The organism is Streptomyces sp. NPDC051217, assembly GCF_044455465.1.
In the GTDB taxonomy this organism is placed as follows: Bacteria; Actinomycetota; Actinomycetes; order Streptomycetales; family Streptomycetaceae; genus Streptomyces.
Genome location: NZ_JBITEV010000010.1, coordinates 57,672 through 113,942 on the forward strand (window position 1 = coordinate 57,672; position 56,271 = coordinate 113,942).

Genomic DNA, 56,271 nt, shown 5'->3' on the forward strand with positions numbered 1-56,271 from the left:
TCCGGCCCCTGGCACCGGCCGCTCACCGACGCTCTCGCCCGACTGACCGGTGAGGCGCCGGCGTTTGAGATCCTGCCCGTCGCACTGCAACTGCTCTGTCTGGGGCTGGCCGCCGTCGTACTCCGGGCAGCACGCGTGGACGGGCGGGCCGTGGCGGCGGTGATCTGGAGTCTCGCGGTGGCGGGCTGGTCGGCGCAGCACGCCTTCGCGGCGGTCGCCGTCCCGGTGTCCGCGGGGCTGTTGACGGTCGCGGTCGCCGCCGCTCTGGTGCGTATCGCCACCCGGGGCTCCCGCTCGCGGGGCTGAGCGCTTGCGCGTGTCCGATATGTGCGCTCCACTGGGATTTGTACGTAAAAATCAGCTTCCATCTGAGGGGATGATGGCATGTCCACCGAGACCAACGCCCGCGAGATGACAAGGGACTTGGACCTCGACATCGAGGCGGTCCTGAGCCCGAGCGAAGCCGAAGGCGTCTACCGCGACAGCCGGGAGAGCCTGGCGCTGGCGCTCATCGGCGGCGCGGGAGGGCTTCTGCTCTCGCCCCCGACCCCGCGCCCGAAGAAGGGCTGACGGGCTAGTCGAATGGAGCAGTCAGGTACCCCTCCCCGCCTCGCGGGTGTGGTGCACGATCTCGCTTCAGAGGTGGTCTCCGTCCTCCGGGACGGGGGCCACTCCTCTGTGGTGGGCGGCACCGTCGGCACCCTCGGCGCCCTCGCGGACGACCAGTTGGGCCTGGCGGCGGTGCGCGTACTGGGCGCCGACGTCCTGCTGCCCAGCGTCCTCACCCGCCGTCGGCCGCTCCCGGACGACCTCGCCGTCTTCCAGCGCGCCGTCGTCACCTTCGCCCCCGGCGCCACGTCGTCCGAGACGACGGTCTGGAGCCACTGGGCCATGACACAGACGCTGCACAGACTGGACCTGTCCGCCACCGGAGCCGCCGCCGGGCCCGACGCGTCGTGGCTGGACGCGCTGGAGTGGCCACAGCTGACCCACCAGTTGTCGCTGCTGGGGTCGCTGGCCGTACCCGGCGCCGATTCGGGGGTGGCCCAGGTAGCCGCCCGCCGGCCCGTGGACGTGGCGCGGGGCTTCGTACGCGCCGTACGGCGCCGCGACTGGCTCCAGGCTGCCGGTGCCGGACGCTGGCTGAGCGTCATCGACGGAGTCCCCGACACGCTCGGTCTGGACACCGGACTCGAATTCGTCGAGCAGATGGCCGGGGCCGACGCGCGGGTCGGGCTGCAATTGCACGCCGCGCGCCATATCCGAGCCGGAGGCCGGGGATGAACACGCCCCGGACCGCCGAGGTGCGGGAGCCGTCGGACCTGACGCGAAACGCGCGCGAGTCGTGGGCGTCCCACGTCTCACGGACCACCCTGGAGTGGGTGCGCGAACATCAGGACTCCTTCCGGCTCCCGGACGACGTGCTGGCCCCGCACACCGACGTCAACCGGACGCTGAAACCGCTCGGCGAACTGGCCCAGCTCACCTTCTCGATCCGGGAACGGAGCGACCCCGGCTCGGACCGCCACCGACGCGCCTCGGCACTGCTGGACTTCGCGTGGGAGCAGACCGGGCAGGGACAGCTCTTTCTCGAACTGCTGCGCGGTGAGCCCTTCACGACGTATCCCCTGGAGATCTACGCGCCCTTCGCCTCGGCGGAGCTGCGGCACCCGGGCTTCGAGGAACTCGCGGCGACGGTGTGCGGCACGCGCGGCTGGGCACGGATCGAGCAGGAGCCGAACCGGCGGCTGGGCGTGCTCAACTCCGAGCGACGGGTGGGCTTTCCACCGTACGGGGAGACGTCGGCGGCGCTCGCGCGCACCTGGCTGGGCGGTCTGCCGGAGCCGTGGACGTTCGAGCGGACAGCCGGATACGGGCTGACGCATGTCGTCTTCCATCTCACCGACTGGGGCGGCGCCCCGCACCGGATGCCCGCCGAACTGGCCGATTATCTGGCGACCTGGCTGCCCGCGTGGCTGGACACCTGTCTGGAGGCGCAGCAGTGGGACCTGAGCTGCGAACTGCTCGCGGTCGCCGCGTGCGTTCCTGATGCCAGGTCATATACCTCGCTCCCCGGGACAGTTGAGGCCGCCTGGGCGCGAATCGCCAGTGTCCAGGACGCGGCAGGCGGTTTCCCGGAAGCCGGTACCGGGCGTCCGCACGAGCCGCCCCGGAACTTCGCGAACTGCTACCACTCCACGCTGGTGGGCGCTTTCGCCGCCACGCTGGCCGATGTCCGTCTGCCGTCCGTACAGGGAGCCGTGGCATGAGCACCGACAGTACCGACGACACCGCCGGCCAGGGCGCCGGCCACACGAAGCTCATCCACGGTGTCGGCGCGCAGGCGATGGAGTGGCTGCACAGCAACCGTGCCGGCTTCCGGCTCGAACTCGATGTCGATCCCGAGATCGGCTTCCTGGAGCGCTTCAAGCCGATCGGCGAAGCCGCCATGATCTGCCAGATCCTGTTCCGGGAAGGGGTGGCGGGCTCGCGCCAGGCGTCTCTCGCGCGAGGACTGATGGACCACCTGTGGCGCGAAGCACTCGACGGCGGCCGGTCGCTGGCGCGGGGCCAGCGGCTGGAGCCGATCTCCCCCGTCCCCTTCGAGGTCTACCTCCCGTTCAAGGAGATGGGTTACCAGGAACCGGAGACCGAACGCGCCGTACGCCTCAACCACCGGCTCGGCAGCTGGGCGGCCCTGGAGGTACTGCCCATGCGGCGGCTGGGCATCTGCGCGTACGAGAAACGCTTCGGGCTGGCGCCGAGCACCCCCTTCGAGGACGCCACCGCGCGCACTTGGCTCGCGCGCACGCCCGAACCGTGGACCGTCGAGGGTCACATCGGCTACGACATCACCCACACGGTCTTCCACCTCACCGACTGGGGCCGGAAGCCGGCCGGACTGCCGGCCCCCATCGCCGACTATCTCGCCCTCTGGCTGCCGGTCTGGCTGGACGACTGGCTGGACCTGAAGCGCTGGGACCTGCTGGGCGAACTGCTCGTCGTGGACGCGTGTCTGCCCGAACCGACCCTCGACGAGCGGGCGTGGCACGGCTTCGCCGCCGCGCAGCAGCCCGACGGTGCGATGCCCACCACGGGCGGGATGCCGGAGGGGAGCCGGGACGAGGTGTTCGACCTCGTCTACCACCCGACCCTGGTCGCCGCCCTGGCCTCCGTCCTGGCCACCTCGCGCGCCATGGGGCGCCTGACGGCGCCTGTCGCGTCATGAGCGGGAGCGGGCTCACGGACGCCGGGGACGGCGGCGGCACACAGTCCGCACGCACCGCGCAGGAGGTCATGCTGGCCGCGCGCGCCGCCCTCGCCGGTACGCCGCACGACCGGCTCGACGCGGCCGTGCGCGCGGTCGACGCGCCGGAGGTCGTCTTCGCCCTCTCCGTGCACGGCCGTCGCACCGTCCGCGCCTCGCCCGGCGCTGAGGGGCTGCGTTACGAGATTGGCTCCGCGTCCAAGACGTTCGCCGGTCTGCTGCTGGCACGGCTCGCGCGGTCCGGCCACCTCGCGTACGAGGACTCCGCGGCGGACTGTCTCGGACCCCAGCCGCCGCCGCTCGTCGCGCCGATCACGCTGCGCCATCTGATCACCCACACGTCCGGACTGCCCGCTCTGCCGCGCGACTTCTACCGGCAGGCGCTGCCGCGCTGGACGACCAATCCGTTCGCGGGATATCCCGCGGACCGCGTGATCGACGCCTTCCTGCGTGCCCGTCCGCGCCACCGGCCCGGCAGGCGCTGGCACTACTCCAACTTCGGGGTCTCCGTGCTCGGGCACGCGCTCTCCTCCGCCACCCGCACGAGCTGGGACGCGCTGATGGAGGAGCAGGTCCTGGTGCCGCTCGGTCTGTCCGGTACGTCGACACGGGGCGCCGGTACGGCCACCGACGCGATCGGGCACGCCGGCGACGGCGTGAGCGAGGTGCCGCCGCTTCGTATCGGCGGCTTCGCGGCGGCCGGCGCGGTCCGGGCCACGCCGCACGACCTGCTCACCTTTCTGGAAGCGCATCTGCGGCCCGAGCGCACACCGGCGCTGGCGCACGCGCTGCACGCGGTGCGCCGCCCCGTGCTGCGGCGCGGAATGGGCAAGGCGCACACGCACACCCTGACCTGGTTCCAGCATCCGACCGACAACGGTCCGGCGTACTTCCACGGCGGGGCGACGAGCGGCCAACAGGCGTTCATCGGGTTCTGCCCGGGGACGGGGACGGCGGTGGCCGCGGTGGCGACGCGGAGGTTCCGGCGGGCCGACCGGTTCGTACCGACGGCGTACGAGGTGCTGTTCGGCGGTTGAGAGCCGGGGCGTGTCCGCGAAGTAGCGCCGTCCGCCCGCCGGGCCAGGCGGGACTCTGAAGACACGCCCTACGGCGGCGGTTGCCGGAAGTAGTCGTCCCGGCCCGCCTCGCGGTAACCCGCGAGCCCCGGGCCCTCGTTGACGGTGAGATCGCAGTTGTCGCCCGGCACCGGTCTGTTCCACTGCACCAGGGCCTTCACGTCCGGCATCGTGCGCACCGATTCGGGGATGTCCGCGTACCAGTCTCGCTGTCTGGCGGGGTCCGCCGGGTCGGGCACGGTGCCGAACTCGGCCAGCATCAACGGCTTCTCGGACGATACGTTGGCCCGCAGCCAGTCGTAGGTGGGGCGCTGGCTGCGTTCGAAGTCCTTCCAGTCGGTGGTGTCGTGGCAGAGGAAGTAGTTGTACTGGTCCATGCCGATCCAGTCGACGTAGTCGTCCCCCGGATACAGCGCCTCCATCTCGTCCGCGCTGCCCAGATAGCCGGAGACCGTCCACACCCACACCACGTTGTCGACACCCAGCTCCTCGAAGCGGTCGTGGAGATGGCGGTACGCGGCGACGTACTCCTCCGGGGTGCCCGCGCCCTCCTTGATGCGCGCGTCGACCTCCTGGTCGAAGGAGAGGAAGATCCGCTTGCCGTGCTCCTCGCCGTACTCCTTGATGCGGCGCGCCTGCGGATCGATGATCTCCTCGTCGTGCTTCCCGGCGGCGATGTTCGCCCAGCCCAGCTGGTCCTCGGTCCAGTTCGCGTGGTGCGGCTCCCGCCACACCGTGGACTCCCAGGCCAGCATCAGCATCCGGTCCTCGCCCAGCTCCCGCTCGTCCGGGGTGAGGAGCTGTCCGTCGAGTTCGGTGTTCGACATGTCGTGGTAGTTGTAGACGAGGTCGAGCCTGCGTCCGATCCTCTCCTCGAAGGCGTACACCGCCCTGGTGAGCGAGTCTTCCGCCGGGCCGTCCTCCGCGTACGGGACGTACGCCCCCCACCACGCGCCGCACGGCGGCTCCAGCCGGTCGGTGGCGGCGCAGCTGTCCACCGGCCCGTCCGACTCGGTCGCCCAGATGCCGATCCCGGCGATGAGCAGCCCGACGGCGACCAGGACGATCACCGTGTACGCCTGTTTCTCGACGTCGCTGAGCCGTGGCGGCATCAGCGCCCCCTCCGGCCGGCCGCGCCCCATGTCGCGGCGGGCAGGGGCAGCCCCGGCAGGGCGGCGGCGACGGTCGTGACCGCCGCCAGCGTCACCAGGAAGGCCGTCGCCGAGAAGCCGCGCACCAGAAAGAGGGTGGTGGAGACGGTGACCGCGAGGGAGAGGCTGAGCGGTGCGGCAAGCGCGAGGGCCTCGATACGGGCGGCCGGGCGCAGCGTGCCGCGCTGCGGGTGCAGGAGCGCGAGACCGGGTCCGAAACAGACGAAGAGCAGCACCGGGATCCAGCGCAGTGGTGAACCACCGGGCAGAGCGGTCGCGGCGAGCGCGCCCCAGCCGGCGAGGGCCAGCGGTAGTCGGAGCCGTAAATGATCCAACGTCATGGACTGTCACCTTCCGCGCCCGGCCGGTACTCCAGGACGATGCCGTACGTGTGCACCTCCACCACCCGGAAGAGGGGCGAGACGCTGAGCCGCGAGCGCAGGGTGGAGAAGCCGCCCGGTGGCAGCAGCCCTTCACCGGCCGCGTAGATGTCCTGCGTACGGGTGAGGATCACGTACGCGTCGGTGCCGGGCGGGATCCGGTCGGCCAGATAGCGGGCGGGGTCCTCCAGCATCCTTTCGTTCTCGGGGAGTTCCTGCTCGGCGAAGAACCAGTGCTCCACGCGGTCGTAGCGGTGCAGGGCCTGTGGGAAGGAACCGGTGGTGGCGAGGATCAGCGCGCCGTCGGGTGCCCGGTCGATCGCGCGGGTGACCAGCGCGGTCTCGGCGGGCGGGGTGTAGTACATCTTCTCCTTGCCGTAGTACGAGGGCAGGAAGCCGACCAGCAGCGCGAGGAGCGCGACGGGCAGCGCGACATGCGGCGTGAGCGCGGCGGCCCGTCGGCGCAGTCCGCGCCGGGCGTCGCCGACGGCGGGCACGAGCGTCGCCGCCGCGAAGAACGCGGCGCCGGGCAGCCCGAACAGATAGACACGGAAGAGCATTTCGCCGCCGTAGTCGTTCACGACGAACAGCGGGACGGGTGCGACGGACACGAGCAGCAGCGGCAGCGCGCCGCGTACCAGCCGGCGCCGCAGCAGCAGGGCCGCGCCCGCCAGCGCGGCGACGGCGAGCACCATCAACACGTTGGCGCGACCGGCGAGTTCGGGGCCGGGGCCGGTGAGTTCACCGGCGTATCCGGCGCGGGAGTTCTCGGTCAGCTCGCCCAGCGAGTCGCGCAGGGTACCGAGAGTCTCGACGAACAGCGGCCGGCCCATGGTCAGGTCCCAGGCCAGCATGATCAGGGCGGCGACGGCCAGCAGTCCGTAGTTGCGGTAGCGGCGGGTGAGGGTGAGGGCGAACAGCGAGACGCAGAGCATCACCGGCGTGAGCTGGTGCGCGGCGTTGACAGCCAGGATCAGCGGCGCGAGGACGGCCACGCAGACGGCGCGCTGCCGGGTGCCGGTGGGCGGTGGCACGACGGCGGACGCGGGGTCGAGGAACGACCGGTCGCGCAGCCTGCCCGCCGACTTCGGCAGTACGAAGTGCCGCAGCACGACGGCGATCACGGCCAGATGGAGCAGATAGGCGAAGCCCTGCGGCGCCAGATAGTCCTGCCCCACCCAGTTGGCGAGCTGGAAGATCCACACGGCGGTCCACACCAGCCGCCAGTCCTCGGTGAAGGTGCGGTACAGCAGCACGAGCACCGGCATCATCAGCAGACCGAGCACGATCGGGGCCCAGTTGAGGAACACGGCCGCGCTCTCCACTCCGAAGGCGCGGACCAGCCCGCCGGTGAGGGTGAAGAAGCCGGGCCACTGGTCGTAGGCGGACATGTTGCCCGACAGGGCGCCGTTCGGGCGCAGTTCGCCATTGAGCAGGAGCTGGTTGACGACGGCGTCGTGCTTGGAGGCCCAGGGATAGCGCACGGAGTCGTACAGCACGGCGGGTGGCGCCTTGAGCGCGACGAGGAGGGCGACGCAGTAGCTCGCGGGCCACCACGGCGCGGTTCCGGCGCGGCGCAGGGAGGCCAGGAATCCGCAGGTGAGCAGGGCGAGGGCGACGTAGAAGGCGACGGGGAAACGGTCGAGGAGCCCGTAGTCGCCCATGGAGCGGAATCCGATGCGCGGCAGCGCGTACACCCACAGGACGGCCCCGGCGAGCAACGGCAGCCAGGAGAGCAGGAGTTGGGGCCGCAAAAGCTGTAATGGCCGTGGCAGCGCGCGGCGGGGCCGGGGTGGGGGTGGTGGCGTCGGTGGCGGGGCCTCGGCCTCGGTCCGAGGCTGGGCCAGGTCCGGCGCGGGCACGCGTGGTTGCACGGTGCGACTCCCCCCACCCCTGTGTCGCGGCCGTCACGCCGCTGTCCCCTTCAGCGAATTATATGAACTGTCTGCGCTTTTGCGTGGCTCTTGTGCATCTCTGTTGCCTAGCCGGCGAATCGCGGGCCCCGGACGGCCGCGCGGGCCTTGCGGTAGAGGCGCCAGCCCACCGTCGCCGCCGAGTCGTGGAACGGCGCCGCCCGCGCGCCCTCCCCCGCCATCCACGCCTCCACGTCCGCCACCGTGTGGCCGCGGCGCAGGATGAGGCGGGAGATGCGGAGCGGTTCGTCCGTGCCGGAGCTGAGGGCGTGGCGTACGGCGACGGCCGAGGCGTATCCGGCGCGGCGGGCGGCCCCGCGTACGGCGCGGCTGTTGTAGCCGTGCGGATAGGCGAGATGCGCGACCTCGTGGCCCAGTACGTCTTCGAGCGCGGCCTTGGACTCCCTCAGCTCGCGGTCCAGTTGGGGCGCGCGGAGGGTGTCCAGCTGCGGGTGCGTGACCGTGTGCGCGCCGACCTCCACGCCGTGCCGCTCCAGCGACGGCGCCTGTGCGAGGGTCATCATCGGGGCGGGCGGCAGCAGGCTGGCGAGGCCCGGAGTGATGGCACCGGTCGTGAGATAGGCGGTGGCGGGCAGCGCGCGCTCGGCGAGCGCTTCGGCGGTCGGTCCCGGCAGATCGGCGAATCCGTCGTCGAAGGTCAGGACCACGGGCCGGGGAGGCAGCGGGGCACCGCCCGTCAGCCCGTCGACGAGCGCGCTGACGGGGACGGGGGTGCGGCCCGCGGCCACGACCGCGTCCAGTTGGTCGGTGAACCGCCGTGGTGTGACGGTGAATTCGGCGATCCAGGCGGGCGGGTCGTCCATCACCGCGTGGTAGAGCAGCACGGGGATCGGCGCCTTGGCCGGCGTCATCGTCGCCCCCAGCGGGCCCTGGCGTACCCCAGCGGGCCGTACAGCATGCCTCTGCGCTCCAGCCGGGACAGGGTGCGCGGCCAAGGGTGGCCCTGAGTGCCGTGCGCGCCGGGGGCGCCGGGCCCGGTCCCGTTCGGTCCCTCCCGGTGGGCGGTGATGGCCCGCGCGTGGGCCAGTCCTCGCGGCAGTTTCGCCAGCAGCGAGGGCAGGAGCGCCGGGTGGCGGCAGAGGACGGCGGTGAGGTAGGCGGTGAGGCCGGCGCCGTAGCCGTACGCCTGATTCCGCAGGTCCTGCCAGGTCTCGCGGTGGTGGTGCCAGACCAGCGCGCCGGGTGTGTACCGCAGCCGGTGGCCCGCGGTCAGGATCCGGACGAACGCGTAGAGGTCGTCGCCGCCCTTGGCGGGTGTGCCGGTGCCGGTGGCGGGGTCGAAGCCGCCGACCGCGCGCAGCGCGGAGGCGCGGAACGCCATGTTGGCGCCGGAGCCGAAGCTGCCCGCCGTGTACGGGAAGAGCGGTTCGTCGGCGGGCGGTGCGGCCGGGTCGTAGAGACGCGGTTCGAAGCCTTTCGCGAAGCCGCCGTGGCTCTCCAGGAGGACCTGCGCGGGGGTGGTCAGGCGGGCGGGGAGGATCAGGCCCGTGACACAGCCGGTGCGTGGGTCGGCGGCGAACGGCGCGGTGAGCGCGGAGAGCCAGTGCGGGTCGGCGACGACGTCGTCGTCCGTGAAGGCGACGACGGGGCTGTCGGTGGCGGCGACGCCTCGGTTGTGGGCGGTGGCCAGTCCGGGCACGGGCTCCTGGACGTAGGTGACGCGGTCCGCGTAGCGGGAATCGATCAGTTCACGGGTGGCGGTGGTGACGGGCGCGTTGTCGACAACCACGACGCGGAAGTCCGGGTGGTCCTGCGCGAGGAGCGAGTCGAGCGCCCGGCGGAGTTGGACCGCGCGCTCGCGGGTGGCGACGACGACTGTCGTACGAGGCGGCTCCCCGCTCGACGGGCCTTCCACCGGCGGGCGTTGACTGTCCTCGCTGTACTGGGCGAGGAAGGCCGTCGTCAGTGCCTCGGCGGGGTCGGCGCCGTCCGGGACCGTGGTGAGGACGGTGGCGACGGGGCGGCCCCGGAGCCGTACGAGCGCGTAGACGGGACCGGCGTGGAGGGGCGGCCCGCCGGGGGCCGGGGTCAGCGACAGGACTTCCGCCTTACCACCGGGAGCCGGGTCCTGGTCCTGGTCCGGGGCCAGGTCCAGGTCCAGGTCCAGGTCGGCGACGCCGACGTCGCGCAGGAGCGATCGGGAGGGTGGTCGTGAGGACGTGCTCGGAGTGTGGGGCATCCTGCCTCCGCTCATGGGCACTGAGAACGACGGACACGTGGTACGCGGGAGGGGCCGGGTCACCGCTCGCCGGTCACCGGTCGCGGAGCCGGCCCACCTGGTTCAGGGCGCGCTGCGCGTAGCCGGCCAGCTTCGGCCTGTTCCGTACGAAGCTGTGCGCGCGGCGCGACGGCTCACGGCCGAGCCGGTACAGGGCCGCCCGTGGCCCGCGCCGTACCGTGGCCCCCTCGTACACCCGCAGATCACCGGTCTTGAGGGCGTCCTTGTACTCGGCGGCGCCCCGGCCCAGGTCGAGCAGGCCGATCCCGGCGCCGGCCGCCGCCTCCGCCATCCGCAGATGGAGGATGAGGCCGGGTGAGTACTTGGCGAAGTCGGTGTCGTACGCCGGGAACCAGCAGGACAGGACCGTCTGTGAGCGGAGCCCGAAGTGCGCGGCGACCGGGCGGTCCCCGACGTACAGCACGGAGAGGACACCGGAGCAGCCGGGCGTGCGGTCGGCCGCCAACTGCCGTACCAGCGCGCTGATCCACTCCTTGGCGAACCGGTCGCGGCGGCCCGTCCTGCGGTACTGGGCCGACTTCCACTCCATGAGCGTGCGCAGGGCCGCCGGGTCGCGCTCGTCGAAGACGAACCGGACCTCACCTGCCTGGCGGGCCAGTTTGCGTTCCTTGGCGGTGGTCGTACGGAAGAACTTGGGCGATCCCGCGCGCAGGACCGCCTCGTACGCCTCGTACCCCTGGCCGACGTCGATGACCGGGGAGTCGAACTCCTCGGCCGCCGCCGGGACGAACAGCGTCTGGCCCGCTTCGAGGTTGTCGAACTCCCAGCTGGTGAGCGAGCAGGCGCGCAGCAACTCTTCTGCCGTCAGGGTGCGTTCGGGGTTCAGCACCACTCCCTGGCTGTCGGACACCCCGAACCCGATCGCACGGCCCTGTCCCAACGGACCTCTCTCGTAAGGGAAGAAGCCTTCGGACGCCCCGCTCCCGCCTCCGACGACGGCCACCCGCGCGCCCGGCCGCACGCGGCCGACGGCGAGGGTGAACTCGGGCTCCATGAACGGATTGGCGGGCGCGCCGGACAACGCCCGTAACTCGCGCCAGCGTTCGATCTCCCCCGCGTCCAGCTCCCCCGGCCGCATCACTCGGATGCGGGCGGCGGCAGCACTGCGTACACGTACATCACTCAACTCGACCCCCCGGTCGCTCGGGCCCGTCCCTGTCGGCCGTTCCCGCGGCCGTCCCCCCGACGAGCACACGCAGAACAGGACGGTACCGGCCCAAATCGATCCGGTACAGGGTCAGTCGGCCATGTCATGACGGATACGAAACGTGACCGACACGGCGGGCGGGCCTGTACATGTGGCCGATGGTGGCCAGGGGGCCGGTGTGCGGGACGGGTTCACCCGCACGGCCAGCCCGAACGCCCGGCGGGTCCGCCGTACGCGTGTGCGGGTGGTGCCCGAATGGTGTCGCCGTGTGACAGGAGTTGAGCAACTCCCGCCCGCAGCAGGCACATTGCTCGTAGGATCTGGTTGCTCGCGATCACCCCATCGGGAGCCCGACGTGTTCGACAAGTCCTGGAAGGGGCTCGGTCTCCGTGTTCGCCGTATCCGCGCCTGTCGTGTCGGGGTCGCCGTGTTGAGCCGTCCGGTGGACAGACGGAGCAGAAGGGCGGTGTGGTGGCTCGCGGTTCTGGCGGCAGCCGCCGTCGCCGCGTCGCTGATCGGCCAGGGCTCATCGGCGGAGTGGCGGCAGGCGCTCGCGGGCGGCTGCGCGGCCCTCGCCGTGCTGCTCCTCGCCTGGGTGCTCGTGCTGCACCGGCAGCTGCGCGCGGAGCGCGCCGAGCGCGACCGGGAGCGGCGGACCGCCGCCGCGCGGGCCGCCGAGGTGGCGCATCTGGCAGCGGTACGCGTCCCCGCCATCACCGAACGGGTGCGCGCCGGACGGCGGTTGGAGGGGGTCCCGGGACCGGTCGCGTCCGCGGCCGAGACCGGCGAGGACTTCGCACGCGCGCTGGCCGCGGTGGTCGCCGCGCTGGGCTCGGACGAGGCCGTACGGCGCGAGCGCGGGCTGCGCGACTCGGTGCAGACGGCGTTCGAGTCGGTCGCCCGGAACATGCACGCGATGGCCACGGTGCAGCAGCGGGTACTCGACCATGTGGAGCGCGCCATCGACGACCCGCGGCTGATGGCGGACGTGATGAAGGCCGACCACGCGGCCTCACAGATGACGCGTAAGGCCCAGACGCTCCTCGTGATGTGCGGGATCTGGCCGGCCAGGCGCGAGTCGCAGCCGGTCTCGCTGTACGACTGCGTGCGCGGGGCGCAGTCGCGGATCGTGGAGTTCGGGCGGGTGGAGGTGCACGGCGGGCAGACACTGTTCGTGGTGCCGCCCGCCGTCGAGGGTCTGATGCACGCCATCGCCGAACTCCTGGAGAACGCGACCGTGTTCTCGCCCTCCCGCACCCAGGTGATCGTGACGATCCGGGAAGTCGGCGCGGGAGCCGTCGTGGAGATCGACGACGCGGGCCTCGGTATGCCGCCGGACATACTCCAGCAGGCGATGTCGCAGCTCAGGGACGAGCTGGACCTGACGCGGCTCGGGGCCGTACCGCGCCTGGGACTGGCGTGCGTGGGGCGCTGGAGCCGGGAGATGGGCTTCAACGTGGAGCTGACGGGGGCGTCCGCGTACGGCGGGACCCGGGCCGTCACCTTCGTACCGCACCGGCTGCTGACCGAACCGCTGTCGCACTTTCCGCCGGTCCCGGCCCGCGACCGGGCGTCGGCGGGCAAGGCGTCGGAGGGTAAGGCGTCCGCGGGCGGGGCACCGGCGGGTAAGCCGGCGGCCGGCGAGACGTCCTCGGTCCGGGCGTCGGCGGGCGGGGACCGTGAGCACGAACGGCCGGCCGCCGCCGCCGACGCGGAGGACGGGCCCGGCGGGCTGCCGCGCCGCCGCAGCAGGCGACGGAACCCGTCCGCCGCCCCCGCCGCCGCGCGGGAGAGGGAACGGACACAGGAGCAGGCACCACAGGCGTCGCAGCCGCAACCCCCGCAGCCCGACCCCACCTGGACCCCCGAAGCGGCACGCGCGTCGATCACCAGCGTGGTGTCCGGCTCCCGTCGTGGCCGCGCGGCGGCCGTCCAGGACACCGAAGTGCCCGACCAACACGACGGAGGCCGGCAGTGACCGCAAGAGTGACCGGAACGATCTCCCGACTCCCGGATCTCGGGTGGATGCTCCGCCCGCTGACCGAGATCCCGGGGGTCCGCCACGCCGTGGTCGTCTCGGAGGACGGTCTGCGGCTCGGCCACGCGTCCGCCGAGGGCCTGAAGGGCCCGGTGTCCGAACTGAGCGTGGCCGAGGCCGAATCGCTCGCGGCGGCGTCCGCCGCACTGACGATGACAGGGCGCTCCACGGCGGGGCTGCTGTTCGGCGGCGGCGCCGACGTACGGCAGTTGATGCTGGAGTCCGATCAGGGCTTCATCCTCTTCACCTCGGCCGGAGTGGGCGCCCAGCTGGGCGCCGCGACCGAGACCGACGCCGATGTGGGCCTGGTGGCCCAGCAGATGCAACTGCTGGTCGTGAAGATCGGCAGCCACCTGAGCAGCCATCCCCGGGATCCGGTGAGCCCGTCGTCATGACGGAGCGCCCCGACGACCGGACCACGTCGGCGGTACGCCCGTACGTGATCACCGGTGGCAGGGCGGACGCCGGAGTCGAACCACTGTCCTGGGAGTCGCTGGTGGTGGCCGCGGCAGCGGTCCCGCCGGCGACCCTCCAGCCCGAGCACCGAACGATCCTGACACACTGTCAGGGGCTTCTGTCGGTGGCCGAGGTGTCGGCCCATCTCGGCCAACCGCCGTCCGTGGTCCAGGTGTTGCTCGCCGACCTCATCGCCTGGGGGCTCATCGTGACCCGCCCACCCATACCGCCGGCCGAACGAGCCGATGTGACCATGCTGAGAAAGGTCCTCCATGGCCTCGAAAGCCGCCTCTGAGGCCACCGCGCCCGAGGCGCCGGGAGCGGCGGCGTCGTCGGACGCCCCGCCGGACCCGCCGACCGAGACGTACGCGCCGACCAAGGCGTATGCGCCGGTCTCCCCCGGTGACGCCGCCTCCGGCAAGTACGTCAGCTCCAGCGTCTCCGGCGCGGCGAAGATCATGGTTGTCGGGCCGCTGGGCGTCGGCAAGACGACGTTCATCGGTACGGTCTCCGAGATCAAACCGCTCAGCACCGAGGCCGTGATGACCCAGGCGGGCGCCTCGGTCGACGTACCCCCCGACCAGGCCAAGGCCACGACGACCGTCGCCCTGGACTTCGGGCGGATGACGCTCGACGGCGAGCTGGTCCTCTATCTCTTCGGTACGCCGGGGCAGCAGCGTTTCCTCCCCGCCTGGCGCGATCTGGCGCGGGGCGCGCTGGGCGCGCTCGCCCTGGTGGACACCCGTGATCTGACCGCGTCCTTCGACGCGCTCGGCCATCTGGAGGACCTGGGGCTGCCGTTCGCGGTGGCGGTCAACGTCTTCCCGGGCAGCCCCCGGCACAGCGACGGCGAACTGCGCGCGGCCCTCGACCTGCTGCCGGAGACGCCCCTGGTCTCCTGCGACGCGCGGGACGAGCGGTCGTCCGTCATGGCGCTCATCGCCCTCGTACGCCATCTCGTCCTCGCCGCCGAGTCCTCATGACGACGGAGTCCATATGACCACGCCCGCAGCCGAAGCCGGGGCCTCGTCCGCAGCCGAAGCCGATGCCGATGCCGAGTCCCGGGCCGGGGGCTGTCCGGTCAACGGCCCCATGGCGGCGACGCCGATCTTCGGGGAGCAGCTCGACGGCCACATGATGCCGCGCCTGTACGAGCGACTGCGAGCCGAGCACGGGCCGGTGGCGCCCGTCGCCGTCGCGCCCGGTATCGAGGCGTGGCTGGTGCTCGGCCACCGTGAGCTCGTACGGCTGACCCGGGAGGAGCAGGACTTCTCGCACGACCCGCGCCGCTGGCGCCAGTTGCGCGAGGGCCGGGTGCCGGAGGACTCGCCGATCCTGCCGATGGTGGGCTGGCGACCGGCGCTGCTGTTCGCCGACGGGCAGCAGCACCGCCGGATGCGGGCGGCCGTGTCGGACGCGCTCTCCCGGATCAACGGGCATGAACTGCGGCGCGGCGTAAGGGCGTTGTCCGAGCGGCTGATCAGCGAGTTCGCGGACCGCAAGGAGGCGGACCTCGTCTCGGACTACGCGCGCAAGCTGCCGCTTATGGTGATCACCGGCCTGCTCGGGCTCGACGAGCCGACGGGCAGGGAGCTGGTGAAGGCCATCGCGGGGCTGGCCGTGGCGAACGCCGACTCCGCCGACGCGAGCAAGCGGATGGGATCCATCCTGCTCGCCCTGATCGAGGAGAAGCGCCGCCGTCCCGGCAACGACGTCACGTCCGCGCTGCTGCACCATCCGGCGCGGCTGACGGACGAGGAGGTGCTGCACAACCTGGTGGTGATGTTCGTCGCGGGCAACCAGACAACGGTGAACTGGATCGCCACCACCCTGCGGATCCTGCTCTGCGACCCGGCGTTCCGGTCCTCGCTCAGCGGCGGTCATCTGAGCGTCGACGACGCGCTGGACCTGGTGCTGTGGCGCTTCCCGCCGACGCAGAACTTCCCCGCCCGGTACGCCACCCGCGACCTGCGGTTCGGCGGTCAGGAAGTGCGGGCCGGGGACATGCTGATCCTCGGTCTGGCCGGGGCGAACGCCGACCCCGACATCCTGCCGGAGGACGGTACGCCCGTCGTCGGCAACCGCTCGCACCTGGCCTTCGGGGCCGGGCCGCACACCTGCCCGGCCCAGGATCCGGCGCGGCTGATCACGCGTACCGCGGTCGACACGATCAGGCACCGGCTGCCTGATCTCGAACTGGCCGTGCCCGAGAGCGAGTTGGCCTGGATCAAATCGCCCTGGAGCAAGGGCCTGGCGGCCCTTCCCGTCCGCTTCACCGAACCGCAGTTGCCGCGTGGACCGCAGGCACCGCGGAGTTGAGGAGAGCACCGATGAGCGCCAAGCCCGATCCGTCCGCCGACGAGTCCGCCGAAGCGGCCGTCGAAGCGGCCGTCGCCCCGCACCGGATGGACCCGTCCGGTGGCTGCCCGCACGCCGCCAACGCGACTCTGCTCGCGCGGGGCGCGGTGGCCCCCCTCGTACTGCCCGGCGAGGTCGAGGCGATGGCCGTCATCGGGCACGACGCGCTGAGGGAGTTCCTGTCGCATCCCGATGTCGCGAAGGGCGCGGCGCACTTCACGGCGTTGCGGGAGGGGCGGATACCCGACGGCTGGCCGCTGAAGACGTTCGCGACCGTTCAAGGCATGACGACGGCGGACGGCGACGACCACCGGCGGCTGCGGTCGCTGGTGAGCAAGGCGTTCACGTCGCGACGGGTGGAAGCGCTGCGCGGGCGGGTGGAGGAGGTGACGGCGGAGCTGCTGGACGATCTGGCGTCCGCGGGCGACAAGGCCGGGCCGATCGGCGAGTGGGAGGACGGGCCGGGCAACCGGCAGGACCTGCCGCACGTCGTCGATCTCCGCGCGGACTTCGCGCTGCCGCTGCCAATGGCCGTCATCTGCGAACTGCTGGGCGTGGACGAGGGGTTCCGGGACCGGCTGCACCATCTTTCGAACCAGATCGTCGCGACGGACATCTCCCCCGAGGACGCGATGGCCGCCAACCGGGACATCGTGGCCGTACTGAGCGCGGTGGCCGCCTCCCGTACGGAGAACCCCGGCGAGGATCTGACCAGCGCGCTCATCGCGGCGCGCGACGAGGACGGCGACCGGCTGAGCGGGCACGAACTCATCGGCACCCTGCTGCTGATGATCATCGCGGGGCACGAGACGACGCTGAATCTGATCACCAACGCGGTGCGCGCCCTGTGCCTCCACCGCGACCAGCTCGAACTGGTCCAGAACGGCAAGGCGAGCTGGTCGGACGTGGTCGAGGAGACCCTGCGCTGGGACAGCCCGGTGAGCTTCTTCCCGTTCCGCTATCCGACCCGGGACCTGACGGTGGACGGCACGGTGATCCCGAAGGGCACGCCGGTGCTGGCGGGCTATTCGGCGGCGGGCCGCGACAAGGCCGCGCACGGGGATGACGCGGATCTCTTCGACGTCACCAGGCATGCCACGGGCTCGACCGCGCGCCATCTCTCGCTCGGGCACGGCGCGCACTTCTGTCTGGGGTCGTCGCTGGCCCGGATGGAGGCGACGATCGCGCTGGAGCGGCTGTTCACCCGCTTCCCGGACCTGGATGTCGCGGTCACGGAGGGGGAACTGCCGCGTCACGCGAGCTTCGTGGGCAACAGTGTGCGGCGACTGCCGGTGTCGTTGGGGCAGTTGGGGTAGCCGGGCCGGTGCCACCGGCTGCCGGGTGACGGGACGGGTGACGGGACTGTGACGGGGCGCGGGTGACGGGCGGTCAAGAACTTTGGTCCATACCAACTCCTTGACGGCCCCTCCCGGCCCCCCTTAAATCAAGTATTGAATTAATGCACTGAATGTCATGCGCATGCCCCCATGAGAAGTGAAGTGATGACCTGTGCGAACCCCCCTGCGGCGTCGTGTGACGCTGTACGCCCTGGCTCTTCTCTGCTGTACGAGCGTGGCCACGGCCGTGCCCTCCGGAGCGGCGACGCCCTCCCCCGAGCCTCGCGTAAGCGCGGTCGACAGCACCAACGGCACCAACGGCACGAAGGCCGCCGCCGCCGTGACGTTCGACGAGAACTTCGACGGTGCCGCCGGATCGGCCGTCAACAGCAGTAGATGGCAGATCGAGACCGGCGACAACGTCAACAACCACGAGCGGCAGTACTACACGGCCGGCAACAACAACGCCCGCCTCGACGGCCAGGGCAATCTCGTGATCACCGCCCGCAAGGACAACCCCGGCAACTACCAGTGCTGGTACGGCCGGTGCGAGTACACCTCCGCCCGCCTGAACACGGCCGGCAAGTTCACCGCGCAGTACGGCCGCGTCGAGGCGCGGATGAAGATCCCGCGCGGGCAGGGCATGTGGCCCGCGTTCTGGATGCTCGGCAACAACATGGGCGATGTCGGCTGGCCCGCCAGCGGCGAGATCGACATCATGGAGAACGTCGGCTACGAGCCGAACACCGTGCACGGCACCCTGCACGGCCCCGGTTACTCGGGCTCGGGCGGCATCGGCGCCGGCTACAGCCTCCCCGGCGGCCAGGCGTTCGCCGACGCCTTCCACACCTTCGCGATCGACTGGTCGCCCAACTCCATCCGCTGGTCGGTCGACGGCAACGTCTTCCAGACCCGTACGCCCGCCGATCTGGGCGGCCGGGAATGGGTGTTCAACAAGCCCTTCTTCCTGATCCTGAACCTCGCGGTCGGCGGCTACTGGCCCGGCGACCCGAACAGCAGCACCCCCTTCCCGAGCACCCTGACCGTCGACTACGTGCGGGTCACGACGGACGGCGGAGGAGGCGCCGGCGGTTCGATCACCGGTCTCGGCGGCAAGTGCCTGGACGTGGCGGGCGCGAGTTCCGCCAACGGGACGCCTGTTCAGCTCTACGACTGCAACGGCTCCGGCGCGCAGCAGTGGAGCAGGGGCGCCAACGACTCGCTGCGGGCACTCGGCAAGTGCCTGGACGTGAAGGACAACAGCACCGCCGACGGTGCGCAGCTCCAGCTCTGGGACTGCTCCGGCGCGGGTAATCAACGCTGGGCCGTGTCGGGCGCGAACGACGTCGTGAACATCCAGGCGAACAAGTGCATGGATGTGACGGGCGGCGCCTCGGTCAACGGGGCACGGGCCCAGATCTGGACCTGCACGGGCGCGGCCAACCAGAAGTGGTCGGTGAACGCGTAACACCGTTGCTCAGTCCGTCCACGGACCCCGGCGGCGCGGCAAGTCCCTTGCCCGCGGCCGGGGTTCGTCGTTGTCCCGGTCCGGTTCAGTGCAGGCGTTCGCCGGCGCGCCAGACCTCCCGGGTCAGCGGCACGCCCGGCCGGTAGGCGAGATGGACATGGCTCGGGGCGTCGAGCATCACGAGGTCGGCGCGGGCGCCGCGGGTGAGGCGTCCGACGTCGGTACGGCGCAGAGCGGCGGCCCCGCCCGCCGTGGCCGACCAGATCGCCTCGTCGGGTGTCATCCCCATGTCGCGTACGGCGAGGGCGATGCAGAACGCCATCGACGAGGTGAAGGACGAGCCCGGGTTGCAGTCGGTGGACAGCGCGACGGTGGCGCCCGCGTCGAGCAGCCGGCGGGCGTCGGGCCACTTGGCGCGGGTGGAGAACTCGGCGCCGGGCAGCAGCGTCGCGACCGTACGGGAGTTGGCGAGCGCGTCGACGTCCTCGTCGGTGAGGTGGGTGCAGTGGTCGGCGGACGCGGCGTCCATCTCGACGGCGAGCCGAACACCCGGGCCGTACGACAACTGGTTGGCGTGCACGCGCGGTTGGAGGCCCTTGGCCCGGCCCGCGGTGAGGATCGCGCGCGCCTGGTCGCCGTCGAACGCGCCCTTCTCGCAGAAGACGTCGATCCAACGGGCGTACGGGGCACAGGCGTCGAGCATGTCGCCGGTGACGAGGCCGACATAGGCGGCGGGGTCGTCGGCGAGTTCGGGCGCGACGATATGGGCGCCGAGGTAGGTGACCTCGTCGGTGTGGCGGGCCGCGGCGCGCAGCGCGCGCGCCTCGTCGGTGACGGTGAGGCCGTAGCCGGACTTGGTCTCCTGGGTGGTGGTGCCCTGGCGGAGGCCTTCGGCGAGGTATCGGGCGACGTTGGCGCTCAGCGCCTCGTCGGTGGCGGCGCGGGTCGCGGTGACGGTGGTGCGGATGCCGCCGGCGGAGTAGGGGCGGCCCGACATGCGGGCGTTGAACTCCTGGGTGCGGTCGCCCGCGAAGACGAGGTGGGAGTGGGAGTCGACGAAACCGGGGACGACGGCCCGGCCGTCGGCGTCGACGGCGTTGTCAGTGGCGGGTGCTTTGCTTGATTCACCGACCCAGATGACGCGGTCGCCGCCGATGACGACGGCCGCGTCCTGGATCAGACCAATGGGGGATCCGTCACCGAGGGAGGGGTCGTTGGTGACCAGAGCGGCGATGTTGGTGATGGCGGTGGTGGGCGCGGCCGTGGGGGCGCTCGGGTGGATGGGCGGTCCGGCGGGCATGCTCGCGGGTGTTCCGGCAGGCGTGTGGGCGGGCTTCATCGTGGGGGCGCTCTCCTTCAGCCGCGTACGGCCGCGATGGACCGGGCGAGGGCTCCGGGCACGTCGGGGATCAGGGTGTGCTCCCCGTCTCGTACGAGATGGCGGCCGCCCACGATCGTGTGACGCACGTCCGCGGATGTCGCGGCGAATACGGCCGTCTCGGCGCCCAGTCTCGGTAGCTGTCCCGCTGTCCTGACGGAGTCCAGGGCGATCGTGACGAGGTCGGCGAGCGCGCCCGGCTCGATCCGGCCGCCCTCGGGCCTGCCGAGGGCCGCGTGGCCGTCGGCCGTGGCGGCGGAGATGAGCGCGGCGGCCGTCCAGTGGCCCCGGACGCGGGAGCGCAGCCGCTCGTTGAGCTCCATGGAGCGAGCCTCTTCGAAAATGTCGATCACCGCGTGGCTGTCGCTGCCCAGCGACAGGGGCGAGCCCGCGTGCTGGAGCCGCGCGGCGGGGCCGATGCCGTCGGCGAGGTCGCGTTCCGTGGTGGGGCACATGCAGGTGCCGGTGCGGGTGGAGCCCAGCAGGGCGATGTCCTCGTCGGTGAGGTGGGTGTTGTGGACGCCGGTGGTGCGGGGGCCGAGGACCCCGTGGTCGGCCAGGAGCTGGGCGGGGGTGCGGTCGTGGGTGGCGAGGCAGGCGTCGTTCTCGGCGGTCTGTTCGGAGAGATGGACATGGAGCGGGGTCCCCCGGGCCTCGGCCCATTCGGCGACGGTCGACAGCTGCTCGGCGGGCACGGCGCGTACGGAGTGGACGGCGGCGCCGATCCGCACATGGTCGTCGTCCTTGGTGTAGCGGTCCCCGAGGCCGGACACGCGCTCCGCCCAGGCGTGGGCGGTGCCGTCGGAGAAGCGGACCTGGTGGCGGTCCGGGGGCTTGCCGCCGCGCCGTTTGGAGATGCCGGAGGAGAGATAGGCGGTGTCCAGGAGGGTGATCCGGATCCCGGCCTCGTCGGCGGCGGCGATCAGCGCCTCGCCCATCGCGTTGGGATTGTCGTAGGGCGTTCCGCCAGGAGCGTGATGCAGATAGTGGAATTCACCGACGGAGGTGATGCCGGCCAGGGCCATCTCGGCGTACACGGCGCGGGCGAGCGCGTGGTAGGTCTCGGGGGTGAGCCGGGAGGCGACCTGATACATCATCTCGCGCCAGGTCCAGAAGGTGCCGGAGCCGACCTGGACCTTGCCGCGCAGCGCGCGGTGGAAGGCGTGCGAGTGGGTGTTGGCCAGGCCGGGGAGGGTGAGCCCGCGCAGGGCCGTGGCACCGGCGGGCGGGGTGTCGTCCCCGGTGCGTACGTCGGTGATGCGGCCGTCCGCGACCGTCACGGTCACGGCCGGTTCGACGTGGGTGTCGAGCCAGGCGTGCTCCAGCCAGTAAGTGGTCACGTGCACGCCAGCCCTTCCAGTACGTCGGCGAGTGCGAGCACACCGGCCACGCAGTCGTCCTCGGCCGCGAACTCGGCCGGGGAGTGCGAGACGCCGGTGGGGTTCCGTACGAACAGCATGGCGGTCGGAATGGATCCGGACAAAATACCCGCGTCGTGACCGGCGCCGGTGCCGAGCACGGGGAGCTTGCCGCCGAGGATCCTGCCGACCTCGTCGCGCAGGCTGTGGGCGAACTCGACGACGGGCGTGAAGGACTCCCGTACGACCCGCAGATCGATGCCCGCGCGCTCGGCGTGCTCGTGCGCCGCCGCCTCGATCGCGGTGACGACGGTGTCCAGGGTGGCCTGGTCGGCGGCGCGGGAGTCGAGCCAGCCGCGTACGAGGGAGGGGATGGCGTTCACGCCATTGGGTTCGACGGCGATCTTGCCGAAGGTGGCGAGGGCACCGGCGAGTGCCGCCTCGCGGCGGGCGGCGAGGACGGTCTCGGCGTAGGTGAGCATCGGGTCGCGGCGGTCGGCGAGGCGGGTGGTGCCCGCGTGGTTGGCCTCGCCGTGGAAGTCGAAGCGCCAGCGGCCGTGCGGCCAGATGGAGGAGGCGATACCGACGGGGTCACCGGTCAGGTCGAGCGCGCGCCCCTGCTCGACGTGCAGCTCGACGAACGCACCGACGCGGGCGAGGCGTTCGGGGTCGGGCCCGATGGCGTCCGGGTCGTACCCGGCCGCCTCCATGGCGCGCGGCAGCGGGACGCCGTCCCCGTCGCGCAGGGCGTGCGCCTGTTCCGGGGTGAGCTGCCCGGCGGTGAGCCGGGAGCCGACGCAGGCGAGCCCGAACCGGGCGCCCTCCTCGTCACCGAAGTTGGTGACGGCGACGGGCCGGGTGAACTCCGCTCCCCTGCGGCGGAGTTCATCGAGCGCGGCGAAGGAGGACACGACGCCGAGGGGCCCGTCGAAGGCCCCACCGTCGGGCACGGAGTCCAGATGCGACCCGACGACGACGGCGTCCCCGCCGCCCGGGTCACCGAGCCAGCCCCACTGATTCCCGTTCCGGTCGCTCTCGTAGGCAAGCCCACGCGCCTCGACCTGCGCCCGGAACCAGTCCCGGCACTCCCGATCCGCCCCGCTCCAGGCATACCGCCGGTACCCCCGGCTGCCGGGATCCCGCCCGATGGGCGCGAGCTCCCGCCACATCTCCTGAAAGGAGACACCACCAGGGCCGCCACCGGCCGGGGCCGACGCCCCTCCGGGGCCCGGCCCGGCGGTCCCGGCGGGTGCCTCACCCGCAGCGTCGGGGGAAGCCGCCCCGCCACCGACCGGTGGCCGCGCACCGTCCGCCGCGTGGGCGGGTGGCCGCGTACCGTCCGCCGCGTGGGCGGGTGGCCGCGCACCGCCCGCGCCCGGCCTCGCGGCCTCTCCTGCCCCGGCGGAGGCTTCGCCCGAAGCGCTGGGCGAGGCCGTCGGCTCGCCCGACGCGTCCGGCGGGACCGCCGGCCCGGCGGGGCGGTCGCCACCGGCCGGGGCCGAGCCTCGGGTGGGGGTCACTCGCTCTCCCGCATCGGGATGCGGACACCGCGTTCCGTCGCGACCGTCGTCGCCGTGTCGTAGCCCGCGTCGACGTGGCGGATGACTCCCATGCCCGGGTCGTTCGTCAGGACGCGGCGGATCTTCTCCGCCGCCAGTTCCGTGCCGTCCGCGACCGTCACCTGGCCCGCGTGGATCGAGCGGCCCATGCCGACGCCGCCGCCGTGGTGGATCGAGACCCAGGTCGCGCCGGAGGCGACGTTCACCATGGCGTTCAGCAGTGGCCAGTCGGCGATCGCGTCCGAGCCGTCGAGCATCGCCTCGGTCTCGCGGTACGGGGACGCGACCGACCCGGCGTCCAGATGGTCTCGGCCGATGACGACCGGCGCGGCCAGTTCACCGCTCGCCACCATGTCGTTGAAGCGCTCGCCCGCCTTGTCGCGCTCGCCGTAGCCCAGCCAGCAGATGCGCGCGGGCAGGCCCTGGAAGTGGACGCGTTCGCCGGCCATCTTGATCCAGCGGTGCAGGGACGCGTTCTGGAGCGAGTCGCCCTCCGGGAAGAGGTCCAGGATCGCCTGGTCCGTCTTGTGGATGTCCGACGCCTCGCCGGACAGCGCCGCCCAGCGGAACGGACCCCGGCCCTCGCAGAACAGCGGCCGGATATAGGCCGGTACGAACCCGGGGAAGGCGAACGCCCGCTCGTAGCCTGCCAGTTGGGCCTCGCCCCGGATGGAGTTGCCGTAGTCGAAGACCTCGGCGCCCGCGTCCATGAAGCCCACCATCGCCTCCACGTGCCGCGCCATCGACTCGCGGGCGCGGAGCGTGAAGTCGGCCGGCTTCTCGGCGGCGTACGACGCCATGTCGTCGAAGTCGACGCCCAGCGGCAGATACGCCAGCGGGTCGTGCGCCGACGTCTGGTCGGTGACGATGTCGATCGGCGCGCCTTCGGCGAGCATCCGGGGCAGCAGCTCCGCCGCGTTGCCGAGCAGCCCGATCGACAGGGGCCGGCGCGCGTCACGGGCCTCGGTGGCGAGCTGGAGCGCGTGCTCCGGGGAGTCGGCCCGCACGTCCAGGAAACGGTGCTCGATGCGGCGGTCGATGGCGCGCGGGTCGCAGTCGATACAGATCGCGACCCCGTCGTTCATGGTCACGGCCAGCGGCTGCGCGCCGCCCATCCCGCCGAGCCCGGCGGTGAGGGTGATCGTCCCGGCGAGCGTGCCGGCAAACTTCTTCGCGGCGACAGCGGCGAATGTCTCGTACGTGCCCTGGAGGATGCCCTGCGTGCCGATGTAGATCCAGGAGCCGGCGGTCATCTGGCCGTACATGGTGAGGCCGAGCTGTTCCAGACGGCGGAACTCCTCCCAGTTGGCCCAGTCGCCGACCAGGTTCGAGTTGGCGATCAGCACGCGCGGCGCCCACTCGTGGGTCTGCGTCACACCCACCGGGCGGCCGGACTGGACGAGCATCGTCTCGTCCTGCTTCAGCGTCCGCAGCGTGCGCGTCATCGCGTCGAAGGAGCGCCAGTCGCGCGCCGCCTTGCCCGTGCCGCCGTAGACGACGAGCTGGTCCGGGTGTTCGGCGACCTCGGGATCGAGGTTGTTCTGGAGCATGCGGAGGGCGGCTTCCTGCTGCCATCCCAGGGCGCTCAGTTCCGTACCGCGCGGTGCCCGTACGGGTCGGGGTCCTGACATGGCGGGTGCCTCCTCCGTCACTGCTCCACTGTTGGCCGATCTATTCACATACTCGGGGCCTGAATAGATGTAGTCAACAGTGGAGCAACCGGCGGCCGGATGATTGGCTGACACGCATGATCGAGGACACCGGCACGGTCGAAGAGACAAGCAAGGGCAGCGGCGAGGACAGCCGTGAAGAGATCGCCACCGGCTACGCGGGACCGGAGGCGGCGAGGGAAGCCGCCACCCGGCGCGATCTCGCGGTACGGGCCGCCGTCGAGCGGGGGCTGCTCACCGAGGCCGACCCGATCGTCGCCCTCCTCGACGTGGCGGGCATTCGCGCCTCCGTCGCCGCGCTCCACGCCGCCTTCGCCGCCGTCACCGCCCCGGACACCCGCGTGCTGCACGCCTTCGCCGTCAAGGCCGCGCCCCTCGTGCCCGTCCTGCGCCTGCTGCGCGACGAGGGCGTCGGCGCCGAGGTCGCGAGCCCCGGTGAGCTGGGCATCGCGCGCGCCGCCGCGATCCCGCCCGAGCGCACCGTCCTGGACTCCCCCGCCAAGACGCCCGCCGAACTGCGCGAGGCCCTCTCCCTGGGCATCGCGGTCAACGCCGACAACCCCCAGGAGCTCACCCGCCTCGACGCTCTCCAGCGCTCGGCGCCCACCCGTTCCCCGATCGGCCTACGGGTCAACCCGCAGACCGGCGGCGGCTCCATCGGCGCCCTTTCCACGGCGACGGCGACGTCCAAGTTCGGCGTCGCGCTGCGCGACGAGGGCGCCCGCGCCTGGGTCGTCCAGGCCTTCCTGGACCGGCCCTGGCTGACCCGGCTGCACACCCACTCCGGCTCCCAGGGCGTGCCGTTCGCCCTCATGGCCGAGGGCGTCCGGACCGTTCACGAACTGGCCGAGGAGATCAACGCGGCGGCGGGCCGGCAGCAGGTCGACACGATCGACATCGGGGGCGGCCTCCCGGTCAACTTCTCCTCCGACGAGCAGACCCCCACCTACGCCGACTACGCCCGTCTCCTGAAGGCCACCGTCCCCGGCCTGTTCGACGGCCGCTACGGGCTCGTCACCGAGTTCGGCCGCTCCCTGCTCGCCAAGCACGGCACGGTCCTGGCCCGGGTCGAGTACGCGAAGTCCGCCGGCGGCCGGCCCATCGCCGTGACCCACGCGGGCGTGCAGATCGCCACCCGTACCGTCTACAACCCGGAGTCGTGGCCGCTGCGCATCGCCGCGTACGACGCCGAGGGCCGGCAAAAGGACGGCCCGGACGTCAACCAGGACATCGCGGGCCCGGCCTGCTTCGCGGGTGACGTGCTGGCCACGGACCGGCCCCTGCCGCTGCTGGAGCAGGGCGATGTCGTCGCGGCTCTGGACACCGGCGCGTACTACTTCGCCAACCATTACGCGTACAACAGCCTGGCCCGGCCCGGCATCCACGGTTTCACGGTGACGGCGGGCGCGACGGCGGGGGCGGTGCGGTTCGCCACCGTACGGCCGGCGCAGACCGTCGCGGAGATCGTCGCCGAGTCGGGCGGCGGGCATCCGGACGCGCTCGTACGGGACTGACCGCCGGACCTGCCGCCGGACCTCCCGCTGGCCCGGATGGCCGGACGCGCAGGCATCAGCGCCACCGCACAGGGCAGAACACTTCCCACCACCAAACGGGGGAGGTCATCGCATGCCCACATCGGAAACACCCACGGCGGCGGACACACCGGGGCCCGCCGGCGACAAACCCGAACTCAAACGCGCCCTCGGCCCCAAGCTGCTGATCCTGTTCGTCATCGGCGACATCCTCGGCACCGGCATCTACGCCACCACCGGCCAGGTCGCGGGCAGGGTCGGCGGCGCGCTCTGGGTGCCGTTCGCGATCGGCTTCGTCGTCGCGATCCTGACGGCCACCTCGTACGTGGAACTCGTCGGCAAGTACCCGAAGGCCGCCGGTGCCGCGCTCTACACCCAGAAGGCGTTCAAGGTCCCGTTCCTGACCTTCATCGTCGCCTTCATGGTGATGTGCTCGGGCCTGTCGTCGGCGAGCGCCGCGGCCCGCGCGTTCAGCGGCGACTACCTGGCCGAGTTCACCGACGCGATCCCGCCGACCCTGGTCGCGATCGCGTTCGTCGTCGCGCTCGCGACGCTGAATCTGCGCGGTGTCTCGGAGTCGGTGAAGACCAACGTGGTGCTCACCCTGGTCGAGGTGAGCGGTCTGGCGATCATCCTCGGCATCGGCGCGTACGCGGTCCTCACCGGTGACGGCGAGCCGTCGCGGCTCACCGACTTCGAGGCGAGCGGCACCGGCTTCTCCCTGATGACCGGCGTGCTCGGCGCGACCGCCCTCGCCTTCTTCGCGTTCGTCGGATTCGAGGACTCGGTCAACATGGCCGAGGAGACCAAGGATCCGACGCGGACCTTCCCGCGCGCGATCTTCATCGGCGTCGCGGTCACCGGCACCATCTACATCCTGGTCGCCCTCGTCTCGTCGCTCCTGGTGGACTACAGGACCCTGGAGGGCTCCAGCGGGCCACTGCTGGAAGTGGTGAAGGCCGGCGGAGTCGACTTCCCGCCGAAACTCTTCGCCCTGATCGCGCTCTTCGCCGTCACCAACTCCGCGCTGATCAACATCATGATGGCCTCGCGGCTCTGCTACGGCATGGCCAACGAACGCATCCTGCCGAAGGCCATGGGCCGGGTGCTCCCCGTACGCCGTACGCCGGTCGTGGGCATCGTCTTCGTGTCGCTGCTCGCCATCGGGCTGGTGTCGACCGGCGAGATCCAGGGGCTCGGGGACACGACGTCGTTCCTGCTGCTGTGCGTGTTCTTCGTGGTCAACGTCGCCGCGCTGGTGCTGCGCCGGGACCCGGTCGAGCACCGGCACTTCCGCGCGCCGACGATCGTGCCCGTGCTGGGCGCGATCACCGCGCTGATCCTGGCCAGTCCGCTGGCCGACCGCGCCGCCGACGTCTACATCCGGGCCGGGGTGCTGCTGGCGATCGGAATCGCGCTGTGGGCGGTCAACAAGCTGGTGCTGAAGGCGCGTTCGGAGGAACACGCGAAGACTGGCGGTGACGTGACGAAGTAGCACGTCACACCGGATTTTCCCAGGACGGCACGCGACGGCACGCGACGGCCACGGGACGACACGCAAGGCCGCCCCGGGCCGTTCTCGTGCGCCGACCCTAGCGCCGCGGGGCATGTTCCGATGGAAAATGCCCGAAATCCCTTCCCCCGTACGGACGTTGCGTAATCTCGCCGTCACTGCCGCACGACGGTGCCTACTCACGATCGGCTGGGAGGGAAGTCCGCGTGCCCGGAATCGACGCATGCCTGCACGAGATCATGGCCCTGCCCGGCGCTCGCGGAGCCGCGATCGTCGACTGGACCAGCGGTCTCGCGCTCGGTACGGCCGGCGAGTCGCCCAACGGCGATCACGAGACGACCGCGACCGAGACCGCCGAACTGGCACGGGCCGCCGCCGAGTACCCCGCCTTCGCGCCCGCCGCCGAGCGGATACGGCCCGAGGCCGGGAACGCGAAGGGCCCTCCCGTCGAGGACCTGATCGTCACCACCCGCACCGGCTACCACGTGCTGCGTTTCGTCGAGACGACCTTCGACAGCAGCGTCTTCCTCCATCTGTGGCTCGACCGCGACACCGGGAATCTCGCTCTCGCCCGGCTCCGGCTCCAACAGCTCGCCGAACGGCTGGTACTGGCATGAACGCAGACACGGCGGCCCGCGCCGCCTCTCCCGCGACCACCCCCTCCCCCGTCTCGCCCATGCTCGTCCGCCTGGCGAACGAACGCGCCACCGGCGCCCTCCTGCGCGACCACGGCACGCTCTATCTCTCCGAAGGCCGCGTCGTGCACGCCGAGAGCCCGGTCGCGCCCGGCATCGACACCCTGCTGACCACCGGCGGCCGGCTGCCGCACGAAGGCTGGCAGCGGGCGGTCGACGAGGCCGGAGCCCGCGGCGAGGTCGGGCGATTCCTCGTGGACAGCGGCGGGATAGGCGGTGGGGAACTGGAGATCTGCCATCTCGGCGCGCTGTACGACGCCGCGTTCTTCGCGCTCGCACCGGGCAGCGGCCCCACCCGGTTCCGCTACGGCGTCGCGCACTGGATCGGACCGGTGCGACCCGTCCCGGCGGCGGCCGTCGAACGCGAGACGCTGCGCCGCCGTGAACTGCTCGACCAGGTCTGGCCGTACCCGGCGGTCGACACCTCGCCGGTGGTGCCCCGGGCGCCCGCGCCCGGCCAGTCGGTCACCCACCGCCAGCGCGCGCTGCTGGAACTGGCCGACGGCGTACGGACCCCGGCGGGCATCGCCTGGGCCCTGGGCCGTCCCGCGTTCCACACCCTCCTGGAGGTACGGCGGCTGGCGGCGGCCGGGCTGGTCGGCACACCTCCCGATCCACCGCGGGACGCCCGCCCGGTCCTGCCCGGCTGGATCACCGAGGTCTCCGACTCCGACATCGGGCTGCTCCGCCGGCTCCGTGACGCCTTGGAGGCAAGCCTGTGAGACGCGCCCTGCGGCTGCGCGGCGAGAGGAGACAGCTGATGACGGCGGAGGACGAGGTCCTCGGGGAGTTACGGCGCCTGCGCGCCCGTATCCCCCAGGTCACCGGCGCGCTGGCGGCGAGCACCGACGGTCTCGTCCTCGCCGAGGAGATCTCGGCCGCCGGCGTAGATGCCGGAATGGCGGTCGGCGCCGAGGCCGGTGTCGAACCGGAGGGCATCGCCGCCCTGACCGCCGCCGCGCTCGGCGTCTCCCTGCGGCTGACCGACAGCACGGGCCGGGGTGGCTTCCGCGAACTGCTCATCAGGGGCGAGCGCGGCTATGTGGCCACGTACGCCGCCGGCGGCTCCGCCGTCCTCACCGTGCTCGCCGAGCCGCGGATCAATGTCGGCCGCCTCCATCTGGAGGCGCGCCGGTCCGGCGCGCGGATCGGCGCACTCGTGGACGGCGCGCTCGCCGGCTCCCTCGAACGACCGGAGAACGCCTGATCCATGACCCCGAGCAGAACACCCGCCCGAGCGACCCAGAGACGAAAAGGAAGTGCGACGTTCATGGCCAACACCGAAGCGGCTCTCAAAGAAGCCACGACCTCCATCGAAGGCGCCGTCGGGGCCGCCCTCGTCGACTACACCAGCGGCATGGCCCTCGGCACCGTCGGCGGCGGCAAGGACCTCGATCTGACGGTCGCCGCCGCCGGGAACACCGATGTGGTGCGGGCCAAGGTGCGCACCATGGAGATGCTGGGGATGAAGGACGAGATCGAGGACATCCTGATCACCCTCGGCGGCCAGTACCACCTGATCCGGCTGCTCAAGGGCCGTGGCAACAACGGTCTGTTCCTCTATGTGGCGCTGGACAAGCAGCGGGCGAATCTGGCGATGGCCAGACACCAGCTCAAGAAGATCGAGAACGAACTGGAGGTGTGACGGGGGCTCCCGAGGCGGGCTCGGCGGCCTTGCCGGGCTTGGCACCCTTGCCCGCCCTGGCCGACTCGGCGCCCTTGGCCGACTTGGCACCCTTGCCCGCCTTGGCCTCCCGGACCACTTTGGCCTTCTTCGCCTGCTCGGCCCGCTGGGCCTTCTTCGCCTGCTTGTCGCGGGGTCGCCGCGCCCCACCCGGTGCGGCGTCCCCCGCCTCCAGGCCGGTCGTACGGAAGCCCTTGACCTTCTCGCCGACGGGGCTGCCGCGTCCGGCCCAGTCGGTACGGACCCAGAGCAGTTCCCCGCCCGCGCGCTCACCGCGCCCCAGCAGTACGGCCTTGAGCCACAGCCCGGCTCCGGCGCCCGCGAGAGCCGCGCCGCCCGCGACCGGTACGGCGAAGGAGACTCCCACCGCCGCGAGGAACCCGCCCACCAGCCACCACACATGGGCGCGCCGCCAGACCCGCAGCGTCACCGCGCGGTCCTGGAGGTAGTCGAACTTCCCCGCGCGCGAGGCGGCTTCGGCCCAGCCGCCGTACCGCCGTCGCCGTACGAGTGCGACGGCCGCCGCACTCAGCACGAACAGCGCCACCCCGACGTACAACCCGGCCCAGCGGCCGGTCGGTCCGGGGATGAACACCCCGATCCCGGCCGCCAGGACCCCGAGCCACCACATCGGGGCCGCACCGGCCCTGACGATCACCGCCACCCGCGCCAGCGACTGCTGCCCTCCGCGTCCCACGGCCGCCTCCTCTTCACAGAAGTTTTGGCGGGCAGATTAATGGCGTTTCCTGAGCTTTTCCTGAGAACGGGCGAACTTATTCGACGAAGAGGCCCCGGGCGGCCGCCCGCCCGTCGAACTCCTCCAGGCGCGCCTGCGCGTCCGGCAGGTCGTCGCACATCGCCTCCAGCAGCACCCGGCCCAGGAGCATCGGCGCGCACGCCGTGTCGAAGGCGAGGCCCGTGCCGACGGCCGCCGGGATCAGCAGGTCGCTGTGGGAGGCGACCGGCGCGAAGGCCGAGTCGGCGACCGTGACCACGAACAGCCCGGCCGCGCGCGCGTAGTCCAGCGCCTCCACGACCTCCTTGGGGTGGCGCGGCAGCGCGAAGCAGAGCAGGGCGCTCGCGCCCGCGCGCCGCGCCGCGTCGACCCGGTCGGCGAGCATCGTGCCGCCCTCGTCGAGGAGCCGGATGTCGGGATGGACCTTCGCGGCGAAGTAGGCGAAGCCCTTGGCCTGGGCGGAGGCGGCGCGCAGACCGAGGACGAGCAGCGGGGTGGACGCGGCGAGTACGCGGCCCGCCCGCTCGACGGGCCCCGGGTCGGCGAGCAGGTCGGCCAGCTGCCGCAGATTCTCCACCTCGGCGTGCACGGCCTGCTGGTACTCGTTGTACTCGGACTCGCCCGCGCCCCGGTCGGCGGGCGCGACGTCCCGCAGGTGCTTGCGCAGCGCCGGGTAGCCGTCGAAGCCGAGCGCGACGGCGAACCGGGTCACCGACGGCTGGCTGACCCCGGCGAGTTCCGCCAGCTCGACGCTGGACAGGAACGGCGCGTCGGCTGCCCGGCGCACCATGCTGTGCGCGATACGCCGCTGGGTGGGCGTGAGCCGGTGGCCCTCGAAGAGCTCCTGGAGCCGAGCGGCCGGACTGTCGCTCACGCGATCCCCCTCGTCGTGCCTGTCATGCCGGTGCCACCCACCGGGCCCGTACGTGTCATGTCGTCAGCCGTGCCGGCGAGTTCGTCGAGCAGCCGCGCCGCCGCCGTCACATCATCGGTCAGCGGCCGGTCGGCGATCTCCGCCTCCAGTACGGACTCGGCCAGCGCGAAGGCTCTGCCGACGGGCAGTCCGGCCTCGGGCCTGAGGCCGCGCTGGCGCAACGCCCTCACGGCGGCGACGAGTTCGCAGCCGACGACCAGACGGTACGGCTCGCACGCCCGCAGCGTCTGGAGCGCGGCCAGCGACGCGAAGCTGGCCTGCTCCTCCACGCCACGGGACAGTACCGCGTGCCCGAGCGAGGCCGGCGCCGAGAACGCGCGCAGGTCACCGAGGGCGGCCCCGGCCGCGTACTCCAGGATCATCACGCCGGAGCTCGCGGGCTCGGCGTCGGCGAGGAAGGGCCGCAGGCGGGTGAAGGCCGGCTCGTTCAGCGCCGAGAGCCGGGAGGTGGAGAGCCTCGCGGTCTGGACGACGGCGAGCCTGAAGTGGTCGAGCGCCAGGGCAAGTTGGGCGAGGTAGAAGCCGCCGTGGTGGTACGCGGCGGGCGCCAGGTCGTCGTCCGTGCCCGGACAGATCAGCGGGTTCTCGGCGGCGGAGTTGATCTCGACGGCGAGCGCGCTCTCCAGCGCTCCGGCGGCGTCCCGCGCCGGTCCGTGGATCTGGGGGACGCAGCGGAAGCCGTACGGGTCCTGGATGCGGCCGAGCGGCGGGGTGGGGCGTTCGGGGGCGCCGAGGATGTGCCGCATCCGGGTGGCGACGGCGTACGACCCGGGGTGCGGGCGCGCGGCGTGGACCGGTTCGGCGTACGCCTCGTAACTGCCGTCCACGGCGAACAGCGAGAGCGCGGCGACGAGTTCCGTGGCGGCGATGAGCCGCCCCAACTCGTCCAGCGCGAGGGCGGCCTGACCGAGCGTCAGAGCGTTGCTGCTGATGAGGGCGAGGGCGTCGTTGTTGTCGAGAGGCCCGGACTCGGGCGGCCGGCCGCCCTGCCAGGGGTGTTCGCCGACAAGGGCGAGGCCCAGTTGGGAGAGGGCGGCGATGTCGCCGGTACCGACGGAGCCGAACTCGTTGACGACGGGGTGCGCGCCGGCGGTCAGGGCGTCGCAGAGGGCGGTGACGACGGTGGGGCGCAGTCCGGCGCCGCCGGCGAGGAGCTGGTTGGCCCGGACAGCGAGCATGGCGCGGACCTCGCGGGCGGGCAGGGGACGGCCGATCGCGCCGGCGTGACTGCGCAGCAAGCGCAGTCCGTGGTCGGCGGCGGCGTCGGAGGGGACGGTCTCGGTACGGTTCGCGCCGACGCCGGTGGAGCGGCCGTAGACGCGGCCGGACGCGGCGAGTTCGCGCGCGCTGTGCCAGGACTGCTCGACGCGCTTCATGGCGTCGGTGCCGGGCACGGGGCGGGCGGTCCCCTCGGCCAGCCGGACGATGTCGGCGACCGGGAGGCTCTGTCCGTCGAGGACGACGAGGGCGGGCCGTACGGCGGCGGGGTCGTCCGGCAGGTCGTACGGCGACTCGCACGGCACATGGTCCGCCATATGGGGCACCCCTTCGGAACGTGGCAATCCGTTCAGCCGATCGCCGGCGCGCGTGGCGTACGAAACGTACGACACGTCGGCGCGCACCGCCGGGTGTCCAGGCTGGGGCCATTACTCATGTCATGAGATTAGCGGTCATTTCGACCGGTGGCGTAACGGGCAGATCCCGACCCGCGGTCAGGTGCCCCGGAGGCAAAGAGGGGGGATAGCCCCACTGACCGGGGTGCCCGCGCCTTCGTACCGTTGTCGCCATGGAAGCCCGCGACCCTGAGCTCAAGAAAGAGCTCGACGCCACCCTTCAGGCCCGCCGAGAGCTGGGGCCCGAGTACGAGTCCGCGCTCATCGAGTCCTTCCTGGAGAAGCTCGATCAGCGCCTCGACCACACGACCGACCGCCGTGTCCGGCGTCAGCTCGCCGAACAGCAGATGGTCGTCGCACGCGGCGCCCGCCCGCCCAGTACGGAGGAGTCGTTCGCCGAGCGGTACGGCTTCGGCATCATCTCGCTGGTGCTCGCCATCCCGCTCTCCGCGATCGCCGTCGTGCAGGCGGACTTCGCGGGGCTCTGCGTGGCCTGGCTGGGCATCGTCGGGGTGAACGTGGCCCACGTGGCCGACGGAATGCCCTGGTCACGCCGGCGCGCCGACCGGCCCAAGCAGTCCTCCGACTGGGAGGACTGACCCCGCACAGCACGACGGCCGGTCCGCGGGCGGACCGGCCGTCGTGGCACGTCGTGGAAGAAAGATGTGGCGGGGACCGCCGCACCCCCGTTTCCGGAGGGCGGGACGACGGCGGTCCCCGCGAGGGTCCCGGGCCGGGTCAGTACCGGCACCGCTTCCCGGTGGCGTCCATGGGTCCGGGAGCCGCTCCGGAGATCACTGACGCCGACGAGAACTACTGTGGCCGAGCCGTGTTAAGCGCGTACTGCGCGTAGATGTCACGCCGGTACCACTTTCACGAAGCCGCCCGCGGGGTCCCGGCCGGGCGCCGGTCCAGGGGGTCGCGGGCCCGCTCCGGGCCCGCTCGGACACCGCCTACTTGGCTTCCTTCGCGAGGAACGCGAGCAGGTCCTGCCGGCTCACCACACCCGTCGGCTTGCCCTCCACCAGCACGATCGCAGCGGCGGCGGCGTTGGCACCGCTCAGCGCGGTCATCAGATCGGCCACCGGCTCCCCCGAGCCGACCTGCGGCAGCGGCCCCGACATGTGCTTCTCCAGGGGGTCGCCGAGCGAGGCCCGCCGGCCGAAGAGCGCGTCGAGCAGGTCGCGCTCCACGACGGAGCCGATGACCTCGGCCGCCATCACGTCCGGGTGGCCGGCGCCGGGCTTCACGATCGGCATCTGCGAGACGCCGTACTCGCGCAGGACCTCGATCGCCTCGCCGACCGTCTCCTCGGGGTGCATATGAACGAGCGAGGGAAGGAGACTGCCCTCCTTGTACCGCAGGACGTCACCGACGCGCGGGGCGTCCCCGGCCTGCTCCAGGAAGCCGTAGTCGTTCATCCACTCGTCGTTGAAGATCTTGCTGAGATAGCCCCGGCCGCTGTCGGGGAGCAGGACGACCACCACGTCGTCCGGGCCGAGCCCCTCGGCGACCCGCAGCGCCGCCACGACCGCCATGCCGCAGGAGCCGCCGACCAGCAGGCCCTCCTCCTTGGCGAGGCGTCGCGTCATCTGGAAGGAGTCCTTGTCGGACACGGGGACGATCTCGTCCGTGACGGTCCGGTCGTACGCGCTCGGCCAGAAGTCCTCGCCGACGCCCTCGACCAGATACGGGCGGCCGGAGCCGCCCGAGTAGACGGAGCCCTCGGGGTCGGCGCCGACGATCTTGACGCGCCCGTCGCTGACCTCCTTCAGATACCGGCCGGTGCCGCTGATCGTGCCGCCCGTGCCGATGCCGGTGACGAAGTGGGTGATCCGCCCGTCCGTCTGCTCCCACAGCTCGGGACCGGTGGTCTCGTAGTGCGAGCGCGGGTTGTTCGGGTTGCTGTACTGGTCCGGCTTCCACGCACCCGGCGTCTCGCGCACCAGCCGGTCGGAGACGTTGTAGTACGAGTCGGGGTGCTCGGGGTCGACCGCCGTGGGGCAGACGACGACATCCGCGCCGTACGCCCGCAGCACATTGATCTTGTCCGTGGAGACTTTGTCGGGGCAGACGAAAATGCAGTGGTAGCCCTTCTGCTGGGCCACGATCGCGAGTCCGACGCCGGTGTTCCCGCTCGTCGGTTCGACGATCGTGCCGCCGGGCCGGAGTTCGCCGCTCTCCTCCGCGGCCTCGATCATGCGCAGGGCGATCCGGTCCTTCACCGAACCGCCCGGATTGAAGTATTCGACCTTGGCCAGAACTGTCGCCTGAATGCCCGAGGTCACATTGCCCAGCTTCAGCAGCGGGGTATTGCCAACCAGACTGATCATCGAGTCGTGGAATTGCACCGTTGTCTCCGGGGTCTCCGTGATGGTCCGGCCAGCGTATGCGCAGGCGTAGGAGATTGGGCCACGGCCGTTACGGGGCAATTACCTCTTGCTGGTCTTATTGCGGTGTGTGAACGGCTACAGCGTGTGAACGGCTACAGGGAGGTGACCCGGACTGTGTCGAGAGCGAGAGTGGCACGGCGGATCGCGGCGGGCGCCGCCTACGGCGGTGGGAGTGTCGGTCTGATCGGTGCGGCCGGAGTGGGGCTCGTGCTGGCCGAGGTCCAGCTGGCGAAGCGGTCCGTCGGCGGCGGCAGGGCGCCGGTCCCGCCCCGGGGCAACGGTTGGTACGGGCTGGCGTACGGACACACCGACCCCCTGCGGATGGGCGTCCTCGGCGACTCCACGGCGGCGGGGCAGGGCGTGCGGCGAGCGGGCCAGACACCGGGGGCGCTCCTCGCCTCGGGTCTGGCGGCGGTGGCGGAGCGCCCGGTGGACCTGCGGAACGTGGCGCTGCCGGGCGCGCAGTCGGACGATCTGGAACGGCAGGTGACGCTGCTGCTCTCGGACGCGTTCCCGGCCCCGGACGTGTGCGTGATCATAATCGGGGCGAACGATGTCACCCATCGGATGTCGGCCACCGCCTCGGTCCGCTATCTCGCGGCGGCGGTACGGCGGTTGCGGACGGCGGGCTCGGAGGTCGTCGTCGGCACGTGTCCCGACCTGGGGACGATCGAGCCGGTGTATCAGCCGCTGCGCTGGCTGGCCCGCCGGGTGAGCAGACAGCTGGCGGCGGCCCAGACGATCGTCGCGGTCGAGCAGGGCAGCCGTACGGTCTCGCTCGGCGACCTGCTTGGGCCGGAGTTCGAGGCGAATCCCCGCGAGATGTTCGGCGCCGACAACTACCACCCGTCGGCGGAGGGGTACGCGACGGCGGCGATGGCCGTCCTGCCGACGCTCTGCGCCGTGCTGGGTCTGTGGCCGGAGACGGACCATCTGGACTCCGCGCGCGACGAGGACATGCTGCCGGTGGCGAAGGCGGCGTCGGCGGCAGCGGCCGAGGCGGGCACGGAGGTCACGGGCGCACGGGCGCCGTGGGCCCTGCTCAAGCACCGCAGGCGCCGGCGCCTGCCGGCGGCGGAACCGACCCAGACGGAGCCGGCGGCGCCCCCGCCCACACCGAAGGAGGGTGCCCGCCGCGCCTGACCCGCCGACCGGGCCCCGTCCGCCGGGACCCTCCCCGGCGGAGCCTGCACGACGGACGGACCGCACCGTGCGGCTGCCACGACGGACGACGGGGTCCGTCCCCGGGACGAGGGCCTCACGACGGCCGAACCCCGTCCCCGGCGCCGTACCGGCTCGCGGTCCGGCGGGAGGGGCCGGGCTCGACGGACGGGCCCTGCGGTGGACGCCGGACACGCGGGCCCGTGGTCCGCGGCGGGACGGGCCGTGCGGTGCACGCCGGACGCGCGGGACGCCCCCGCGGTCCGCGCCGGGCCGGCGGTGCCGTCACGTTCGGCGCGTGAGGACCACACTGGATCTCGGAAAGCACACTGCGGCCCTCGTCACACGACGGGCCGGGTGACCCCGCGCCGTACGTGCGGGTAACTTCACAAGACGGCACTACCGCCGTACCGCACCCGCCCCACTGGAGCCGTGATGCCCGAAGCCGTGATCGTCTCTGCCGCCCGCTCCCCCATCGGCCGGGCCTTCAAGGGCTCCCTGAAGGAGCTGCGGCCCGACGACCTGACCGCGACCATCATTCAGGCCGCACTCGCCAAGATCCCCGAGCTGGACCCGCGCGACATCGACGACCTGATGCTCGGCTGCGGTCTCCCCGGCGGCGAGCAGGGCCACAACCTGGGCCGGATCGTCGCCGTACAGATGGGGATGGACCATCTGCCCGGCTGCACCATCACCCGCTACTGCTCGTCCTCGCTCCAGACCTCCCGCATGGCGCTGCACGCCATCAAGGCGGGCGAGGGCGACGTCTTCATCTCGGCCGGTGTCGAGATGGTGTCCCGCTCGGTCAACGGCTCCAGCGACGGCGCGCCCGCCCACAACCCCCTCTTCGCCGAGGCCGAGGCCCGTACCGCCACCGTCTCGGCCTCCGAGGGCGCCGACTGGCACGACCCGCGCGAGGACGGTCTTCTCCCCGACGCGTACATCTCCATGGGGCAGACCGCCGAGAATCTGGCCCGGCTCAAGGGCATCACGCGCCTGGAGATGGACGAGTTCGGCGTCCGGTCGCAGAATCTCGCCGAGGAAGCCATCAAGAACGGCTTCTGGGAGCGCGAGATCACCCCTGTCACCACCCCCGACGGCACCGTGGTCGCCAAGGACGACGGCCCCCGCGCCGGCATCACCCTGGAGGGCACCCAGGGCCTCAAGCCCGTCTTCCGCCCGGACGGCCTGGTCACGGCCGGCAACTGCTGCCCGCTCAACGACGGCGCGGCGGCGCTCGTGATCATGTCGGACACCAAGGCGCGCGAGCTGGGCCTGACCCCGCTGGCCCGCATCGTCTCCACCGGTGTCTCCGCCCTCTCGCCGGAGATCATGGGGTACGGCCCCGTCGAGGCCAGCAAGCAGGCGCTGGGCCGCGCGGGCCTGGGCATCGGTGACATCGACCTGGTGGAGATCAACGAGGCGTTCGCGGCTCAGGTCATCCCCTCCTACCGGGGCCTGGGCGTCGACCTCGACAAGCTCAACGTCAACGGCGGCGCCATCGCCGTCGGCCACCCCTTCGGTATGACGGGTGCGAGGATCACGGGCACGCTCATCAACGGGCTCCAGTTCCACGACAAGCAGTTCGGCCTGGAGACCATGTGCGTCGGCGGTGGCCAGGGTATGGCGATGGTCATCGAGCGGCTGAGCTGAACCCGGTCGAGCCCCAGTCGTGACTCAATCTCCCCCAGGATGTGACCTACCTGCTGGGGGAGACCCATTTACGCTGGTCGCGGCGGCAATGGGGCTGATCATAAGGTCGAAAGACCTGTCCAATTCATGACGTAATGCACTGCCGACGTGCGCGCCCCCACGACAAGCTGATGTAGGAAGTCGGGGGACCATTGAAGACCGGGAGTAAGTCAGTGAGCGCCATGTCTATTGCCCTGCTGCTCACCACGGCCGCCGCCACGGCCGTGGGCGTCGCCGCCCTGCACGCCGCACACGGGCTACGGCGAGAGGTCACTGCCCTGCGCGGCGAGCTGTCCCTGACCAACCAGGGCGGCCGCGGCGCCGCCGTACCGCAGGCACGCTCCGGCGAACCGGCACCGGCCGCCGCCACCTCCACCGAGGACATACGGCTCGCGGTGGCCGAGGCCCTGGCCGAGGAGCGCGAGCGGGAGCTGGCCGAGGCGCGTGCCTTCTGGGCCGCGCAGGAGGCCCGCGACGCGACCGACGCGCCGTCGCTGCTGGGCGGCCTCACCGGTCCCGGCGCCGACGACGGACCGTTCTACGTGCCGCGCCAGGCCGACTTCGTGGGTCTGGAGGCGCTGGACCTGGACGCCCTCGACCGTGCGGACCGCGCCCGCCGTGCCACCGACGACGACTACGACGACCTCGCGGAGCTGGCGGAACTCGCCGAGCTGCGCGAGCGCGGCGACCTGGGCGCCGACGCCGCCGAGCTCGGTGAGTACGACGACCTGGAAGACCTCGGGGAGTACGGGAACTTCGACGGACTGCCCGAGCTGAGCGAGGTGAGTGAGGTCAGCGAGGTCGGTGAATTCGCCGAGGACTCCCCGGAGCTGGCGGCCGCCCGCCGCAGGCACCCCTCGCACCCGGACTTCGTGCCGGTCCGCACGCCGGTCGTCACCGACCACGAGCGCACGGTCGCGCGGCTCGAAGAGCTGGCCGACGCCCGTACCGCGCTGGCCGACGTCCGCCCCGGCCCGCTGGGCACGCTCGACGTGTACGTCTTCACGGACGGTACGACGCTCTGCATGACCCCGGGCCACCGCGAGACCGCGGAACGACTCGCGGGCGCGCTGCGCGACGGCGGTACACCGTTCCTGCTGGGCGGCTCGGGCATCTCGGGGGCGTACGCCCTCACGTTCTCGTGCGGCGTGCCCGCCGGCGCGTGCGACGGCACCGGCGCGGAGAACACGGGTGCGGCGGACGAGGACGTCCCCGCCGACGACCACATCTACATCCTCGCCGACCGGGTCATAGCTTCGCTCTAGCCACCGCCCGCTCGACAGCCCGCACGGCCTCGTCCAGTTCCGCCACGGACGGGGCCGTTCTCAGTGCCTCCGCCAGGTCACCCGCCGCGACGGTGAGTTGGTCGGCGACAACGAAGACGCCGGCGTCCGGCATGATTCTCGGCGGCTCGTCCGGGCCACCGTCCGGGGCCTCGATGCGTTGAGCACGTACGGACAATTCCCTGGCCAGAGCGAGCCCTTCGGCCGCGGCACCGCGCTGCAACCTGCTCTGCGGGGCTGCCCGCAGCCGGTCGGCGAATCGGTCCACGGCGGCTGTCAGGCGCGTCGTATCAAGCACGCCGCGACCCTACGCGCCTCCCCCGCACTGTTGCCAACGGGCGAACCCTCAGGCACGGTGACGTGAAGGACCAGTACGCGCGAGCTGCCTCCGGAGGCGCCGATGTCCCTTGTTTTCTCCGAAGAGACCCACCGCAACCTGCTGTCCCGTATCCCACAGTGCACAGGTCGCGAGATCTCCGACTGGCTCCGCGCGGTCGACGAAGGTCCCGCCCTCGTCCGATTCGACGAGAAGGTCGCCTGGCTCCGCGGCGAGCACGACCTCGCGTACGGGCACGCCAAGGCGATCATCCACGAGCACGACCTGAGGCGGGCCGCCCGCCGTCTGGGCTGACCACACCGGGCCGGCACCTATGGCGAAGGGGTCCACGGGCTGTCGCCCATGGACCCCTTCGCCGTGTCGGTCACACGCCCTGGGACACGGCCTAGTCGTTGCCGCTCAGGATCGAGAAGAGCCGCAGCATCTCCAGGTAGATCCAGACCAGGGTCATGGTGAGGCCGAAGGCCGCCATCCAGGACTCCTCGCGCGGCGCGCCGTACGTGACGCCGTCCTCGACCTGCTTGAAGTCGAGCGCCAGGAAGCACGCGCCGAGGATGATGCCGATCACACCGAAGAGGATGCCGAGACCGCCGCTGCGGAAGCCGAGGCCGTCACCGCCGCCGAAGACGCTGAACAGCAGGTTGGCGACCATGAGGAGCACGAAGCCCATCGCGGCGGCCATCACGAAGCCGTAGAAGCGGCGCGTGACGCGGATCCAGCGCATCTTGTACGCGAACAGCACACCGGCGAAGACCGCCATCGTGCCCATCACGGCCTGGACGACCACGCCCGGGGAGAGGTACGTGCTCACCGCGCTGCTGATCACGCCGAGGAAGACACCCTCGAACGCGGCGTAGCCCAGGATCAGCGCCGGGACCGGCGTGCGCTTGAACGACTGGACGAGCGCGAGGGCCAGGGCGACGAGGGCCGCGCCGATGGCGATGCCGTACGACTTGCCGAGGTTGCTCTCGTCGACGGGGAGCAGGACCCAGGCCAGGACGGCCGTGAGGACGACCGTGCCGAGCGTGGACGCGGTGCGCGTCACGACGTCGTCGATCGTCATGACCCCGGCGCGGGCGGGCGCCTGGGGGCCACCGTACTGACCGTCCGTCTGCGGGGCGTAAGGATTGGCCGCGTACGGGTTGGTCGCGTACGGGTTCTGCGTGCCTACGGCGGGGCCCCCGGCCTGCGGCGCCGCGTTGAAGCCCGCTTGGCCGTTGTCGCGACTGAAGCCCCGTCGCGAGAAGACCGGGTTGCTGCTCCTCATCTCACTCCTCCATGGCGGCCACCCTGCGCGGCCTTGGGACAAGAGTAATGCGGGAGCAAAAGGAACACCCTAGTGCCCTGGGAGGATCTTTCCTCGATCGTGACGCGACGGGTTCCGGCCCCGGGCCGCCAGGGCGCCCCGGGGCCCCGTCCGGTGGCGGTTCCTCGACCGTCCGGGGCCTTTGCGACGGCTCCCCGGCGGTCCTTCGGCGGCGGGGTGCCGGAGCTCTCGAATCAGCTGTTTGACGCGCACTCGACAATGTGATCATGGGGCCTGAGCTGCGGATTCACCGCGTTTCCGAGCTGACTATTCGTCAAGAGTGCTTTTTCTGCGAAGAGTTGGTCGCAGAAGGCGATCTGCAGGCACGTTTCAGCAATAGTGTGCCTCAGAGGCAAAAAGCTGGGGGCAAATCGATCTTCGCAGGTCAGCACGCGTTCAGAGAGTGTGCCCGGAACCGGACTTGAACCGGTACGCCCCAATTGGGGCAGCGAGGTTTAAGCTCGCCGTGTCTGCATTCCACCATCCGGGCGTACGCGGCTCCGCGTTGGCTCACGAGCCTATCCGGGAGGACCCCTCGGACGGCCGAGTACTCAGCCGATCCTGTCTGATTTTATTGGCACCTGAGGGAGTGTCAGCCCTGGTAACACGCCATCGGCACATGCCGGAAGCAGGACGAAGGTCTTGATACGGACCTTGCGATATGACGGAAACTCGCCGCTCTCTGTCTACTATTCGCCACTCCCCGCACACGGATTGCGCACAGGCGTCGACGGTGTGACCGGGGGATGACGGGAGTACTTGAGTCAGGGTCGACGTCATACCGGAGGAGGACGGAGCGGCCTCCCGGTCCGACCCGAGATGGCCCCAGGAACGGGCATGCGGGGTGACGACCCGCGCCCGTACGGCGGAGAGGATGAAGTCAATCCGCCAGACACTCCCCGCTAGGAGCCCCTCCCGTGACGACCATGCCTCTCCTCCACCGCGCCAGCGCCGTGGCCGCCCACGCCTCCGGCTTGTCCAAGGTCTACGGGCAGGGCGAGACGCAGGTGGTCGCCCTCGACCAGGTCACCGTCGACTTCCGGCAGGGTGAGTTCACCGCGATCATGGGCCCGTCCGGGTCCGGCAAGTCGACCCTGATGCACTGCGTGGCCGGGCTGGACAGCTTCACCAGCGGCTCGGTACGCATCGGCGACACCGAGCTGGGCGAGCTCAAGGACAAGCAGCTCACCCAGCTCCGCCGGGACAAGATCGGCTTCATCTTCCAGGCGTTCAACCTGCTGCCGACGCTGACGGCCCTGGAGAACATCACGCTGCCCATGGACATCGCGGGCCGTAAGCCCGACAAGCAGTGGCTCGACAACGTGATCTCGATGATCGGTCTCAAGGACCGGCTCCACCACCGTCCCACCGCGCTCTCCGGCGGCCAGCAGCAGCGGGTGGCCGTGGCGCGCGCCCTGGCTTCCCAGCCCGAGATCATCTTCGGTGACGAGCCGACCGGAAACCTCGACTCACGGGCCGGCGCCGAGGTGCTGGGCTTCATGCGCAACTCCGTACGGGAGCTGGGCCAGACCGTCGTCATGGTCACGCACGACCCGGTGGCCGCCTCCTACTCCGACCGGGTGATCTTCCTCGCGGACGGCCGGATCGTCGACGAGATGACGCACCCCTCCGCCGAGGGTGTGCTCGACCGTATGAAGGCCTTCGACGCCAAGGGCCGCAGGAGCTGACCTCCGCCGCCCGGCGCCCCTGACACTCTCCCGCCGCCCGCGGCGCGGTCCCGGCACGTCCGCCCCCGCCGCTCTCCGGCCCACCTGCCACGCCGCCCTTCGGCCCCCGGTCCGTCCCTCGCGACGCCTCCGGTCGAGCCGTCCGTTAGCCCTGCCCACTTCGTCTGGACTCCCACCATGTTCCGTACCGCCCTGCGCACCGTGCTCGCGCACAAGGCCCGGCTGCTGATGACCGTGCTCGCCGTGATGCTCGGCGTGGCCTTCGTCTCCGGCACCCTGGTCTTCACCGACACCCTCGGCAACGCCTTCAACAAGCAGTCGGCCAAGAGCTACAAGGACGTGGCCGTCTCCGTCTCCACCTACGAGACCAACGAGCCTGGGGCGGACGGGAAGAAGCCGGAGCCCGGACTCAGCCCCGAGACCCTCGACCGGATCGGCGCCGTCGACGGCGTCCGGACCGTCACCGGCCGGGTCGACGGCTTCGCCGGCGTGGCCGACCCGGACGGCAAGCTCATCGGCAACGGCTGGTCGAACACCGGCACCAACTTCTCCCCCGCCGAGAACGGCGAGGACGCCGCGTACGACTTCACCGACGGCGCGGGCCCCACGGAGGCCGGCCAGATCGCGCTCGACAAGTCCACGGCGTCCAGGGGTGAGTACAAGGTCGGCGACCCCGTGCGCGTCTCCACCAACGGGCCGGTGAAGGAGTACACCCTCTCCGGTGTCTTCACCACCGAGGACGGCGCGGTCAACGCGGGCGGCAGCCTGGTGCTCTTCGAGACCGCCGTCGCCCAGAAGCTCTACCTGGAGCCGGGCTTCTTCCGGGACGCGACCGTCACCGCCGCTCCCGGCGCCTCCGACAAGGAGATCCTCAGCAAGGTCGAGCCGCTGCTCCCCGAGGACGCCGAGGCCCAGACCGGCACGCAACTCGCCGAGGAGCAGGCGAAGCAGATCGAGAGCGAGCTCAGCGGCATCAACCAGATGCTGCTCGCGTTCGCGGCCATCGCGCTCTTCGTCGGGATCTTCCTGATCTCCAACACCTTCACCATGCTGGTCGCCCAGCGCACCAAGGAGCTGGCGCTGCTGCGCGCCGTCGGTGCCTCGCGCCGCCAGGTCAAGCGCTCGGTGATGGCCGAGGCGCTGGTCGTGGGCCTTGTCGCCTCCGCGATCGGCTTCGTCCTCGGTATCGGTCTCGCCGTCGGACTGCGTGCGGCCATGGGCTCGTTCGGCGCGAAGGTGCCCGCCGGTCCGCTGGTGATCAGCCCGGTCGCCGTCGCCGCCGCCTTCGGTGTCGGCGTGGTGATCACCCTGATCGCCGCCTGGCTGCCGTCCCGGCGGGCCGCGAAGATCCCGCCGGTCGCCGCCATGAGCAGCGTGCACGCCGTGGCCACCATGAAGTCGCTGGTCCTGCGCAACTCCATCGGCGCCGTGTTCACCCTCATCGGCGCCGCGGGGATCATCGGGGGCGCCGCGGTCGGGAAGGACGGCAAGCTGATCATCGGCGCCGGTGCCTTCTTCTCGCTCGTCGGCATCATCGTGCTGATCCCGCTGCTGTCGCGCCCTGTCATCGCCCTCGTACAGCCGCTGCTGAACCGGGTGTTCGGCGTCGCGGGCAAGCTGGCCGGGCTGAACTCGGTGCGTAACCCGCGCCGTACGGGCGCCACCGCGTCCGCGCTGGCCATCGGCCTCACGCTGGTCACCGGCCTCACCACCGTCGGCGTGACGCTGGGCCAGGCCATCGACAAGATGACCACGGACAACATCAAGGCCGACTACATGATCACGATGGCCAGCGGCCACGGTCTCGACGAGTCGGCGGTCACGGCCCTGGAGAAGGCCCCGGGTGTCAGCGCGGCCTCCCCGCAGCGTTCGTCGTGGCTGACGATCGACGGCGAGGGCGCCTCCACGTCGGCTGTGACGCCCGGCGACATCGAGCGGGTCCTCGCCATGAAGACGGTGACCGGTTCGCTGGACACACTGAGCGGTGACGCGATCGCGGTGGACTCGGAGACCGCCAAGTCGCGCGGCTGGAAGACCGGCGACACCGTCACGGTGGAGTACCAGGACGAGAAGACCGCGCGGCTGAAGGTCGGCGCCACCTACGAACAGAACGAGTTCATCTCACCGGTCCTGATCTCCACCGATCTGGTGGGGCCGCACGAGGCGGACCCGCACACGCCCGAGGTGTACGTGGCGATGGACGGCGGCATGACCGAGGCCAACGAACAGGCCCTGGTGGACGCGCTGGGCGACAACCCCGCGATCAGCGTGAACGACCGCCAGGACATCAGGAACATGTTCGGCGGCATCATCAACACCGCGCTGAACGTGATGTACGGACTGCTGGCGATGGCCCTGATCATCGCGGTGCTCGGTGTCGTCAACACCCTCGCGATGTCCGTCTTCGAGCGTCAGCAGGAGATCGGCATGCTCCGGGCGATCGGCCTGGACCGCCGCAGGGTCAAGCGCATGATCCGGCTGGAGGCCGTGGTGATCTCGGTCTTCGGCGCGGTGATCGGTGTCGGGCTCGGTACGTTCCTGGCCTGGGCGATCGGCGAGACGATCCGCGAGTCGATCCCGGGGTACGCGCTGGTCCTGCCGTGGGAGCGGATCGGGATCTTCCTGGTGCTCGCGGGGCTCGTGGGTGTGCTGGCGGCGCTCTGGCCGGCGCGCAGCGCGGCGAAGCTCAACATGCTGACGGCGATCAAGACCGAGTGACCCCGGCGCCGCGCCGGCGCGGACAGGCCCCCGGGGGCCCCGCACCCCCGGGTGCGGGGCCTTCGCCGTGCCGGCGTGGATGAAGCGCGTGCGTGGCGCGTGCGGCGAGTGGCTCCGTGACTCGTGTCAGCGCCAGGTGCGGGTACGCAGCGCAAGACCCGAGACGCCCGTCTCGGCGGGCTTCACCGCCAGGATCTGGTTGACGCCGATCCTGTTGTGCTCGAAGGAGAGCGCCGACGCGGCCATGTAGAGGCGCCAGACGCGGGCGCGGCCGGGTGAGGTGGCCCGTACCGCCTCGGGCCAGTGCCGCTCCAGATTCCGCACCCACTGACGGAGCGTCAGCGCGTAGTGCTCGCGCAGGGATTCGACGTCCCTGGCCTCGAAGCCCGCCTCCTCCAGCGTGCCGACGGTGCGGCCGAGCGGGGCCAGTTCACCGTCGGGGAAGACGTACGCGTCGATGAAGTCGTCGATCCGGTACGTGGATTCGTCCTTCTCGGGGCGGCGCCCGATCTGGTGGTTGAGCAGCCGGCCGCCGGGCTTGAGAAGGGCGAAGAGGTCGTCGGCGTACTCGCGGAAACGCTCCGACCCGACGTGTTCGGCCATGCCGATCGACGAGATGGCGTCGTACGGGCCGTCCCTGACGTCCCGGTAGTCCTGGACCCGGATCTCGATCCGGTCGGTGAGGCCTTCGCCCGCGATGCGCTTGCGCGCGAACGCGGCCTGCTCGCGGGAGAGCGTGACGCCGGTGACCTGGACGCCGTACTCGCGCGCGGCGTGTATGGCCATGGATCCCCAGCCGCAGCCGACGTCCAGCAGCCGCTCGCCCTCCTTCAGCCCGAGCTTGCGGCAGACGAGGTCGAGCTTGTCGCGCTGCGCGTCCTCCAGCGGGGAGTCCGCGTGCTCGAAGTAGGCGCAGGAGTAGACCATGGAGGGTCCGAGGACCATCTCGTAGAAGTCGTTGCCCACGTCGTAGTGGTGGCTGATCGCGGCCCTGTCCCGGCGCTTGGTGTGCAGCGCGCCGCTTCTGCGCCGTACCTCCTCGGGCGGCGGCGGGGGCGGCGGCCAGGGGCCGGCGATCTCCAGGAGGCGCTTGCCGGCGGCGCGCATCCGCGGGTCGCGCAGCGGGTGCACCGTCTCCTCGGCCTCGGCGCCGCGTTCCCAGAGAAGTCCGGCGATCCGGTCGAGAGTGGCGTACAGATCACCGTCGACGTCGATCTCACCGGCAACCCAGGCGCGGGCGAGTCCCAGCTCGCCCGGCTTCCACAGCAGTCGGCGCAGGGCCCGGCGGTGCCGGACGACGAGGGTCGGCGCGCCGGGCGGGCCCGACTCGCTGCCGTCCCAGGCGCGGATACGTACGGGGAGAGGGGCTCCCAGCAGTTCCTCGGCAAGAGTGGTCAGCCGCAGTGCGGCGTCAGCCATGGCGCACACCTCCGTGATGGTGGATCCCAGAAATGCTCAACAGATACGTAAACACCGCCGGTATGGAGTTGCAGTCCCGACAGCACGCAATGGGTGGGCAAAAATAGCTGCACCCGCCACGTATTTTGTGACCAAATCTGCCAGTGCGCACCCTTGCGTGCCTTGTCGTACCCACCTTGAGCGCCGGGCGCACGCGAAAGGGCCGCCCGCACCACGGATGGCGGGCGGCCCTTTCGGGTCGGTAAGGGCGCCTACGCGCCCCGGCGCGCGGTCAGGAAGCCTTAGCCCCTGTGCCGGCCTTGGCCTTCGTGGCCCCCGGCTCCGGGCCGGACTCCGGCTTCGGGGCGACGGCCTGACGCGCCGGGGCGGGCTTGGCCGCCTCGTAGAACTCCTCGCGCGGTGTCTCCATCGCGCCGAGGGAGACGACCTCGCGCTTGAGGAAAGCCGAGAGCGTCCAGTCGGCGAAGACGCGGATCTTACGGTTCCAGGTCGGCATCGCCATGCCGTGGTAGCCGCGGTGCATGTACCAGGCCAGCCGGCCACGGAACTTGATCTTCAGCTTGCCGACGACGACCATCGCGACGCCCTTGTGCATGCCGAGACCGGCGACCGCGCCCTTGTTGGCGTGGCTGTACTCCTTCTGCGGGAAGCCCCGCAGACCGGAGATCACGTTGTCGCCGAGGACCTTCGACTGACGCAGCGCGTGCTGGGCGTTGGGCGGGCACCAGGCGTTCTCGACACCGGCCCGGCGGGCGGCCAGGTCGGGGACCTGGGCGTTGTCGCCGGCGGCCCAGACGTGGTTGGTGCCCTGCACCTGGAGCTTGGCGTCGGTGTCGACGTGACCCCGCGGGCCGAGCGGCAGACCGTAGCGGGCGAGCGCCGGGTTGGGCTTGACGCCCGCGGTCCACACGATGGTGTTGGAGTCGGCCTCCAGGCCGTTGCCGAGCACGACACGGCCGTCGACGCAGGACTCCATACCGGTCTTGAGATAGATCTCGACGCCCCGGCTCTCCAGGTGCTCCTTGCCCCAGCTGCCCAGCTTCGGGCCGACCTCGGGAAGGATCTTGTCGGCGACGTCGACCAGCAGGAAGCGCATGTCCTCGCGCTTGACGCTCGTGTAGTACTTCGCGGCGTCGCGCGCCAGGTCCTCGATCTCACCGACGGTCTCGGCGCCGGCGAAGCCACCGCCGACGAAGACGAAGGTCAGCGCCTTGCGGCGGACTTCCTCGTCGGTCGTGGAGTCGGCCTTGTCGAGCTGTTCGAGCACGTGGTTACGGAGACCGATCGCCTCTTCGATGCCCTTCATACCGATGCCCTGCTCGGCGAGGCCGGGGATCGGGAAGGTACGGGAGACGGCGCCGAGCGCGACGATCAGGTAGTCGAAGGGCAGCTCGTACGCCTCACCGACGAGCGGCGAGACGGTGGCGACCTTGCGGTCCTGGTCGATGGTCGTGACCCGACCGGTGAGCACCTCGGCCTTGGGCAGCACACGTCGCAGCGGTACGACGACGTGCCGGGGCGAGATGCTGCCGGCCGCGGCTTCGGGGAGGAAGGGCTGGTACGTCATGTACGAGCGGGGGTCGACAACAGTGACCGTCGCCTCCCCGTAGCGCATCTTCTTCAGAATGCGACGAGCCGCGTACAGGCCTACGTACCCTCCGCCTACAACAAGGATCCTGGGACGCTCCGTGGTGCTCATGCCATCGAGTATCCACCTGCCGGGGAGGGGGTGCTCGTGAGCCCCTTCACAAGCCCCTTTCCCACCTCTGCTACACTGCGCGGCCCTCATGATCGACATCACCTGTCCGAAGCGGAACCATACGGCGCCGCGGGATGTTCCGCACCCCTCTTGAACTGGCCCTTGAGGTGTTTCACAGGGGGTGGACCAGCGGGCGGTTCACACGCCCGCAACGACGCCGGAACGACCCGTTGACCGGCCGTACAGAGAGGCCGGAACGGGGTCGGGCCTCCCCGGAGAGTGATGTGCGCCCAACCCCGCGTTTTTCCTTGTGAAGAACTTCACGAACTTCGTTCCGGGGTGAGGGCGGGAGGGGGTTCAGAGACCCCCGTAAGACCTCCGTAAAGGCGATCCGAGTGCTACTCCAACTCCTCCGCCGCGTGCCACGCGATGCCGTCGAGGATGTCGTGTTCGCTCACGACGACCTCCTCCGCGCCCGTCCGTTTCATGATCGTGAGCAGGATCAGCGCACCCGCCGCGATCACGTCGACCCGGCCGGGATGCATCACGGGGATCGCCGCGCGCTCGTCGTGGGTGGCCGACAGCAGCATGCCGGTGATCTCCCGGACCCGCTCGAACGGGATCCGGGAGTGGTGGATCGCCGCCGGGTCGTACTCGGTCAGGCCGAGCGCGATCGCCGCGACCGTGGTCACGGACCCGGCGAGACCGACGAGCGTACGGGCGTCGCCCAGCGGGACGCTCTCCTCGACCGTGTCGAGGGCGGCGTCGATGTCCCCGCGTATGGCGGTGATCTCACCGAGGGTCGCCGGACTGCTCGGGCGGTGCCGCTCCGTCATCCGTACGCAGCCGATGTCGACCGACCGCGCGGCCGTGACCCGGTCCGTCCCGACGACGAACTCGGTGGAGCCGCCGCCGATGTCCACGACCAGGAAGGGCTCGGCCAGATCGGTGCGGCCGGTCAGCTCCTTGGTGGCCCCGGTGAAGGAGAACTCCGCCTCCTGGTCGCCGGTGATCACCTCGGGTTCGACACCGAGGATGTCGAGGACGCCGCGTACGAAATCGTCGCGGTTCTCGGCGTCGCGGGACGCGGAGGTGGCCACGAAGCGGGTCCGGTCCACGCCGTGGCCCTTGATGATCTCCGCGTACTCGCGGCAGGCCGCGAAGGTGCGCTCCAGCGCCTCGGGGGCGAGCCGGCCCGTCCGGTCGACGTCCTGGCCGAGCCGCACGATCGTCATGCGGCGGTCGAGATCGACGAGTTCGCCGGTGGCGGGGTCGGCGTCGGCGACGAGGAGACGGATGGAGTTCGTCCCGCAGTCGATGGCCGCGACCCTGGTCATGCCGTGCCCCCCGCGTGCTTCTCCGCCGAGGCCCCGCCTTCGGGCTCGGCTTCGGGCTCGGCTTCGGGCTCGGCTTCTGCGGCTTCTGCGACTTCTCCGGGCTTTGTGAACGGGATCACACAGGGGCCCTTGCGCCACCACTCGGGCAGCATCGCCAGCGCCTCGTCCCCCAGCGGGTTCACCCCCGGACCCGCCGCGAGCGAGTGGCCGACCAGCACATGCAGGCACTTCACCCGGTCCGGCATACCGCCCGCGCTCGGGAAGCCCGGCAGTACCTCGATGGCGTCGCGGCGCGCGATGTAGTCCTCGTGCGCCTTGCGGTACGCGGCGGCCAACTCCGGGTCGGTGGCGAGACGTTCGGTCATCTCCTTCATGACACCGTTCGCCTCCAGCGTGCCGATGGCCGAGGCCGCGCGCGGGCAGGTCAGGTAGTAGAGCGTCGGGAACGGAGTGCCGTCCGGCAGCCGCGGGGCGGTCTCCACCACGTCGGGCTGCCCGCAGGGGCAGCGGTGCGCGATGGCGCGCAGACCGCGCGGGGGCCGGCCGAGCTGCTGCCTGAACGCCTCGACGTCCGCCTCGGTGGGCTCGGTGCGTTCTGTCTGCGGAGGGGGCGTTTGCATACCTGCGTCGGCTTCCTTGATGTCTATCTGTCCGTCCGGTCGGCGCTGTCGACGCCGTCCAGAAGATTGGAGTACCAGGGCCGGTCGGCCGCGCCCTGGTCGGTGCGGTGCTCCTCGGCCGCCCGGGGGTCGGCCATGACGTAGCCGGTCTCCCCCGGCATCACGTAGTGCAGATGCTCGCGCGCCAGCCGCTGGATGTACGCGTCGTCCTGGAGGCGGGCCTTCTCGTCCCGCAGCTCCTCGACCCGCTTCGCGGCCTCGCGCGTCAGCTGCTCCTGCTCCGCGATGTCGCTCCGCTGCGACACGTACTGCCGCATCGGATAGGCGAGCGCCACGATCAGCGAGCAGACCACGAGCACCAGGAAGGCGGCGCGTCCGGTGAGCCGGGAGCGGCGGGCCTGTCTGCGGGTCTGCGAGCGGTAGACCCGGGCGGCGGTCTGCTCGCCCAGAATCCTGATCTTGGTCGCGGTGGAGAACCGGTCCCGGTTCGCGGCCATGGTCCCGCCTCCCTCAGAGGCCCGGCATGCCCCGTTCCTCTGTACTGCCGTACTGCCTCTGTACGCGCGTACGTCCCCGGACACGGTACGGGACCGTGGCCGGGGACGGCCGTAGGACGGGCGGGCCGATGGCCGGTTGCCCGGGTCAGTCCTTGAAACGGGGGAACGCGCTGCGGCCCGCGTAGACCGCCGCGTCGTCGAGGATCTCCTCGATACGCAGCAGCTGGTTGTACTTGGCGACGCGCTCGGAGCGGGCCGGGGCGCCGGTCTTGATCTGGCCGCAGTTGGTGGCGACGGCGAGGTCGGCGATCGTGACGTCCTCGGTCTCGCCGGAGCGGTGCGACATCATGCACTTGAAGCCGCTGCGCTGCGCCAGCTCGACGGCGTCCAGGGTCTCGGTCAGCGAACCGATCTGGTTGACCTTGACGAGCAGGGCGTTGGCCGAGCCCTCCTCGATGCCACGGGCCAGGCGCTCGGGGTTGGTGACGAACAGGTCGTCCCCGACGATCTGGACCTTGCTGCCCAGCTTGTCGTTGAGGACCTTCCAGCCGGCCCAGTCGTCCTCGAAGAGCGGGTCCTCGATGGAGACCAGCGGGTACGAGGCGACGAGCTCCTCGTAGTACTCGGTCATCTCGGCGGCCGAGCGGGACTTGCCCTCGAACTCGTAGGAGCCGTCCTTGTAGAACTCGGAGGCCGCGACGTCGAGCGCGAGCGCGATGTCCTTGCCCGGGGCGTAACCGGCTTCCTTGATGGCCACGAGGATCAGGTCGAGCGCGGCGCGGTTGGACTCCAGGTTCGGCGCGAAACCGCCCTCGTCGCCGAGGCCCGTGGAGAGCCCCTTCTCCTTCAGGACCTTCTTCAGCGTGTGGTAGACCTCGGCGCCCCAGCGCAGGGCCTCGGAGAACGACTCGGCGCCGATCGGCGCGATCATGAACTCCTGGATGTCCACGTTCGAGTCCGCGTGCGACCCGCCGTTGAGGATGTTCATCATCGGAACGGGCAGCAGGTGCGCGTTCGGGCCGCCGAGGTAGCGGAAGAGCGGCAGGTCCGAGGCCTCGGAGGCGGCGTGCGCCACGGCCAGGGAGACACCGAGGATGGCGTTGGCACCGAGCGAGGACTTGTCGGGGGTGGCGTCCAGGTCGAACATCGCCTGGTCGATGAGGCGCTGCTCGGTGGCGTCGTAGCCGACGAGCTCCGGGCCGATCTGCTCGATGACGGCGAGGACGGCCTTCTCGACGCCCTTGCCCTGGTAGCGGTTCTGGTCACCGTCGCGGAGCTCAAGGGCCTCGAACGCACCGGTGGACGCACCGGAGGGGACAGCAGCACGGCCGGTGCTGCCGTCGTCGAGGCCGACCTCGACCTCGACCGTGGGGTTGCCTCGGGAGTCAAGGATTTCCCGGGCTACGACGACGTCGATGGACGGCACGAGCATCTCCTTCTGGGATGTGACGCTTGGAGTGCAGGGCCTCATTGGCCTTGCGGCATGAGCCTAACCGGCTCCCGGTCGGCGGTCGGCAGATGCCCGCCCGCTGGGACGAAAAGAGTCCGCGATGACCGTTCGGCCGCGAATGTCCAGGGGTCGGCCGGGGGCGGTCGGGGTCCGGCGCGGTCGGTCGCGGTCGGTCGCGGTCCGTCGGGGTCCGGCGCGGTCCGGCGCGGTCCGGCGCGGTCGGTCGCGGTCCGGCCCATGGCCTGAAGACCGTCCGAACCCCGGCCCGGCGCGTCCGGGGGAGTGAGGCGCGCCGGACCGGGGTTCAGGGGGAAAGGGTCAGCTCAGGTGGAGCTGCTGCCCCGGGAAGATCTCGTCGGCGTTCTCGACGATGTCCTTGTTCAGCTTGAAGAGCTTCTTCCAGCCGCCTTCGACCTTCTTGGTCTCGGCGATCTTGGAGAGGGTGTCTCCGGGCTTGACCTTGTACTCGCCGTCGCCCTTCTTGACCGGACCGCGCGTCTCACTACGCGAGGCGGGCTGCTCCTTCGCGGCACGCGGGGCGGACTGCTGCGGGGCGGACCGCTCCTTCGGAGCGGCCTGCGGGGCCGGGTCGGCGGAGCCGGCGTCGTTCGAGGCGTTGGACAGGCCCACGCCGCAGCTCGGCCAGGCACCCTTGCCCTGGCCCGCCAGGACCTTCTCGGCGATCTGTATCTGCTGGGACTTCGAGGCCTGGTCGGCACTGGACGCGAAGGCGCTGCCGCCGTACGCGGCCCAGGTGGAGGCGGAGAACTGGAGCCCGCCGAAGTAACCGTTGCCGGTGTTGATCGACCAGTTGCCGCCGGACTCGCACTGGGCGACGGCGTCCCACTCGGAGGTGGTGGCGGCGGAGGCGGAGGTGGCGCCGATCAGCGGGGCCGCGACAGCGGCACCGGTGATGCCGGCGAGCGTGGCGTAACGGACGGCCTTGGACGGACGACGGTGCTTGCCCTTGCCGGACGCGCTGGAAAACAGCATGCGAAATCTCCTCACCGACGCCTGCGAGGTGAGCTGTCGGGTTCGGGCCAAGTGAGTTGCCCGGCCGTGCGGCCCGGGAACGTCTTCACGTCCCCACCGCGCACGGCTCCACCCCGAGCCGGCCGTGATGACCGGCGCTTACCTGTGGGTCCCCCGCTCCTGCCTTCGGCGCGTGATGCGACGAGTACTCCCCCGACCGACGGCAGGATTCGGCGTGACGGTCGACGGTGCCCGCGGTGCGAGCGGTTCAGACCGTAAACACAGACATCCCGGATGTTCAAAGAAGGAACATCCGGGATGATTCGCCCATCCTGCCCCGAGGAAACCTCTGTTTACGCAGGTCGGAACGGAAAGAGGGTGAGTTGCCGGGCAGATCGCATCAGTTGGGGCGAAGAGACGCTTGTCTCACTTGCTCAGATGCGGACATAGCCCGTGCAACTACCCTTGATTCGCGGTCACATCGAGCTTCTGGCCCGGCAGGATGAGGTCCGCGTCGGAGCCCACGACCTCGCGGTTCGCCTTGTAGAGCGCCGCCCAGCCACCCTCCACCTTCTGCTCGTCGGCGATGGCCCACAGGTTGTCGCCGGCGCGGACGGTGTACGAGCCGTCGGCGGCGGCGTCATCGCCGCGCACCGAGCTGTCACCGCGTGAGGCATGACGGCCGCTTTCGCGGTCTTCGTCCGCCTTACCCGCCTTGCCGGTCTCGGCCGCCTCGGCCGGCTCGCTCGGCTCGGGGGCCGCCTCGCCGCGGTGCTTGCCCTTGGCGGCGTCGGCGGTGCTGGGCTCCGCGCTCGGTTCTGCGTTCGGCTCCGTGCTCGGCTCGTCGGCGTCGGACGCCGAGTCGCGGCCGAACTGCCCGGACGACGGCGTCGACTCGGGAGCGGGGGGCAGCACGGCCTCTTCGCTCGACTCGGGCTCGGGGGACCCTTCGGAGGGCTCGCTGTCCGGAGCCGTGTCCGCGCCGGCGTCCTGGCTCTCACCCTCGCCCGCGTCGGCGCCCGCGTCCGCGTCCGCCGTGAGCCCGGTGACCAGCGCGCAGGTCGGCCACGCGCTCGGACCCTGCGCCGCGAGGATCTTCTCGGCGACGGCTATCTGCTGGCTGCGGCTGGCCTGGTCGGCGGTGGGGGCGTACGCCGTACCGCCGAAGTCGACCCAGGTCTCCTGGGAGATCTGCAGGCCGCCGTAGTAACCGTTGCCGAGGTCGGCGCTCCACATGCCGCCGCTCTCGCACTCGGCGACGCGGTCCCAGGTGGAGGCGTCGGCCGCACTGGCGCCGGTCGCGCCGAGCAGCGGGATGGCGATCGCCGAGCCTGTCACCCCTGCCGCGACGACAAGGGCGGGGGCCTGACGGGGCCGACGGTGCCGGCCGTTCCCGGAGCGCATGCGGTTGCCTTCCGTGAGACTGCTGAAACGTGAGTCCCAGCGTGTGAGTGCCGGGACGATCGTGAACGTAGCCGCACTCGAACGCCTGTCACAAGTCGATGCAGCGGAGATCACGTGAAAGTCACAGTGCTGACAATCCGTCAGTCACGCACCGCTGTGAACTGCACCGGGAGCGTGCGCAGTCCACGCATGATGAGCCCGCCACGCCATCGCAAATCGGATGGATCGACCGCAAGTCGCAAGTCGGGCAGGCGGGTCAGAAGGGTCGCGAGCGCGGTCTGTCCCTCCAGCCGCGCGAGCGGCGCGCCGAGGCAGTAGTGGATGCCGTGGCCGTATCCGAGGTGTTTGTTGTCACTCCGCGACAGGTCGAGCCGGTCCGGGTCGGCGAACCGCGCCGGGTCGCGGTCGGCGGCGGCGAGTACGACGAGGACGGGGTCGCCCACCGCGACGCTCTGCCCGCCGAGTTCGACGGCCTCGGTGGCGTAGCGCCAGGTGGCGAGCTCCACCGGCCCGTCGTAGCGCAGCAGTTCCTCGATCCCGGTCGCGAGCAGCTCCGTCTCGCCGGCGTCGAGGGAGCGCTGAAGCCGCTCGCGCTGGCCGGGGTTACGGAGCAGGGCGTACACGCCGTTCCCCACCAGATTCACGGTGGTTTCGAACCCCGCGAAGAGAAGGATGAACGCCATCGCGGCGGCCTCGTTCTCGGTGAGATGCTCGCCGTCGTCGCTCGCCCGGATCAGACCGGAGATCAGGTCGTCGCCGGGGTCATCCCTC

General features: G+C 71.3%; 51 protein-coding genes, 1 tRNA gene and 1 riboswitch (2 of these 53 running past the window's edge). Of the genes, 26 read left to right on the forward strand and 26 right to left on the reverse strand.

Annotation, left to right across the window (positions count from 1 at the left end; translation table 11 throughout):
- The 6 genes from ACIBBB_RS22285 to ACIBBB_RS22310 all read left to right on the forward strand — a co-directional run.
- Positions 1-306 carry the final stretch of a lipopolysaccharide biosynthesis protein gene (locus ACIBBB_RS22285; protein WP_398984981.1) on the forward strand. The gene continues 1,746 nt to the left of window position 1, outside the view, so 306 of the gene's 2,052 nt are visible here — the last part of the coding sequence; its start codon lies beyond the left edge, outside the window; the stop codon is at positions 304-306.
- A 78-nt stretch (positions 307-384) separates the two neighbouring features.
- Positions 385-570: a hypothetical protein gene (locus tag ACIBBB_RS22290; RefSeq protein ID WP_398985033.1), complete on the forward strand. Its 186-nt coding sequence runs from the start codon at positions 385-387 to the stop codon at positions 568-570.
- A gap of 12 nt (positions 571-582) precedes the next feature.
- Entirely contained in the window at positions 583-1,284 is a 702-nt protein-coding gene (locus tag ACIBBB_RS22295) for a hypothetical protein (RefSeq protein WP_398984559.1), read from the forward strand.
- On the forward strand, positions 1,281-2,270 hold the full coding sequence (locus tag ACIBBB_RS22300; RefSeq protein ID WP_398984561.1) for a DUF6895 family protein: 990 nt from the start codon (positions 1,281-1,283) through the stop codon (positions 2,268-2,270). Before ACIBBB_RS22295 ends, ACIBBB_RS22300 begins: the two co-directional genes overlap by 4 nt.
- Entirely contained in the window at positions 2,267-3,229 is a 963-nt protein-coding gene (locus tag ACIBBB_RS22305) for a DUF6895 family protein (RefSeq protein ID WP_398984563.1), read from the forward strand. Before ACIBBB_RS22300 ends, ACIBBB_RS22305 begins: the two co-directional genes overlap by 4 nt.
- Positions 3,230-3,297: 68 nt before the next feature.
- A complete protein-coding gene (locus tag ACIBBB_RS22310) occupies positions 3,298-4,305 on the forward strand; it encodes a serine hydrolase domain-containing protein (RefSeq protein ID WP_398984984.1) in 1,008 nt (335 codons plus the stop codon).
- A gap of 68 nt (positions 4,306-4,373) precedes the next feature.
- Here the strand turns inward: ACIBBB_RS22310 and ACIBBB_RS22315 are convergent, their stop codons facing one another.
- The 6 genes from ACIBBB_RS22315 to ACIBBB_RS22340 all read right to left on the reverse strand — a co-directional run bounded on the left by ACIBBB_RS22315 (position 4,374) and on the right by ACIBBB_RS22340 (position 11,126).
- The gene (locus ACIBBB_RS22315; protein WP_398984565.1) at positions 4,374-5,456 is read right to left on the reverse strand and encodes a glycoside hydrolase family 26 protein; all 1,083 of its coding nucleotides are present in this window, start codon (positions 5,454-5,456) and stop codon (positions 4,374-4,376) included.
- Entirely contained in the window at positions 5,456-5,836 is a 381-nt protein-coding gene (locus ACIBBB_RS22320) for a hypothetical protein (RefSeq protein ID WP_398984567.1), read from the reverse strand. The genes ACIBBB_RS22315 and ACIBBB_RS22320 overlap by 1 nt, the downstream gene beginning before the upstream one ends.
- Positions 5,833-7,629, reverse strand: coding sequence for a hypothetical protein (locus ACIBBB_RS22325; RefSeq protein WP_398984569.1), 1,797 nt, complete (start codon positions 7,627-7,629; stop codon positions 5,833-5,835). Before ACIBBB_RS22325 ends, ACIBBB_RS22320 begins: the two co-directional genes overlap by 4 nt.
- Before the next feature lie 227 nt (positions 7,630-7,856).
- On the reverse strand, positions 7,857-8,660 hold the full coding sequence (locus ACIBBB_RS22330; RefSeq protein WP_398984571.1) for a polysaccharide deacetylase family protein: 804 nt from the start codon (positions 8,658-8,660) through the stop codon (positions 7,857-7,859).
- Positions 8,657-9,988, reverse strand: a complete 1,332-nt coding sequence (locus ACIBBB_RS22335) for a glycosyltransferase (protein ID WP_398984573.1) — start codon at positions 9,986-9,988, stop codon at positions 8,657-8,659. The genes ACIBBB_RS22330 and ACIBBB_RS22335 overlap by 4 nt, the downstream gene beginning before the upstream one ends.
- Positions 9,989-10,061: 73 nt before the next feature.
- Positions 10,062-11,126, reverse strand: a complete 1,065-nt coding sequence (locus ACIBBB_RS22340) for a GNAT family N-acetyltransferase (RefSeq protein ID WP_398984986.1) — start codon at positions 11,124-11,126, stop codon at positions 10,062-10,064.
- 511 nt (positions 11,127-11,637) lie between these two features.
- Here ACIBBB_RS22340 and ACIBBB_RS22345 point away from each other — a divergent pair.
- The 7 genes from ACIBBB_RS22345 to ACIBBB_RS22375 all read left to right on the forward strand — a co-directional run bounded on the left by ACIBBB_RS22345 (position 11,638) and on the right by ACIBBB_RS22375 (position 18,852).
- The gene (locus tag ACIBBB_RS22345; protein ID WP_398984575.1) at positions 11,638-13,173 is read left to right on the forward strand and encodes an ATP-binding protein; all 1,536 of its coding nucleotides are present in this window, start codon (positions 11,638-11,640) and stop codon (positions 13,171-13,173) included.
- An 8-nt stretch (positions 13,174-13,181) separates the two neighbouring features.
- On the forward strand, positions 13,182-13,628 hold the full coding sequence (locus ACIBBB_RS22350; protein WP_398984989.1) for a roadblock/LC7 domain-containing protein: 447 nt from the start codon (positions 13,182-13,184) through the stop codon (positions 13,626-13,628).
- The gene (locus ACIBBB_RS22355) at positions 13,625-13,984 is read left to right on the forward strand and encodes a DUF742 domain-containing protein (RefSeq protein ID WP_398984577.1); all 360 of its coding nucleotides are present in this window, start codon (positions 13,625-13,627) and stop codon (positions 13,982-13,984) included. Before ACIBBB_RS22350 ends, ACIBBB_RS22355 begins: the two co-directional genes overlap by 4 nt.
- Complete coding sequence (locus tag ACIBBB_RS22360) at positions 13,962-14,672, forward strand: GTP-binding protein (protein ID WP_398984579.1); 711 nt, start codon at positions 13,962-13,964, stop codon at positions 14,670-14,672. The genes ACIBBB_RS22355 and ACIBBB_RS22360 overlap by 23 nt, the downstream gene beginning before the upstream one ends.
- Before the next feature lie 109 nt (positions 14,673-14,781).
- Positions 14,782-16,008 carry a cytochrome P450 gene (locus ACIBBB_RS22365; RefSeq protein WP_398984992.1) on the forward strand — a complete coding sequence of 409 codons (1,227 nt, stop codon included), beginning with the start codon at positions 14,782-14,784 and terminating at the stop codon, positions 16,006-16,008.
- A gap of 86 nt (positions 16,009-16,094) precedes the next feature.
- Positions 16,095-17,363, forward strand: coding sequence for a cytochrome P450 (locus ACIBBB_RS22370; protein ID WP_398984994.1), 1,269 nt, complete (start codon positions 16,095-16,097; stop codon positions 17,361-17,363).
- Between the two features lie 193 nt (positions 17,364-17,556).
- Positions 17,557-18,852 (forward strand): family 16 glycosylhydrolase, encoded by a 1,296-nt coding sequence (locus ACIBBB_RS22375; RefSeq protein ID WP_398984581.1) that lies wholly within the window; start codon positions 17,557-17,559, stop codon positions 18,850-18,852.
- An 85-nt stretch (positions 18,853-18,937) separates the two neighbouring features.
- Here ACIBBB_RS22375 and hutI read toward each other — a convergent pair whose 3' ends face one another.
- The 4 genes from hutI to hutU all read right to left on the reverse strand — a co-directional run bounded on the left by hutI (position 18,938) and on the right by hutU (position 24,778).
- Positions 18,938-20,152: an imidazolonepropionase gene (gene hutI / locus ACIBBB_RS22380; RefSeq protein WP_398984996.1), complete on the reverse strand. Its 1,215-nt coding sequence runs from the start codon at positions 20,150-20,152 to the stop codon at positions 18,938-18,940.
- 56 nt (positions 20,153-20,208) lie between these two features.
- Positions 20,209-21,576 (reverse strand): formimidoylglutamate deiminase, encoded by a 1,368-nt coding sequence (locus tag ACIBBB_RS22385; protein WP_398984583.1) that lies wholly within the window; start codon positions 21,574-21,576, stop codon positions 20,209-20,211.
- On the reverse strand, positions 21,567-22,757 hold the full coding sequence (locus ACIBBB_RS22390; RefSeq protein WP_398984998.1) for an allantoate amidohydrolase: 1,191 nt from the start codon (positions 22,755-22,757) through the stop codon (positions 21,567-21,569). Before ACIBBB_RS22390 ends, ACIBBB_RS22385 begins: the two co-directional genes overlap by 10 nt.
- 347 nt (positions 22,758-23,104) lie before the next feature.
- Complete coding sequence (gene hutU, locus ACIBBB_RS22395; RefSeq protein WP_398984585.1) at positions 23,105-24,778, reverse strand: urocanate hydratase; 1,674 nt, start codon at positions 24,776-24,778, stop codon at positions 23,105-23,107.
- Between the two features lie 116 nt (positions 24,779-24,894).
- Between hutU and ACIBBB_RS22400 the strand changes: the two genes are divergently transcribed.
- The 6 genes from ACIBBB_RS22400 (at position 24,895) to ACIBBB_RS22425 (ending at position 30,202) form a co-directional block, all read left to right on the forward strand.
- The gene (locus ACIBBB_RS22400) at positions 24,895-26,331 is read left to right on the forward strand and encodes a diaminopimelate decarboxylase (protein ID WP_398984587.1); all 1,437 of its coding nucleotides are present in this window, start codon (positions 24,895-24,897) and stop codon (positions 26,329-26,331) included.
- Between the two features lie 112 nt (positions 26,332-26,443).
- A complete protein-coding gene (locus tag ACIBBB_RS22405; protein ID WP_398984589.1) occupies positions 26,444-27,844 on the forward strand; it encodes an APC family permease in 1,401 nt (466 codons plus the stop codon).
- Between the two features lie 224 nt (positions 27,845-28,068).
- Positions 28,069-28,479: a hypothetical protein gene (locus ACIBBB_RS22410; RefSeq protein ID WP_398984591.1), complete on the forward strand. Its 411-nt coding sequence runs from the start codon at positions 28,069-28,071 to the stop codon at positions 28,477-28,479.
- Entirely contained in the window at positions 28,476-29,279 is an 804-nt protein-coding gene (locus ACIBBB_RS22415; RefSeq protein WP_398984593.1) for a transcriptional regulator, read from the forward strand. The genes ACIBBB_RS22410 and ACIBBB_RS22415 overlap by 4 nt, the downstream gene beginning before the upstream one ends.
- Positions 29,276-29,764, forward strand: a complete 489-nt coding sequence (locus tag ACIBBB_RS22420) for a roadblock/LC7 domain-containing protein (RefSeq protein WP_398984595.1) — start codon at positions 29,276-29,278, stop codon at positions 29,762-29,764. The genes ACIBBB_RS22415 and ACIBBB_RS22420 overlap by 4 nt, the downstream gene beginning before the upstream one ends.
- Positions 29,765-29,827: 63 nt before the next feature.
- Positions 29,828-30,202, forward strand: coding sequence for a hypothetical protein (locus tag ACIBBB_RS22425; protein ID WP_398984596.1), 375 nt, complete (start codon positions 29,828-29,830; stop codon positions 30,200-30,202).
- Here ACIBBB_RS22425 and ACIBBB_RS22430 read toward each other — a convergent pair.
- From ACIBBB_RS22430 to ACIBBB_RS22440, 3 genes are all read right to left on the reverse strand, one after another.
- On the reverse strand, positions 30,171-30,938 hold the full coding sequence (locus ACIBBB_RS22430; RefSeq protein WP_398984598.1) for a hypothetical protein: 768 nt from the start codon (positions 30,936-30,938) through the stop codon (positions 30,171-30,173). The two genes, ACIBBB_RS22425 and ACIBBB_RS22430, sit on opposite strands and share 32 nt — an antisense overlap.
- 76 nt (positions 30,939-31,014) lie before the next feature.
- Positions 31,015-31,851 (reverse strand): MurR/RpiR family transcriptional regulator, encoded by an 837-nt coding sequence (locus tag ACIBBB_RS22435; RefSeq protein WP_398984601.1) that lies wholly within the window; start codon positions 31,849-31,851, stop codon positions 31,015-31,017.
- Positions 31,848-33,446, reverse strand: a complete 1,599-nt coding sequence (locus tag ACIBBB_RS22440) for an aromatic amino acid ammonia-lyase (protein WP_398984603.1) — start codon at positions 33,444-33,446, stop codon at positions 31,848-31,850. The genes ACIBBB_RS22435 and ACIBBB_RS22440 overlap by 4 nt, the downstream gene beginning before the upstream one ends.
- 251 nt (positions 33,447-33,697) lie before the next feature.
- On the opposite strand from ACIBBB_RS22440, the gene ACIBBB_RS22445 reads away from it, so the two are divergent.
- A complete protein-coding gene (locus ACIBBB_RS22445; RefSeq protein WP_398984605.1) occupies positions 33,698-34,123 on the forward strand; it encodes a hypothetical protein in 426 nt (141 codons plus the stop codon).
- 354 nt (positions 34,124-34,477) lie between these two features.
- On the opposite strand, the gene ACIBBB_RS22450 is transcribed toward ACIBBB_RS22445, so the two are convergent.
- Positions 34,478-35,875, reverse strand: coding sequence for a cystathionine beta-synthase (locus tag ACIBBB_RS22450; RefSeq protein ID WP_398984607.1), 1,398 nt, complete (start codon positions 35,873-35,875; stop codon positions 34,478-34,480).
- Positions 35,876-36,046: 171 nt separating this feature from the next.
- On the opposite strand from ACIBBB_RS22450, the gene ACIBBB_RS22455 reads away from it, so the two are divergent.
- From ACIBBB_RS22455 to ACIBBB_RS22465, 3 genes are all read left to right on the forward strand, one after another.
- Positions 36,047-37,060 (forward strand): SGNH/GDSL hydrolase family protein, encoded by a 1,014-nt coding sequence (locus tag ACIBBB_RS22455; RefSeq protein ID WP_398985000.1) that lies wholly within the window; start codon positions 36,047-36,049, stop codon positions 37,058-37,060.
- 453 nt (positions 37,061-37,513) lie between these two features.
- Positions 37,514-38,731 carry an acetyl-CoA C-acetyltransferase gene (locus tag ACIBBB_RS22460; RefSeq protein WP_398984609.1) on the forward strand — a complete coding sequence of 406 codons (1,218 nt, stop codon included), beginning with the start codon at positions 37,514-37,516 and terminating at the stop codon, positions 38,729-38,731.
- A 221-nt stretch (positions 38,732-38,952) separates the two neighbouring features.
- Positions 38,953-40,035 carry a hypothetical protein gene (locus ACIBBB_RS22465; protein WP_398985002.1) on the forward strand — a complete coding sequence of 361 codons (1,083 nt, stop codon included), beginning with the start codon at positions 38,953-38,955 and terminating at the stop codon, positions 40,033-40,035.
- Here ACIBBB_RS22465 and ACIBBB_RS22470 read toward each other — a convergent pair.
- A complete protein-coding gene (locus tag ACIBBB_RS22470) occupies positions 40,019-40,351 on the reverse strand; it encodes a hypothetical protein (protein ID WP_398984611.1) in 333 nt (110 codons plus the stop codon). The two genes, ACIBBB_RS22465 and ACIBBB_RS22470, sit on opposite strands and share 17 nt — an antisense overlap.
- A gap of 102 nt (positions 40,352-40,453) precedes the next feature.
- Here ACIBBB_RS22470 and ACIBBB_RS22475 point away from each other — a divergent pair, with 102 nt between their 5' ends.
- Positions 40,454-40,684 carry a DUF4287 domain-containing protein gene (locus ACIBBB_RS22475; RefSeq protein WP_189109524.1) on the forward strand — a complete coding sequence of 77 codons (231 nt, stop codon included), beginning with the start codon at positions 40,454-40,456 and terminating at the stop codon, positions 40,682-40,684.
- A gap of 91 nt (positions 40,685-40,775) precedes the next feature.
- On the opposite strand, the gene ACIBBB_RS22480 is transcribed toward ACIBBB_RS22475, so the two are convergent.
- Positions 40,776-41,657, reverse strand: a complete 882-nt coding sequence (locus ACIBBB_RS22480) for a Bax inhibitor-1/YccA family protein (RefSeq protein WP_398984614.1) — start codon at positions 41,655-41,657, stop codon at positions 40,776-40,778.
- A 445-nt stretch (positions 41,658-42,102) separates the two neighbouring features.
- Positions 42,103-42,186: transfer RNA gene (locus ACIBBB_RS22485), tRNA-Leu, on the reverse strand.
- 436 nt (positions 42,187-42,622) lie between these two features.
- Between ACIBBB_RS22485 and ACIBBB_RS22490 the strand changes: the two genes are divergently transcribed.
- Both ACIBBB_RS22490 and ACIBBB_RS22495 read left to right on the forward strand, forming a co-directional pair.
- The gene (locus tag ACIBBB_RS22490) at positions 42,623-43,384 is read left to right on the forward strand and encodes an ABC transporter ATP-binding protein (RefSeq protein WP_398985005.1); all 762 of its coding nucleotides are present in this window, start codon (positions 42,623-42,625) and stop codon (positions 43,382-43,384) included.
- Between the two features lie 177 nt (positions 43,385-43,561).
- Entirely contained in the window at positions 43,562-46,102 is a 2,541-nt protein-coding gene (locus ACIBBB_RS22495) for an ABC transporter permease (protein WP_398984616.1), read from the forward strand.
- Positions 46,103-46,228: 126 nt separating this feature from the next.
- Here ACIBBB_RS22495 and ACIBBB_RS22500 read toward each other — a convergent pair whose 3' ends face one another.
- From ACIBBB_RS22500 to ACIBBB_RS22540, 9 genes are all read right to left on the reverse strand, one after another.
- The gene (locus tag ACIBBB_RS22500; protein ID WP_398984618.1) at positions 46,229-47,521 is read right to left on the reverse strand and encodes a class I SAM-dependent methyltransferase; all 1,293 of its coding nucleotides are present in this window, start codon (positions 47,519-47,521) and stop codon (positions 46,229-46,231) included.
- Positions 47,522-47,792: 271 nt separating this feature from the next.
- Positions 47,793-49,220, reverse strand: coding sequence for an NAD(P)/FAD-dependent oxidoreductase (locus ACIBBB_RS22505; protein WP_398984620.1), 1,428 nt, complete (start codon positions 49,218-49,220; stop codon positions 47,793-47,795).
- A gap of 398 nt (positions 49,221-49,618) precedes the next feature.
- A complete protein-coding gene (locus ACIBBB_RS22510) occupies positions 49,619-50,557 on the reverse strand; it encodes an exopolyphosphatase (RefSeq protein WP_398984622.1) in 939 nt (312 codons plus the stop codon).
- Positions 50,554-51,177: a DUF501 domain-containing protein gene (locus tag ACIBBB_RS22515; RefSeq protein ID WP_398984624.1), complete on the reverse strand. Its 624-nt coding sequence runs from the start codon at positions 51,175-51,177 to the stop codon at positions 50,554-50,556. Before ACIBBB_RS22515 ends, ACIBBB_RS22510 begins: the two co-directional genes overlap by 4 nt.
- A gap of 23 nt (positions 51,178-51,200) precedes the next feature.
- Positions 51,201-51,674: a septum formation initiator family protein gene (locus ACIBBB_RS22520; RefSeq protein WP_189109531.1), complete on the reverse strand. Its 474-nt coding sequence runs from the start codon at positions 51,672-51,674 to the stop codon at positions 51,201-51,203.
- A 145-nt stretch (positions 51,675-51,819) separates the two neighbouring features.
- Entirely contained in the window at positions 51,820-53,106 is a 1,287-nt protein-coding gene (gene eno / locus ACIBBB_RS22525; protein ID WP_189109532.1) for a phosphopyruvate hydratase, read from the reverse strand.
- A gap of 336 nt (positions 53,107-53,442) precedes the next feature.
- Entirely contained in the window at positions 53,443-54,117 is a 675-nt protein-coding gene (locus ACIBBB_RS22530; RefSeq protein ID WP_398984626.1) for a transglycosylase family protein, read from the reverse strand.
- 3 nt (positions 54,118-54,120) lie between these two features.
- Positions 54,121-54,298, reverse strand: a riboswitch (cyclic di-AMP (ydaO/yuaA leader).
- A 257-nt stretch (positions 54,299-54,555) separates the two neighbouring features.
- Positions 54,556-55,500 (reverse strand): transglycosylase family protein, encoded by a 945-nt coding sequence (locus tag ACIBBB_RS22535; protein WP_398984628.1) that lies wholly within the window; start codon positions 55,498-55,500, stop codon positions 54,556-54,558.
- Between the two features lie 140 nt (positions 55,501-55,640).
- Positions 55,641-56,271: the 3' portion of a cytochrome P450 gene (locus ACIBBB_RS22540; RefSeq protein ID WP_398984630.1), read on the reverse strand. 629 nt of this gene lie beyond the right edge of the window; only the last 631 of its 1,260 coding nucleotides appear in the window; its start codon lies beyond the right edge, outside the window — the gene reads right to left on this strand; its stop codon occupies positions 55,641-55,643.

What these genes read in the sequence shown, in the direction of transcription:
- ACIBBB_RS22290 (WP_398985033.1), top strand. Translation starts at nt 385, where the DNA reads ATGTCCACCGAGACCAACGCCCGCGAGATGACAAGGGACTTGGACCTC.
- ACIBBB_RS22295 (WP_398984559.1), top strand. Translation starts at nt 583, where the DNA reads ATGGAGCAGTCAGGTACCCCTCCCCGCCTCGCGGGTGTGGTGCACGAT.
- ACIBBB_RS22300 (WP_398984561.1), top strand. Translation starts at nt 1,281, where the DNA reads ATGAACACGCCCCGGACCGCCGAGGTGCGGGAGCCGTCGGACCTGACG.
- ACIBBB_RS22305 (WP_398984563.1), top strand. Translation starts at nt 2,267, where the DNA reads ATGAGCACCGACAGTACCGACGACACCGCCGGCCAGGGCGCCGGCCAC.
- ACIBBB_RS22310 (WP_398984984.1), top strand. Translation starts at nt 3,298, where the DNA reads ATGCTGGCCGCGCGCGCCGCCCTCGCCGGTACGCCGCACGACCGGCTC.
- ACIBBB_RS22315 (WP_398984565.1), bottom strand. Translation starts at nt 5,456, where the DNA reads ATGCCGCCACGGCTCAGCGACGTCGAGAAACAGGCGTACACGGTGATC.
- ACIBBB_RS22320 (WP_398984567.1), bottom strand. Translation starts at nt 5,836, where the DNA reads ATGACGTTGGATCATTTACGGCTCCGACTACCGCTGGCCCTCGCCGGC.
- ACIBBB_RS22330 (WP_398984571.1), bottom strand. Translation starts at nt 8,660, where the DNA reads ATGACGCCGGCCAAGGCGCCGATCCCCGTGCTGCTCTACCACGCGGTG.
- ACIBBB_RS22335 (WP_398984573.1), bottom strand. Translation starts at nt 9,988, where the DNA reads ATGCCCCACACTCCGAGCACGTCCTCACGACCACCCTCCCGATCGCTC.
- ACIBBB_RS22340 (WP_398984986.1), bottom strand. Translation starts at nt 11,126, where the DNA reads ATGCGGCCGGGGGAGCTGGACGCGGGGGAGATCGAACGCTGGCGCGAG.
- ACIBBB_RS22355 (WP_398984577.1), top strand. Translation starts at nt 13,625, where the DNA reads ATGACGGAGCGCCCCGACGACCGGACCACGTCGGCGGTACGCCCGTAC.
- ACIBBB_RS22360 (WP_398984579.1), top strand. Translation starts at nt 13,962, where the DNA reads ATGGCCTCGAAAGCCGCCTCTGAGGCCACCGCGCCCGAGGCGCCGGGA.
- ACIBBB_RS22365 (WP_398984992.1), top strand. Translation starts at nt 14,782, where the DNA reads ATGGCGGCGACGCCGATCTTCGGGGAGCAGCTCGACGGCCACATGATG.
- ACIBBB_RS22370 (WP_398984994.1), top strand. Translation starts at nt 16,095, where the DNA reads ATGGACCCGTCCGGTGGCTGCCCGCACGCCGCCAACGCGACTCTGCTC.
- hutI (WP_398984996.1), bottom strand. Translation starts at nt 20,152, where the DNA reads ATGCCCGCCGGACCGCCCATCCACCCGAGCGCCCCCACGGCCGCGCCC.
- ACIBBB_RS22390 (WP_398984998.1), bottom strand. Translation starts at nt 22,757, where the DNA reads ATGTGGCGGGAGCTCGCGCCCATCGGGCGGGATCCCGGCAGCCGGGGG.
- hutU (WP_398984585.1), bottom strand. Translation starts at nt 24,778, where the DNA reads ATGTCAGGACCCCGACCCGTACGGGCACCGCGCGGTACGGAACTGAGC.
- ACIBBB_RS22400 (WP_398984587.1), top strand. Translation starts at nt 24,895, where the DNA reads ATGATCGAGGACACCGGCACGGTCGAAGAGACAAGCAAGGGCAGCGGC.
- ACIBBB_RS22405 (WP_398984589.1), top strand. Translation starts at nt 26,444, where the DNA reads ATGCCCACATCGGAAACACCCACGGCGGCGGACACACCGGGGCCCGCC.
- ACIBBB_RS22415 (WP_398984593.1), top strand. Translation starts at nt 28,476, where the DNA reads ATGAACGCAGACACGGCGGCCCGCGCCGCCTCTCCCGCGACCACCCCC.
- ACIBBB_RS22425 (WP_398984596.1), top strand. Translation starts at nt 29,828, where the DNA reads ATGGCCAACACCGAAGCGGCTCTCAAAGAAGCCACGACCTCCATCGAA.
- ACIBBB_RS22440 (WP_398984603.1), bottom strand. Translation starts at nt 33,446, where the DNA reads ATGGCGGACCATGTGCCGTGCGAGTCGCCGTACGACCTGCCGGACGAC.
- ACIBBB_RS22445 (WP_398984605.1), top strand. Translation starts at nt 33,698, where the DNA reads ATGGAAGCCCGCGACCCTGAGCTCAAGAAAGAGCTCGACGCCACCCTT.
- ACIBBB_RS22460 (WP_398984609.1), top strand. Translation starts at nt 37,514, where the DNA reads ATGCCCGAAGCCGTGATCGTCTCTGCCGCCCGCTCCCCCATCGGCCGG.
- ACIBBB_RS22465 (WP_398985002.1), top strand. Translation starts at nt 38,953, where the DNA reads ATGTCTATTGCCCTGCTGCTCACCACGGCCGCCGCCACGGCCGTGGGC.
- ACIBBB_RS22475 (WP_189109524.1), top strand. Translation starts at nt 40,454, where the DNA reads ATGTCCCTTGTTTTCTCCGAAGAGACCCACCGCAACCTGCTGTCCCGT.
- ACIBBB_RS22480 (WP_398984614.1), bottom strand. Translation starts at nt 41,657, where the DNA reads ATGAGGAGCAGCAACCCGGTCTTCTCGCGACGGGGCTTCAGTCGCGAC.
- ACIBBB_RS22490 (WP_398985005.1), top strand. Translation starts at nt 42,623, where the DNA reads ATGCCTCTCCTCCACCGCGCCAGCGCCGTGGCCGCCCACGCCTCCGGC.
- ACIBBB_RS22495 (WP_398984616.1), top strand. Translation starts at nt 43,562, where the DNA reads ATGTTCCGTACCGCCCTGCGCACCGTGCTCGCGCACAAGGCCCGGCTG.
- ACIBBB_RS22500 (WP_398984618.1), bottom strand. Translation starts at nt 47,521, where the DNA reads ATGGCTGACGCCGCACTGCGGCTGACCACTCTTGCCGAGGAACTGCTG.
- ACIBBB_RS22505 (WP_398984620.1), bottom strand. Translation starts at nt 49,220, where the DNA reads ATGAGCACCACGGAGCGTCCCAGGATCCTTGTTGTAGGCGGAGGGTAC.
- ACIBBB_RS22510 (WP_398984622.1), bottom strand. Translation starts at nt 50,557, where the DNA reads ATGACCAGGGTCGCGGCCATCGACTGCGGGACGAACTCCATCCGTCTC.
- ACIBBB_RS22515 (WP_398984624.1), bottom strand. Translation starts at nt 51,177, where the DNA reads ATGCAAACGCCCCCTCCGCAGACAGAACGCACCGAGCCCACCGAGGCG.
- ACIBBB_RS22520 (WP_189109531.1), bottom strand. Translation starts at nt 51,674, where the DNA reads ATGGCCGCGAACCGGGACCGGTTCTCCACCGCGACCAAGATCAGGATT.
- eno (WP_189109532.1), bottom strand. Translation starts at nt 53,106, where the DNA reads ATGCTCGTGCCGTCCATCGACGTCGTCGTAGCCCGGGAAATCCTTGAC.
- ACIBBB_RS22530 (WP_398984626.1), bottom strand. Translation starts at nt 54,117, where the DNA reads ATGCTGTTTTCCAGCGCGTCCGGCAAGGGCAAGCACCGTCGTCCGTCC.
- ACIBBB_RS22535 (WP_398984628.1), bottom strand. Translation starts at nt 55,500, where the DNA reads ATGCGCTCCGGGAACGGCCGGCACCGTCGGCCCCGTCAGGCCCCCGCC.